This window comes from Candidatus Aquicultor sp. (assembly GCA_036504445.1).
GTDB lineage: Bacteria > Actinomycetota > Aquicultoria > Aquicultorales > Aquicultoraceae > DASXVE01.
The window spans coordinates 1-52,173 of sequence record DASXVE010000018.1; the positions used below are offsets into that span (position 1 = coordinate 1).

The following is a 52,173-nucleotide window of genomic DNA, read 5'->3' on the forward strand; positions in this document are numbered from 1 at the left end:
ATGAAGCAATTGGTCATATTCCCCCAGCGGAAAAGGAGGCGATGTATTATTGTGAAAACATGTCTGAGGAAAGCGAAAACCTATCTGAAAAAACATTGGAAATTGTAGGTTCAAAGTCTCTATGAAACCCGGGGCTGTTCAGAAAAACAAAATAGCCAAAGCTCAAGCAACACTCTTCCCTGTCATTGCTCGTAGCAATCCTTCCAGCTTGAGGATGGTCGGCAGGTGCCCTTTCGCCTGGATGCGCTTTTGCTTAAACGCCTCAAGGGCACTGCGGACGCTGCCGTCGGCAAGGAGCGCCTCGAAGTCATCAACATGGCAGCTCAACGTGCATTTTGGGTCTTTGGTTCTGCCCTGCGCTATGGCTGGGTTCTCGGTAAGATCGAGCGTCCAGTAGCCGCCGTTCTCTCCCGTCAGCTCGATGCCGAGGACGGCATTCACTTTCCGGGCGATCTGGGGGTTATCCGATAGAATTTGCGGGACAGTATGATTAAATATATGCTCAGCCGATAGCTTTTCTTGCATTAGCGCTCCTCTCTGTTTATAGGGTCATGCGTTCTCTGGTTAAGGGCAGGGCCGGACGCAGGTCGCCTGCGTTGTTTAATCGGCAAAGAATCTGGTTGCATAGCGTATAACCTGTTTCAAAACCGACGATGTAGCCGGCCATCATAATGATAAACTCACGATATTTATCTTCGGGCAGCACGACGCCTGCGAGGGTTTCTTCGTTGTTTTGCAGGTTCTCGAGCCACCGCTCGCACGTGAGTTGATAATGGCGGGTTATATTCTCGTGGTCGAGTATCTCAAAACCGGCATACTCGAGGTCGCGCATTACTTCCCAGGTACTCTTCCAGTAGCCTGCCCCGAAGTGCTCCTTTACGAGCTCACTGACTTCGGACGTTACACCGGCTAGCTCTTGCTCGCGCTCGGCCCACGGTTTCGTCATGCCGTGCACGAGCAATAAGCCATCGTCTTTGATTGCGCCGGCGCACTTTCCGAACGCGCAGGCCAGATCGTCCATGTGTTCGATTGCTCCGATGGTCACAACTTTGTCGAAATACCGGGCGGGGTAGTTCATGTCATAGACGTGAATCACGTCTGCCATTACTTTATCTGAGAGGCCTTTTTGCGCGGCCACATCGTTAATAAATTTCGCCTGTTCGCTCGAGAGCGTAATCCCGACCGTAGTGCATCCGTAATTCTCGGCGGCGTAAAAGAGAAAACTGCCCCAGCCGCACCCGATATCAAGAACCGTGTCGGTCTCTTTGATGTCGAGCTTCTTTGCGACAAGCTTAAGCTTGTTTTCTTCGGCGACGGCGAGCGGATTATTCTCGTCGGTAAAGTAGGCGCACGAATACGCCATCCTCGGGCCAAGAAAGCTTGCAAAGAATTGAGGCGGCAAATCGTAGTGTGATGCTACGGCTTGTGTTTGAAACGATATTAAATCTCGAAGATCGGTTTGCTTGGAATTCAACGACACTCCCTACACCCCCTTGGTTGCTTACACACCAATTTTGTACATACCCGAAATAGGGCGATTTAAACCAAAAAACTAAAAAGCTACCGAAAGTTTTTCCGGTAGCCTCTTAGTTGTGTATTTAACCGCGTCTTGTAGCACAAAAGCTAAGTTTCAGACCGCGTAGTTACTATTATCTATGTGCTCGCCAGATGAGCCAGCTTTTCCAACTCGAACGGGCCGATGATGGTAAGAACCATCTTATTCGGCGAGAACAGCTCTTGGGCGAGCTCGGTTATACCGTCGCGTGTGACCGCATCAATGCGTGTGATAATCTCATCGAGCGAGAGCAGCTCGCCTTGCGTTATCTGGAGTTTGCCGAGACGGGTCATCCTGCGGCTGGTACTCTCGAGGCCAAGCATAAGCTGGCCTTTGATCTGTTCCTTTGCCCGGTAGACTTCCTGATCGGTGATGCCCCCGCCTACGATGTCGTCGATCTGCTCGTGCATGATTTTGACGACTTCTTCGGTGTTCGCCGGGGCGGTGCCGGCATAAGCGGCGACATAGCCCGTCTCTTTATAGAGCGAGTGATACGAATACGTCGCGTAGGCTTTGCCCCGTTTCTCGCGAATCTCCTGGAAGAGGCGCGAACTCATGCCCCCGCCGAGGATGCTATCCATAACTGCGAGTGTGTGGCGGCGCTTATCGTTTGCAGAAATCGCCTCGGTGCCGTAGACGATGTGCGCCTGCTCGGTTTGCTTGGTATACACGTCCAGCTTCTTTTCGACAGACGGTGTAAATTCTTTATGAAGCGGTCTCTCACCCATCGCGTTTACAAAGTGTTGTTGGATGAGATCGACCATTACGTTGTGATCTATATTGCCCGCCGCTGCGACCACCAGGTTTTTTGCTCCGTATTCCTGGCGGAAAAACCCTACAACGTCGTCTCTGGAAAAGTTGCCTACGGTGTCGACGTGACCGAGAATCGGTTTGCCCAGCGGGTGCTCCGTCCAGAGTGATGTTGCAAAGAGATCGTGAATACGCTCGTCAGGGCTGTCCTCGTGCAGGTTTATCTCTTCAAGCACAACGTTTCGCTCAGAATCGATATCATTTGAGTCGAATTTCGGATGTTGGATCATGTCCGCTAAAATCTCAACGCCTTCCGCCACATGTTGGTCGATAAGCCGCGTGTAATAGCACGTATATTCCTTGGCCGTGAAGGCGTTAAGCTCGGCGCCGAGAATATCGAACGCCTCGGAAATTTCCTGAGCGGTTCTCTTCTCTGTTCCCTTAAAGAGCAGGTGCTCGATAAAGTGCGACATGCCGTTGACCGGATCGATTTCGTCACGCGAGCCGACGCCTACCCAAAACCCGATCGCAACTGAGCGAACTTGTGGCATTTTTTCGGTTATGATCGTTATCCCTGAAGGTAACGTTGTGCGTTCAAAGAACTGTTTATCTGCCATATTTAATTCCTACCTTAATAAATTTGCAGCGCCTCAAGCATGATAATGCTAAAGCGGCGCTGCAAAAGTAGTTTTATGTTCGCTTTTTATTCGCCGCGATTTTGACCTCTGTCATCGCGATTATTGCCCTTGTCGTCGCCTTGGTACTCAAGGTTGAGCGCCTGAAGGCTGACTTTACCCGTTTGCCTGTCGACGTCGAGCACTTTTACCCGAACCTTGTCGCCCACGTTTACAACCGACTCAACCGTCGGCACTCTGCCCTTGGTGAGGCGTGAGATATGGACAAGGCCTTCTTTGCCGGGTATGAGTTCAACGAACGCACCGAAACCGGTGGTCTTGGTAACCGTACCGTCGTATTCCTCGCCGATCTGCACCTCTTTGGCATAGAGCTCGACCATCTCGCGAGCTCTCTCGCCCGCTTCACCGTCGGTTGCGGCGATAAAGACCGTACCGTCTTCTTCGATATCGATGGTGACGAGGTTTGCCCCGACCGTCTCGATAATGCCGCGGATGTTCTTGCCCTTAGGCCCGATAAGCTCACCGATTTTATCCTGCGGGATTTTAACCGTGATAATACGGGGTGCGTATTTCGAAAGCTCAGGACGCGGTGCCGGCAGAACCTCGGCCATCTTACTGAGGAGGTACAACCTGGCATCGCGTGCCTGGTTAAGCGCTTTAGCAAGGATATCGCTGCCTACGCCCACAACCTTCATATCCATCTGAAGCGCGGTGATACCCTTCTCCGTACCGGCGACTTTGAAGTCCATATCGCCGAGCGCGTCTTCCATGCCGAGAATGTCGGTTAGAATCGCTACGCGATCTTCTTCCTTTATGAGACCCATTGCGATACCCGCGACAGGAGCCTTAATTGGAACACCGGCATCCATGAGTGAGAGCGTACTACCGCACACGCTGGCCATCGATGATGAACCGTTCGACTCCAGTACTTCGGAGACAATTCGGATGGTGTACGGGAATTCATCCTCTTTCGGTACCACCGGGAACAATGCCCGCTCGCCGAGCGCGCCGTGACCGATCTCGCGGCGTTTCGGCCCTCTAAGGAAGCCTATTTCACCGGTTGAGAACGGCGGGAAGTTATAGTGATGCATATAGCGCTTCGATTCCTCAACGCCGAGTCCGTCGATCATTTGTTCTTCGCGAACGGTACCGAGCGTTGTAACCGAGAGCACCTGCGTCTGGCCCCTGGTAAAGAGTGCCGAGCCATGCGGCCTCGGCAGGACGCCCGCCCTGATGAGAAGCGGCCTGATCTCGGTTGTCGAGCGGCCGTCTGCGCGCACGTTCTCGTCGAGAATCATGCGGCGCATCTCTTCCTTGCGGATTTTTGCGAGCACTTTTGAGACGTAACTCTCTTTGCCCTCGATAAGTGACTCGAGCTCTTCCAGTGTCTCATCCTCGATGAGATCTTCCTGGTGCTCGCGCGCAAGCTTATCCGGGTTGCGAATCGCATCGCGAAGTTTGCCGGTCGCAATCTCCCTGACTTTTTCTTCAATTTCGGTATAACTAAGATCGGCCGCCGGCATCTCGAATGTTTTCTCAGACGGCGGATTGACCTTCATAAACGCTTCTTTGAAGCGCTCTTGGAAATCGCAGATTTGGATAATGGCTTTGTGCGCTTCCTCAAGCGCCCTAACCGTATCGTCCTCGGTAATTTCTTTTGCGCCGGCCTCAACCATGAGAATGGCGTCACGGTTGCCAGCAACGATGATATCGAGGTCGCTTCCATCAAGCTCCTCGAATGTCGGGTTGAGGATGAACTGGCCCTCGACGCGCCCGACGCGTACGCCTGCGACCGGGCCGCTAAACGGCGAATTGGTTAATACGAGCGCCATCGACGCGCCGTTAAGCGCTAAGATGTCAGGTTGATTTGCGAAATCGACTGAGAGGATTGTCGCAAGAACCTGGATGTCGTTGTAGAACCCTTTTGGGAATGACGGGCGAAGAGGCCGGTCGATAAGGCGGGCTGTAAGCGTCGCCTTTTCACTCGGGCGCCCTTCTCGTTTGATAAAACCGCCCGGGATCTTACCTGCAGCATACATCTTCTCGTCTACATCAACAGTTAGCGGCAGGAAATCGCGCCCTTCTGTGGGCTTACTTGCAACCACTGCGGTAACCAGGACGACTGTCTCGCCCATGCGCACGAGTATCGCGCCGTCGGCTTGCTGGGCTAAAAGGCCCGACTCGAACGAGAGTGTTTTCCCACCGATCTCTAATTCTTCACGTACTACTTCTCTCACTTGCACACCACTTGGTGCATTAGGCTCCATATATTTAGAACCTCCTACTTCCTCGAATTATTATGGATAAATATGGTTCGGGCAACCTTTAAGGCTGCCCGAATTCGTTCCCTCTATTTAAGCCCTCAGGCCTAATCGCGATATCAACGCCCTATAGCGCTCGATATCTTTATTCTTAAGGTAATTAAGCAGTCTTCTGCGATGACCGACCATCTTCAGAAGACCACGGCGAGAGTGATGATCTTTTTTGTGCTCCTTCAGGTGCTCTGTAAGATCGCTGATTCTCCTGGTGAGGATTGCAACTTGCACTTCCGGTGAGCCTGTGTCGCCGTCGTGCTGCTTGTAATCTTCGATAATCGTACCCTTGATATCTTTCTCTAAAGCCATGGTTTCACCTCCTTTTCAATACCCCGCAGACCAAGTAGACGTTGGTGAGTCGATCAACTTAGTGAGCGGTTCGTTTCGCATACTGAACAATCTTAACATAAAGTACAAGCTGCGTAAATGCACTAACCGGGTATGCGGGCAAGCAATCCCCGGGCTTTCCCTATGTCAAGGAGAATTTGCTTTTTCAGTTCATCTACATTGTTAAAGGTCATTTCGGCTCGTAGCCTATCAACCAGCTCAACATCTATTCTCTTACCGTAAATGTCTTTTTTAAAACCTAGGATATGCACCTGTATCTCGGTCTTTGCGACGTCACCGAAGGTCGGAGAAACGCCGACGTCGACCACGCACGGCCAGCGCTTCCCTTCAACCCATACCAGGCCGGCGTACACACCCGACTCGGGCAAGAGCTCGCCGTAGAGTGTTTCAACATTGGCGGTCGGGAAACCGATAGTCGAACCTCCCCGGCCAAGGCCGTGAATCACTTTGCCGCGAAATCTTGGGAATCTGCCGGTCATTGCACGCACGCCTTTTATATCGCCGCTTTTGAGGCGTTTGCGTACCTCGGTGCTGCTTATAACGACGCCGTCTTCCCGTATGTGCGGAACGACTACCGTGTTGATGCCTTTGGCATGCCCGTATGTTGAGAGAAACCCGGTCGTACCGCGCCGGCTCTTGCCGAATGAGAAATCCTCGCCGACTACTATATACTCGGCATGCAGTTTGCCGATAAGCAGGTCGTCTATAAAGGACTCTGGCTCCATGGTGGCTATGGCTTCGGAAAACGGTATCACGATAAGGTAATCGGCGCCGAGCTGTGCGATATACTCTGCTTTTAGATCGGTGGCGGAAAGGAGTGCCGGTGCGTTTTCGGGGTTGACGATGGCCAACGGATGCGGCTCGAACGTAATAACGACGCTTTGACCGGCGATTGTTTTGGCAAAATCCACCGCCATTTTAATGATCGCCTGGTGTCCTATGTGTACGCCGTCAAACACGCCGATTGTTACGGCGCTCGGCCCCTGTATATCGTTTATGTTTTCGACGCCTCGTATGGTTTGCATCTGCATATCCTTAGGAAAAAACAATTTCTGGCTTTATAGCACCGGTGCTTTGCATAACGCCGATTGCAAGAAGCCGGTTGTCAGGGCTTTTCAGTCTTACAAAATCGCCTCCACCAGGCGTTTGCTGCCCGGGTTCGAGGTCACTACTATCAACCGTTCTGCCGTTGAGCACTGCTTGTATTATATCGTTTTTTACAACCACCGCTGCCAGATGTGAGAGCGCGTCATCCATGCCGAGCACGTGGCTGATAATCATATCGCCGTCGATGTCATCGAGTTCCAATGTCTCGACCAGCGAGTATCTGCCGACGCGCGTGCGGCGCAGGCTTGAAAGAGTGGCTCCTACCCCGAGCGCTTCGCCGATATCGTGGAGCAGAGTGCGTACGTAGGTGCCGCCGGAGCACACCACGCGAAACGAGGCGTATGTACGGCTGTCTCTTTCAAAGTGATCGAGCATCTCGAGTTCATAAATAGTGATCTCTCGCCCGGTGCGCTCTACCTCTTTGCCTTGCCTGGCCAGCTTATAGAGCGGTGTTCCGCCTACTTTTATCGCCGACACCATCGGCGGTATTTGCACGATACTGCCGGTAAACTGAGGAATTAGTTTAATAAGCTTTTCAATATCCACAGACTCATGCGATTCACGCACGATGTTACCGGTGATATCCTGGCTGTCCGTTACCGTTCCAAAGAGCGCCTGCGCGACGTATTCTTTCGGTTCCAACTCGAGGAAGCGGGCAATTCTGGTTGCTTTACCGATAAGCATAACGAGGACGCCTGTTGCCATCGGGTCGAGCGTGCCGGTATGTCCGACCTTTCGTATGCCGGTTCTTTTACGGACGACATTGACGATATCGTGCGACGTCTTTCCCGCCGGCTTATCAATGACAAGAATCCCGTCCATCATGCTAACTACTCATTGATACTTATCGATGCTGATGTCTGAGCGATAATGCGCGTCGATAACCACTCAACAGCATCTGCTATAGGAATATTAAGGGTAGCTCCTGCGGCGTTACGATGCCCGCCGCCGCTCTTCTCACGCGCAATCGCACCGACGTCGATTGAACCTTTGGAGCGAAGGCTGACTCGCAAACCCGCGCCAGGCACTTCTTTAAAAATAGCGGCGACGTTTGACTCTTTTGCCATCCGCAGGTAATCAATGAAGTTTTCGGTGTCGCCCATATCCGCACCGGTTTCTTTGAGATCGCCGTTCAGCGTGTACGAGTAGATAAGTTTACTCTCAGCGATATACTTGGCGCGATCTAAAACTCTTGCCAGTAGTTTCAGCGTAGAAAACGAAAGATTTTCGTAAATCTTATGGAAGATATTGTTCGGGATGACGCCGAATTCGACAAGCTCGGTCGCGATACGAAGCGTTTGTGCGGTTGTATTTTGATACTGGAATCTGCCGGTATCCGTGACAATTCCGGCATAAAGCAGCGTAGCCACGTCGGAGTCGATATCCGCATTCATAAAACGTAATAGCTGGTAGACTATCTCGGCCGTTGCGGATGCGTAGAAGTCTAAAATATTTATAGTACCGAAGTTCGAATTATCAACATGGTGGTCGATATTGATAATTGATTTAAACCCGGGAAGAGAACTCTCCATCATGCCCAGACGGCGTTCGTTTGCGCAGTCCAGCGTGATAAGCAGATCGCCTTCAGTGCATTGCCGGCAATCAACTACGGTATCAATGCCTGGCATCCACTGGTACTGCGGCGGGATTCTGATCTCTTCGCCCCAGGTAGAGCACACGTTCTTACCGGTTTGTTTAAGGCACGTAGCCATGGCTAACAGGCTCCCGAATGCATCGCCGTCGGGCTGAACGTGGGCTGCCAGGACTATGGATTCAGTTGCATTGATTAATAGCGCGGCTTCCGCAAATGGTTTATTCATTATTTCCCTCGTTGGTATTATTTTGTAGTTTTCCCTCGTTTTTGTGCAATTTTCTTATTACCTTATCGATGCGCATGCCCGCTTCGATAGAAGGGTCAATTTCAAATTTCAGGTCGGGAAAATATTTAATTCTAATTCTATGAGCGAGCTCTTTCTTGAGGAATCCGCTTGAGCTTTGCAACCCTTTGATCGTTTCGCTTCTTTTCTTGTTGTTTCCAAGCACGCTTACATACACGGTGGCATGCCGGAAGTCGGGCGTAACCTCGACCCCCGTGACCGTTACAAGGCCAATTCTCGGGTCTTTGACCTCGCGCTGGATTATTTCGCTTAATTCTTCTTTGATGAGTTCGCCCACTCGATGAGTTCGCGCGGTCTCAGTCATATCAGTCTCCCCGTTTATCAGTTTCCATGTAATAAAAAACCCAGGGCCAAACAAGCTCGCAAAAGCCATTAGCCCCGGATTTTCATTTATTTTTCAGGTGCGAATAACGTAAACTTTCTGTTATTCACTATTGCCTTATCCAGGCCTTCAATAAAACGATCCACATGATCGAGTAAGTGCTTTGTTTGCTCACCGGTCATTGACACGTGAGCGATACCTATAGTTGCCCGCTGCCACAGATCATGGTTATCAACCTCGGATATAGACACATTAAACTTGCTATCAACTTTGCCTATAATGCTTTTAACAACCTGTCGTTTATCTTTTAAAGAGTTGGCATTGGGCAGAAAAAGCTCTATTTCAAGTAGCCCTACTACCATAGCTATTCACCTAACTGGCGCTCACGCTCAACCAGTTTATAGGTCTCTATGATGTCGCCTTCCTTTACGTCCTGGAAGTTCTCGAGGCCGATACCGCATTCGAAGCCTTCACGGACCATCTTAACATCGTCCTTGAACCTTCTAAGCGACACGATACCGCCATCATAGATAACCTGGCCATCGCGCACCAGGCGGGCGTGATCGTTGCGATCGATTTCCCCGTTTAAGACCATACAACCGGCGATAACGCCAAGCTTCGGCACCTTAAACGTTGCGCGCACCTCGGCGCGACCTGTCTCGATCTCATCGATTGCCGGCGCGAGTAATCCGGATAGCGCTGCCGTTATGTCCTCGACGGCCTTGTATATGATCCGGTATGTCCGGATATCAACGTGCTCTTTCTCGGCCATCGCAATTGAATTCGTATCAGGGCGAACGTTGAACCCTATAACAATCGCATTAGACGCCGCAGCTAGCATTATGTCTGTCTCTGATATACCACCGACACCCGTGTGAATAACTTGTATCTGTACCTCGCTGGTATTGAGCTTGTATAGCGCGTCCTTCAATGCCTCAACCGACCCTTGGGTATCCGCCTTGATAACCAGGTTAAGGTCTTTAATTTCGCCTTCCTGTATTCGCGTAAAGATATCCTCGAGGGTGACGCGGCGCTGCTTCTCTTCTTTGATCAGCCTGCGCTTCAGCGCACGTTCTTCCGCGATGCGGCGGGCGGCCTTCTCGTCTTCGACGACCTTAAGCTCTTCACCTGCTTGCGGCAGTGACGATAAACCGATTAGCTCTACCGGTTGTGCCGGTGTCGCGTCTTTTACAGGGTGACCTTTATCATCCGTCATTGCTCTGATCTTACCGTAAGCCGTACCGGCTATGACGGCGTCGCCAACGCGCAGCGTCCCTTTATTAACCAGGACGGTTGCTACCGGGCCGCGTCCACGATCGAGTTTCGCCTCGATGCAAATACCGCGAGCCTGTGTTTGAGCGTTGGCTTTAAGCTCTTGCACTTCGGCAACGAGCAGTATCATATCGAGCAATTCGTTGAGGTTGATCTGCTGCTTTGCCGATACGTCGACAAAGATGGTCTCGCCTCCCCAATCCTCAGGAATAAGTTCGTAGCGCGTTAGTTCCTGGCGGACTTTGGTCGGGTCTGCACCCGGTTTATCGATCTTATTCACGGCGACAATAATAGGTACGCCGGCCGCTTTGGAGTGGTTGATAGCCTCAACCGTCTGCGGCATGACACCGTCATCAGCAGCAACGACCAATACGACAATATCGGTAACGTTTGCACCGCGCGCACGCATGGCGGTAAACGCCTCGTGACCCGGGGTATCGATAAATGTAATCTTTTTGTTATCATGGATTACCTGGTATGCACCTATATGCTGCGTAATGCCGCCTGCCTCACCCGAAGTGACGTCGGTTTTCCTGATCGCATCAAGAAGCGATGTCTTACCGTGGTCGACGTGACCCATAACGGTAACAACAGGAGGCCTCGGTGTCAGGGTATCGAGATCCTCTTCGACCTCTTCCTCTTCGTCACTTATTTCTTCAGGATTCACGATATTAACTTTATAACCGAGCTCTTCAGCGATAACTTCGATCGCTTCTTGGCTCAGTGATTGGTTAATTGTTACGAGCTCTCCGAGCTTCAACAACATTTTGATTAAGTCGTTCGGCTCCTTGCCGATGAGCACCGCAAATTCCTTAACCGTAGCGGCTTGCGGTACGTTAAGTATTTTCACAGGTGCGGCAGCTGGTGTTTCTTCAACAACAACAGCCGTTTCCTCGTCGGTTCTTGGCGGTTGAGCCGACTGTCTCGATTGCTGATCGGCCGGTTTTGGCTGCTGTTTGGCCTGCTCGCCGCGTTGCTCTTGCTGTGGTTGCGTTGTTGTTGCAGCTTGCTCACCAGGTTGTTTTACCTGGCCGACAGGCGCTTTGCCTGCTGTTTTGCCTTCACTCTGAGCTACCGGCTTTGTTCCAGCCGCCGGTTGTTTAATCGCAGCAGGTTTCGCCTCAGTTGCAGACGGTTTTACTGCTTTAGGTTTCTCTGCTTTGCTGGCAGTCGTTTCTTGTACTACTGGATCCTTCACTTTTGGTGCGCGTGGTGACGAACTGGCACTTTTTGCAGTCTCAGTTTGGGCACCGTCGAGTTTTGCTATCGTCTCTGCATCTACAGTGGACGAGTGACTCTTGACTTCGATGCCTTGCTTTTTGAGCTTATCCATCAGTTCTGCGCTGGAAATTCCCATTTGTTTCGCCAGCTCATAAACTCTCATCCTATCACCACCTTATTTCTGATCACTGGAAGCTTGGATGTATACTTCCAGCTCTTCCTCTATTCTTTTTAGATCGGCCCCGCTTATATCGACTTCAAGCGCATTGGCCAGCCTTTTGCTCTTAATTGCAGCCTCAAGACATTCTTGTCTCGGGCATATATATGCTCCACGCCCGTTCGCTTTTCCTGTCGGGTCAACGATTATCCGTAGTTCGGGCGTTCTCACAATCCGTATTAACGTTTTTTTCGGCTTAACCTCGCGGCAGCCGATACACGTTCTTTGAGGAATCTTCTTTGGTTTTACCAAGGAATCTACTCCTCGCCTTCCTCAAGCTTCTTATGAACGCCGCAGTACTTGCTACCGGGTTTTGCCTTGTTTGAACAACGCTCACCCGACGATTTTACTGCGCAGCACATACCATCGTCTTCGGTTACGCTGACCTCGATAATGCTTTCCTCGAGGTCTTGCGGCTCGCTAACCGGAATCTCAGCGTCATCCGCCGCCTCAAAAATGGCGGTTCTTTCGCTCTCGTCTTTTGCCTGAGTCTCGCTCTTAATATCGATTCTCCAGCCCGTAAGCTTTGCCGCAAGGCGTGCGTTCTGGCCTTCTTTACCGATCGCAAGCGAGAGTTGGCCGTCCGGTACGACAACGAGAGCCGTATGCTCGTCCTCGTTTACCTTGACTTCTTTTACCTTCGCCGGACTGAGCGCATTTGCCACGAACCTTGCCGGGTCTTCGCTCCACTCAACGACGTCGATTTTCTCACCGCGAAGCTCGCTTACGACCATGCGCACTCTTGAGCCTTTCGGCCCTACGCATGCGCCGACCGGATCGATTCCCGGATCGCGCGATGAAACCGCGATCTTCGAGCGGAAACCCGGCTCGCGTGCGACCGATTTGATCTCAACATAGCCCTCGTAAATCTCGGGCACTTCGAGCTCAAACAGCCTTCTCAGCAAACTTGGATGCGTTCTCGAAACAATGATTTGCGGCTCTTTCGTCGTCCGCCGCACCTCAACAATATACGTTTTCAAGCGCATGCCGTGGTCGTAACGCTCGGTTGGAACCTGTTCGGTAGGAGGCAAAAGAGCCTCGACCCTGCCGAGGTTTACGAGCGTATAACGCTGATCGCTTTGCTCGACGATTCCGGTTACGATATCGCCTTCACGGTCGATGTACTCCTGGTACATCTTCTCACGCTCGGCCTCACGGATTCGCTGTAGGATAACCTGCTTCGCCGTTTGCGCCGCAATTCGTCCGAAGTTCTCAGGTGTGATTTCTTCTTCGATGAGCTCGGGTTCTTCACCGTCGCGCTCGACCCATTCCTGTGAAAAGACATGGATCTGACCAGTTTGCTGGTCGATATCCACGCGCACATCGTAATTGCTGCTGTAATTGCGTTTATATGCTGAGGCTAGGGCAGACTTGAGCGCCTCAAGCACCGTATGGGGATCAATTTGCTTTTCGCGTTCAAGTTGCTTTAGAGCTTCAATCAACTCTCCGTTCACTTAAATAGCCCCTTTCATGCAAAACATACTGTTTTGCTAAAACTTAATATCGACTTGAAGGCGTGCCTTCGATACGTCATCGTATGGAATCTCGAAACGCTCTCCATCAATTTCAACAACGAAACTGTTATCACCGGCCTCGACCAGCTGTCCTTTAAACTGTTTCCTTTTGCCGATCGGGTGTACTGTCTTAACAAACACCTTTGAACCGACAAACCGTTGAAAATGAGCGGGTTTGCGTAAAGGTCTCTCAATGCCGGGGCTTGAGACCTCCAGCATGTACTTTTGTGCGATCAAATCCGCTTCATCAAGAGCGGGCTCGATGAGCCGGCTTACTTCAGCCACCTTATCCAGGCTTACTCCGCTCTCTTTTGTGTCAAGCAATACACGAAGAACGAGCCCTACGGGCTCGCGCTTGAGTTCTACATCTACCAGCTCTAGACCCTCACGCTCGACGATTGGTTCTAAGAGCTCCTCTACTTTGTCTGCTCTCGGATCGCGATTCATTCAGCGCACCCTCATAATTAAATGAGTGGGCATAAAACCCACTCACCAAATTCCCATACTCAGTTCAGACATATAATATCACAAGGTATTGCAGCGCGCAATTAGCCCGATGCGGCATCAAAGTGCTTTTTACCATGTAACTATCTATGTATCTAGCTCGTAAACCGACTTTCGTAATATGCCGACGTAGGGCAAATTACGATACTGCTGCCGATAATCCAGTCCGTATCCTACTACGAATACATCGGGTACGTCAAAACCCTTATATTTGATCGGCAACGTGTAAACGATACGCCGGGCCGACTTGTCGAGCAGCGTGCAAATCTGAAGGCTGGCGGGCCCACGTGCTTTCAGACTTTTAATAAGGTAATTGAGCGTCAAGCCGGTGTCGATGATATCCTCGACGATCAGGACGTCTTTGCCGGCGATATTTTCCTCAAGATCTTTTATAACCTGCACAACACCCGATGTGTCGGTTGACGGACCGTAGCTTGAAATCGCCATGAAATCAATAGTAACCGGTATAGAGAGCGTGCGAATAAGGTCGGCAACAAAGATAAAACCGCCCCTCAGGACACTTATTAGTATGAGGTCCTTATTTTCGTATTCTTTTGATATGGCTTGCCCGAGCTCGCAGACCTTGAAACGTATCTCTGCCTCGGTGATTAAAACTTTATCGATGTCGCCGTTTAGCATAGATTCTCCAGCAGTAGAGCTGCTATTATTGAATATGCCCATTTAGCAGCAGATAAAAACAGCCGTTAACGCGGCAATCCATACTTCACCAACAGGTTCTTAAAATCCTTCTGGTAGAAGATTTTTATGTTGACGTCGGGGTAGATCTCCTTAAGCATCCTTACTTTGCGGTTCTTCTTGGTGACAAGCTTTTGGCTCATGGTCGTGAGCTCGATGTAAAGATCTAAATCCGGCAGGTAGAAATCCGGGGAGAAGCTTTGGGTTACGTTTCCTTCTTTATCCCATTCTATTGGAAACGTCTTTGGCTCGTATTGCCAGCTCAAATCGTAGAAATCGAGAATTCTGGCGCACTGCGCCTCGCTCGGGTGCGCGAATTCAATGCCCTTATAGAGCGTTTTCGTATGCTCGACGCTTTGCTCTTGTTTAGCGATTTCGCCATTGTCGGTGCGCTTGATTTCTTCTGTCATAACTCAGTTCATGTGAATAGATGGAGTCGTATATCCATATAAATTATATCAACCAACTGAGGTCGCGCAAACAGGGCATTAATCGACCTCGTAAAGAGCGAGAATTGCGTGACCGGCACGTGAAATGTAGCCTAAGCATTAAGGCTGCTCATACATGCAGTTACTCGAAAACAGTATTGCGTAGAATATAATCGCCCCTAATAAATGCTTAGAACGTGAGCTGTTCATACTCGGCTACCGGCGAGAAGCATCGCCGGTGCAGATCGGTGGGCCCATACTGCCCAAGCGTTGTGAGGTGCAGCGGCGTACCGTAGCCTTTATGAGTTGCAAAACCGTACTGCGGATACTCGTCGTGCAGGTCGCACATAAGCCGGTCGCGCGTGACTTTGGCCACAATGGACGCCGCGGCGATCGAGAGCGACGATGCATCACCTTTGATGATCGCCACATGCGGGATCTCCAGCGTTCGTATGGTAAACGCATCAGATAAAACGTAGTCGGGCGCAGGGTTGAGCCCGCGAACCGCCAGTTCGAGCACTTTCATATTGGCCCACTGAATACCAAAACTATCGATGTCTGTGTTCTCGACACGCGCTACATTCCAGGCCACTGCCTCCGCAGTAATGTCCCCGTAGAGTTTTTCACGCCGCTCGGGGGTAAGTGTTTTACTGTCGCGCACTCCGCGAAGCCGGCATCCGTGCGGCAGAATAACCGCAGCTGCGACGATAGGCCCGGCGAGCGCCCCCCTTCCCACCTCATCAACGCCGGCGACCAGGTTAAAGCCCTGTGCAATCAACTTAGATTCGTATTTAAGCATCAGGGCGAGCCGGTCGATTTCCGCTTCTTCGCGCGCCAGCTGCGCCTTGCATGAAGCCGCGAGGTTGCGAACGCCTGTACGGTTATCCCGTTCAAGGGCAGAAAAAAGCTCGATACGCTGTTTTGTTGATAGCGTATCGAGCAAACCTTTTATCTCTGCGATAGTCATATGCGATAAATCCATATGGTATAACCGCTCGCTTTTCACTTCGGATTTTGGCTAGCCGCTCGTGCCTTTCGTCGCGCACCACTTATTACTGATTAAGCAATCTCGTATGGCTAAGCGGCCAATGGATCATGAATGCCCTACCAAGAATATTCTTCTTAGGAACCGGCCCAAACACACGGCTGTCCATCGAGTTCGACCGGTTGTCCCCCATAACAAATACAAAATCCTCGGGGATTCGCTTTGGTCCAAAATTGCTATAGTCGCCCGGTTCCGTCCGGTAATCCATCTGGAGCTGCTTGCCGTTAACAAACACCAGGCCTTCTTTCACCTGCACTGTGTCACCGCCGACGGCAACAATTCTCTTGATAAAATCAACGTTCTCATTGTTCGGTGGGATAAATACGATAATGTTGCCCGGTTCCGGGCTGACAAACCGGTAAATAAACTTGCTTACCAGCACTTGATCGCCGGGAACAAGAGTCGGCTCCATTGATTGCGATGGGATGTAAAAAGGCTGCACGATAAGCCATTTTACAACAAAAGCGATAACGACGGCAGTTATGATTAACGCGGGCAATTCCTTCATAAATGTTATAAATGAATCCTTGCCTTTTGGTTTGACTGTGTCCTTTTGCATATCCTCTGGTGCTGAAGCGCCCGCTAAAACCGGCTCCGAGTACGTTTCGATTCGCTCATTACTATCGGACATGTTATCGCTCTTTTCTGCGAAATGATTTTTCATACAATAATGCAACATTTGGCCCTTGGTGCGACTCTAATATCTTTTCTCTTTAATGCGAGCTTGTTTTCCGATTTTCTCTCTCAGGTAATATAGTTTTGCCCTGCGAACTTTACCGCGTGTTAAGACTTCGAGCTTTACGATCTTCGGCGAATGAACCGGGAAGGTTCTCTCGACCCCAACACCAAACGAGATCTTGCGGACGGTAAACGTTTCCCTGATGCCACCGTTTTGCCTCTTGATAACAACGCCCTGGAATACCTGGGTTCTTTCACGACCAGCCTCGACGACTTTGTAGTGAACCTTTACGGTATCCCCAGGACCGAATTGCGGGACATCGTCCCGTAATTGTGCTCTTTCAATGCTCTCTATGCGATCCATTATATCCTCCTTTTCGGCATAACATTCAGATTATAGCGAAACTGACCTGCGATATCAACCGTTTACTGGAAACTTAACACCAGTAAATACCGCGTATGTGCTTTTTGACAATCTACGTTATCAGCACACAGGGCTCCGACCTGTCATTCATACGGTTAACGGACGTTATCGAGTTCCCCTTTTATCTCGTCGAACAGCTTTTTATCCTGCTCGCTCAAATGCGCTTTCTCTAACAAGTCGGGTCTTCTTATCAGCGTCGCCTTCAGGCGCTCTTTCCGGCGCCACTTGGCGATCTCAGCATGATGACCGGATAACAAAACATCGGGCACGCTCAACCCCATAAACTCCTGAGGCCTGGTATACTGCGGGTATTCCAGAAGCCCTTCGGTAAAGCTTTCCTCGGCAAGCGACTCTTCCGCCCCGAGAACGCCGGGAATAAGCCGTACGACCGCTTCGGTAAGTGCCATCGCGGGCACCTCGCCGCCCGAGAGCACGAAATCACCGAGCGAGATCTCATCCGTTGCAATCTCGGTATGTACCCGCTCGTCGATTCCTTCATAGCGACCGCACAGCATAATTATACGCCGCTCGCGTGAAAATTCCTCAACCATGTTTTGATGAAGTATTTTACCGCGCGGTGTAAACAACACGATCCGGCTATTCGTACGTATCTCCTCAAGGTTTTCCGTGCCGCCTATACCGGTAACGGCGCGAAAAAATGTGTCGGGTTTCATGACCATGCCCGATCCGCCGCCATACGGTATGTCGTCGACTTGGCGGTGCCTATCGTATGTCCACGTGCGAAGGTCGTGGACATTGATATCGACCAAACCCCGCTCGCGCCCGATGCGTATCATGCTCTCTGTTAAAAACCCGTCAAACAGCGTCGGGAAAATCGTAATAATATCAATTCTCATTGCAAATACCTAGAACCTAAAAAAGAGCGCATGCGACTGGCATGCGCGACGTTACTATACCGCTTGCTGTAGTTACTATACTACGTGCGGAAATATCACGCCACCGCTTCTGCGGCAATATCCTTCGATGTAATCAGTCGAGCGCCGTGCGCCTTCATATCATCGAGCGCCCGATCAACATCACCCGGTTTGACATCGATGCCGCGTATCGCGTCGGTAAGCACAGACACATCGAGCCCTTCAGCACGTGCTCCAAGCACGGAATCATGTACGCAATAGTCCGTTGCAACCCCGCCTACAAATATGCGCGATATGCCGCGCGCTTTTAGCATATCGCCGAACCGGCTCGTTTCATCAAACGCGGTGTATTGCTCTTTATCCGGGTTGTAGCCTTTGCGTACAATCAGGCTCACATTCGACTGGTCGAATCGCGGCGAAAAATTAGCATCCGGTTGCATTTGCAAGCAGTGCGGCGGCCACGGCCCGCCCCGTTCTTGAAACGATATATGGTCCGGCGGATGCCAATCGGCAGACGCCGCAACCAATTTAAATCTCTTGCTCAGCGGATTAATAATATCGAAAATCTCGTCGCCATGGGATACGGCCAGCACGCCGCCCGGCATAAAACAAATTTGCGGGTCTATAATTATTAGTGCATCCGTATCCGGGTTAAGCATTACCGGCATCGCGTTCACTCCAGACTGTTATAAAGTCGCATAGCTTATTCCCAAAACCGGCGTCGTTATATCTATCAACGTGCGGTTAGTAGAATGCCGACGGCTTGCTGAGGTTTTAATAGACGCAAAACTTGCCTGCGGGTCATTGGCCATGGTTTACATCTTGGAGGTTTTTCGAGCCCCGGACAATTACATTTTAGCGGTTTTACGTGCACGAGAGATACCGGTTACCAGGTTAAACGCTGGAACTTCTTCCATATAAACATCATATTCGTAGCCGATCTTTTCCTGGGCTTGCCGGTCTTCCTCACTCGATGCCGCGAAAAACGCAGCGCTCGCAATTATCCCAAGCATTATAATAACGGCATTTGCCATGAGCAGAGCGATGCCCAGCGAGGCCAAGATTCCTCCCAAGTGTATCGGGTGGCGAATAACCCCATACACTCCCTGCGTCATAAAGAGCTGCGTGCTTCCCCAAAGCGAGACTAAGCTCGTCATTTTACGCTTAGATACAAAGGCGCCGATGAGCAGCGCCAAAGAAACCGCGAGCAGTACAAGGCCGATGGATTCCAAGGTAATGTTAAGGTTTTTATGCATCCTGAGCCGTAAGAACTGCCCGGCGAAGTATGCAACGACGAAGATTTGTGCGGAAAGCACCGCGACCCCCATGGCGATCAGCGCTTCCGAATAGAGTTTATCGATAATCGATTTCACAATCAGGTATGCGATATAAAACGAAAAGATTGCGATGATGGCAATGGCGGTAGTATCCATATCTACCCGCTTCCTTGAGGGCTTGCCGTTACGATGATGACATATTTGATTTTACACGAATCGGTAATGTTAGAAAACTCTTGCATGTTACGTTCATAGCCGAAAAAGGCCTTGTGTAAACAACAAAAAAAGAGGTGGCATGGCCACCCCTTCGCTGCCATTGCGCTAATCTGGCGGTTACATAGAGTTGCGGAAGGTAAGGCAATCCGCGTGATTACTGTGGTGAGCGACAGTAATCCCCGGCGCTTTGCAATCGTTGCTCTGGTTGAATTCGCATACGGATACATTGCATACGGCAATATCAGGCATACCCTGATCGACCGGTTGAACATCTGATGTCGTAAACGTATCGCACGCCGGATGAGTCTGACCTACATTAATATTCGGTGCATGGCACGCCTCACTCTGATTAAATGTGCATTCGGTAACAGTGCAGGTTAAGACACATCCCTCGTTCATTTGGGGCATACTCGGGTTCATGTTTTGCATCTACAACTCTCCTTCCTACATAGGATGGATTATCATCTATGCCCGGTGTATACCCACAATTCTTGGTTCTAAGAATGGTCTTTTGGGGGTGCATTTCTAAATAACGACAATCGTCTTTACGCAATCACCAAAATAAAAGCAACGGCTGTTATGGTTCATAACAGCCGTTGCTTTTTCACCGGTATTTAGCTTTAATAGCTATCGTTAAGCCGAGATAGATAGCAATTCAAACTCGTCTTCAGTGATTTCCTCGTCGATGGTAGCTAAATCGCTTTGCACTTGTTTACCGCTGAAAACTTCTATGAACTTGGCGGTGAGCTTCGCATCGAACTGCGAGCCGGCACACCGCTCAATTTCTGCTAGCGCTTCTTCTACGGTTAGACCTTTCCTGTACGGCCTGTCTGATGTCATTGCATCGAACGTATCGGCCAGGGCAAGAATTCTGGCTTCGAACGGAATATTTTCACCTTTCAACCCACTTGGATAGCCTTTGCCATCCCAGCGCTCGTGATGAGAATTTACCATCGGTATGATCTCTTTTAGTCGAGTTGACTCTAATATCTGAGCACTTAACCCAGGATGATTCTTAATGATCTCCATTTCTTCGTCGGTAAGCCTGCCGGGTTTGTTAAGGATCTGGTCGGGAACACCGATTTTTCCGATGTCATGGAGCATACCGGCTATCTCGATTCGACTCACAACTTCAGGATCGAGATCGATATACCTTGCCAGTTTTACTGCAAAAGCGCTTACTCGTTTCGAGTGCTGTCTCGTATACGGATCTCGCGCATCGACCGCTCGCGCTAGGCTTCGAATCATATCGATGAGCGCCGCGTTCTCAGCTCGGCTGGCACGTTCATCTGCACTGAGTGCTTCTACTACGTTGGCATCATATAGTAAGGCTTGGTTTTTACCGGTTATTTTGCCCCAGTACAAGGTGCCATCCGCCGTATGCAACAGCTCATCTTTATCTTTCGCGAGTGTCGGGTACGCGCTTACGCCGACGGTCACGCTGATATCCGCATCCGGGAATTCTTCTTCGAGGCGCAGGCCGATAGCTGCTTTTGTTCCTTCGGCTATCTTTAGTGCTTTTTCTGCATTCGTTCTCGGTAGAATTATCGCAAATTCATCACCGCTAAGCCTGCATGCCTCATCGGCTTCACGAAGTTTCGACAAGATAGCCTTACCGATTGCGGCAAGAACTTTATCGCCAAATATGTGCCCGTACATATTATTAACAGTTGCAAAGTTATCGATATCCACCATTACTAACGATAAGTCTCTCTTTGCTTTTTGGGCTTTAAGCATTGTTTTATCAAGCGCTTCTTGGAAATATCTGTGATTATTAAGTCCTGTGGTGTTATCGCGGAGCGCTTTTGCCTGCAACGCTGCATTATCCGAGAGGAGCAAATGATTCCTGTATACTAAGAGCATTAAAGTTATCGCTGAAATCATACCAAGCACAGGGACCTCGCCCGGTCTGCCAACGTAGGAATTATACACCCAGACCGCCAGGACAATGACAACTGTCATCATTGGGATAAAAAGCGTCCGCCAAGTACTGTAAATACGTATTCCGATTTCCGGAACGAATCCGCTTAGTTTTATTTTTGAGCGATCTATAGTTCCTAGAAGGACACCGCTAACTTCATCAATAGCAGACAAAGCGATAAAGAAAGCCATCATAATAAACGGTAGGAACGTAAACGGCTCTTTTTCAAGCCCGTTCGTATAGTATACGATATCACCGACTAGCGCCCAGACAAATGCGCTAATAAAGAGAACAAGCCAACCCTCAATTTTGGTATCGCGAAGCTTGTATGACGCAGATAGCAGCGATATTAGAACGATACAATCCGTTAGCGGATAAGTGGCAATAAAAAATATTCGTTGAATCAAGCTCATCTCATCCGAGTACCAAGCTGGCGCAATAACAAATTTATAAGCGACAAGAAGCAGCGCAAAACCGGTCATAAACACACCGATAAGGAATTGCTTCTTCTCCATATCAAACGGTGGGTGTATTCGACCCAAGCTCACCATTATTCCAAGTATTAATGGCGCATAAGCTATAGAAAATATATCGGCGAGGGATGGGGATGGAACATTAGTAACGCCCAAGCGAAACACGTAACTTGCATACGTAGCCTCGCCCGCAAACCATAACAGCATGCTTATCGACACTAAACGCCAGAGTCTTTTGTATGCTTTGCTATGCTTAACGGCCCAGGAAGAGCCAACAAAAGCATAAAGAACTGATAGAACAACAGGCAACCTCAATACAGCATCGTTAACCCTGTTGCCTGTCTGCAAACTAAACATAAGAACCAGATATGCGAGGATAAGCGTTGTGGGTATAGCGATTACAACACGCCGGAACGTCTCCCCATTATTTTCTGCAAATTCTCTTAACATAATAGCTCCTGATATGCCATTGGCAAAATTACGATACATAAGGTATCGGCACGGGTGTTGTATACTTTAGCGCTTATTGCTAATGATTGCCGAGGTTAAAGCGGTAAGCAATATTGTTTTAAGGAGCAATCATCCGCAAAGTTGGAAAAATGTGGAATACTATGGTATATTACCGTTTGTAAAGCATACAAGCAGAGAACTGAATTTGGACTAAGGTAATGGCATTAGTAAGACCGCAAAGTTTTTCAAACTTGAGAGCGTTTATTAAGAATCAATTCCCCACGTTTACAGAGCGTGGGGTTATCGGCAAGCTGCTCGACCCCGACAATCCGACTGAACTGGATTTGCTTCGCCGATTTAGATACAAGTATTGGGTAGAGCGATTTAAGTACGTCGATGAGACGGAAACCGACGGTGAGTATGAATATGACAAATATGATGAGCACTCAACACATTTCGGAGTGTTTGATCAAGATACGGAAGATATTATCGGTTATGCCAGGATCATTAGTCCCGGTAAACATGGCTTACAGGTAGATAACGTCTTTGAAGATCTGGTGCACCCCCGTGCGCCGGATACGGACCGCATGCCAAGAAGTGCAGAATCATCAAGGCTCATCGTAGCTCCCGAAGCGGGAGGCAAGCGCCGTGATGTCGCGCGCATGCTTTATAAGCTGCAGTACCAATTCTTTAAGCGTTACGGATTCAAATACTGGTACACGACGACATATATTCCCTTTTTAAGAGCTCTGAGGGCGCAGAAATATAAATTCGACATTATTGGCCCTGGTCAGGATTATCAAGGCCATATGTGTTTCCCCACGTTAATGGTCATGGATGAATTTGACGCCTATTTGTCCGAAAAGGATCCCGAGCACTATTATTGGCTAAATGATGGCATTGATGAAATCAAAGATATAAACAGCATTTTTTCCGATATTCCGGAAGATCTTCGGCTATTTAACCCCGAGTATATAGTTAAGCGGAAAAAATAACCTAGAACATATTATAGAAATCGACCGCCAAGTATTTGGGAGCCACGGGGATTCGTTTATTATCGATAATAAACATGATAACACCCGCAACGAGAAGCGATGCTGCTGCTAAACATCCAAGGCTCGATGTAGGAATATGCATCTCCCTGCGAACCACTTTTTCAATGATATTCATCTCTACGTATTTGGGAACCTCAGGACAGAACCTATCAAGCGGTATGATATAGTCCTCAACTTCTTCAGGAGATGCGTTTGCCGGGAGGCCTATATAATCCTCGAACTTGATACCGTTTGCGTTGAATGCGAACATGGTTGCGCCAAAGCCTATCGCGAAAGCAATAAGTACGGTCTTACCTGCCTCTCTCGAGGCTTTATTCAGCATAACCGATAGATCTGGCCGATTGTATTCTATGGCATCGATTACAATATCCGCACCGTTGAGGAATTCGCCGACATTTTGCTCGGAGATGCCTTCTTCCCAGACTTTTAGATTCAGATGCGGGTTAATCTTCAGTAATTCAGACTCAAACATTAGAGCCTTATTCTGCCCTATGGTCTGCTGATTTGCCAGAAGCTGCCTATTTGCATTGCCGATTTCAAAAAGTTCGGGGTCAGCGATATGTAATGTGCCTATGCCTAACCGGACGAGCCGCTCAGCTGTAATTCCGCCAACACCGCCAACACCCGCTATAGCAACCTTCAAATCTCGCAACCGTTCTTGGTGTTCGGGGATAATAAGCCCTCTATTGCGCTGAACCATCTCATTGTAATTGTGCATATTCTCTCCTTCGCTAAGCGATTCTGTTAATACGTTACATGATTTAGCGATATCGGTTCAAGAAATATGTGAAAATTCCTCAGTTTGCATCAACGACTGCTGTGCGATGGCTTGGGCTATAAGGTATATGTCTCTGTCGAAATATGTATAATATCTAGTGGAGGAATTTACCAATGAAATTGACGAGCAGTTTCTGGCAGAACTATTTTAAAGCATACGATGTCTTGAACATGGTTTATCCATATCAAGTCCACCTCGACACGATCGCAGAATATTGCGGATTGCAGAAAGACGGGCGTGTGCTTGATGCTGGCTGCGGAACCGGCAATTTAAGTTGCAAGTTAGGACGGCATTGTTCTAATGTAATAGGGATCGATAATGTTGAGGCTGCATTAGTTATCTGCCGAAACAAGGTCCCGGATGCAGACTTCATCTTACACGACCTAAACGAGCCTCTTCCATTTACTGATAATTACGTTGATGCAATCGTCTGCAATTTTATTATTCATATATTATCCCCCGGCAGACGGCCTTTTTTGATCCAAGAATTCTACAGAATCCTAAAACCGGGCGGCAAAATCGTTATAAGTAACCCCGGTAAGGATTTTAGCTCGCTGGCTGTTTATAAAGCTCATCTGCGACACGAGCGCGAACGATTCGGGCGGATAATAACCCTGGTAAGAGCTGCAAGGCTCGTATTGCCAACTTTGCGAATGTTTTATTACAGCTCGAAAATTCAGGATAATGCTAAGGGCGGAGACCTCTCCTTCTTCATACCTGGCGAACAACGGCAATTACTTGAGAGAGCCGGTTTCAATACTTCTCCAGAGCAGCTTTCTTATGCTGGCCAAGGTTTGCTTATTGTAGGCAGAAAATAATCCTCTATGATTCAACCGGTGTTTCAACCTGCATGCTGTGGAAATGTTTTATGACATCATCCCTTGATTTTATACCGAGCTTCTTATAGATGCGGTAGAGGTGGTTCTTGACGGTAGCCTCCGAGATAAAGAGATCGCTGGCAATCTGGGCGTTGGTTCTTCCCTGTGCTAAGCAAGAGAGTACCTGCTGTTCTCGCGCTGAAAGTTGTGTTTGATCCAGGGGCGCAGCGGCTATAATCTGTTGTGCTGCTTCGAGCTTTTTATCGACCTGAGTTATGTCGTTCTTAGCATTATCGATTTGTTGAATTATATGGGCAGGATAGCCAAAGAAGAATGCTATTAAGAAAAACCCAATATAGCTTGAAGCAAGAAGATCGAACGTTTGGTCATTAATGATTTCAGACATCAGATGCCCATTTGGCACTATATAAGCGGTATATAAAATACTGACATACAGAGCCGAGAGCAGCCCATATCGCAGACCTAGCGCCAATGAGCTCGTTAGGATACAGGATAACACATATAAGTAATATGGGCTCGTCCAGTGGGCATTAGTAAGCCAAACTAAGGCGGTCGCCATAGTAAGGTCAATAAACACCAACCATGGTGTTCGCTGAACGGCCTTATTTATTTGGCGCCAATAATAAGTGAGAAGCGAACAGTAAATGAATGCGGCTGCTAATACAAGAAGTGAACCTTTGTACGTATTGAAAAGGTACAAAAGCGCAGCTGTAAGTAGCGCAAGCCACCGTATAATTAACGCGTTAAAAATACCTCGTTGCCCTCTAGCCAACTTCACCATTTAACCTCATCGCCGTGCTGAGCGCCTCTTGTTTTGTTGATACCTGTAGCTTCTCATACACTCTCTTAACATAGGTCTTGATCGTGTTGTTAGTAACATCAAGTTCAGATGCAATTTGCTCGTAGGTTAGTCCGTCGAATAATAGCATTAAGACTTGAGACTCACGCTGTGATAAGTTGAATTTTTGCAGTGATGCTTCCAGAAGTTTCCTTGTTTCAATCCAATCGGCTTGAACATTTGCCTTAGTTTTGTTGACCGCTTCTAAGTCTGAAGTCAGTTCAGAGAGGTATGCCATACCATATGCGGTAACGTAGTATGTGAAAATATATATCATTATGGACTGACCGCGTATTTCGAATTGCAAAGGGCTATACCCTAGCATCCAATCGGCTATAGTAATCAGGATGTTTTGGATACTTCCAATAATAAAAGCGCCAGAGTACCGAAAAAGATAACCACCGATGAGCAGCGGGCTAAATGTATAAAGAGAGTAAGGGTTTTTATAAGCGCCCGAACTTAGTTCAAGTACCATCATCAAGGCTACATCAACGAGCATTAGTAATGGATATTTGAGCAGCAGTCTCACTACTTGTGTCCTGAACGCAATAATTAGCACGGTATATACCATGACTGCTGCAAACAGCGGCAGTGACAGATAGCCCAATCCAGTTAAGCCCAGTATTGCCGCATAAACGAGGGTTACAACACGATACATCAGCAGAACAAGGATAATTGTTTGTTCTGCAACTAGTTTATTACGGACTTCATGCATGCATTTTACTCCGAAAAACTTTGTAAAGCATAAATGGTCGATCGGTTATCCATATAGCCAACCTTTATTTTACAGTATTTGCGATTTGCTAAATAGCTTTGAATAATATTCTCTAATAATTATGATTGTTATTTCAATCTTTGGAACTATAAGGGCAAGCAGTAACCTCGTGAAAGTGAACCAGCTAACTATGATGTAGCTTTGGTTTGTGCAACGAAGACGAGCTTTCTAGAGGTGTGGTATAGATATGCCCTGCCCTCTTAAATCCCCGATAGCTTTCGCCATGAGAAATTAGGCCAAAATTGACCATGGGCATACATGGGCATGAAAGGAAAACGTCTTTGAAGAAACAGATCATTATCATGCTAAGAGAAAGCAAAGTATAGTAGGATTGACGAGCGGCGATCAAGTCCCACTTTTTCTGTAAATTCGTTCCCCAGCTAGTGCCCTTACACGGGCACTAGCTTTACCTCCAGTTTTGCCTCGGTCTTCGTCTTGGTTCTCACCGACATATCCAAGTACTTCCGACTTGAGAGCCATTCGTCAGTTTGCTCTGCCGCAAGCGCAGTAATCAATCTTACTGCCGCCGTCTCATTCGGAAAGATCCGCACAACCTTGGTCCTGCGCTTGATCTCCTGGTTGAAGCGCTCAAGCATATTGGTAGTTCTCATGCGTTTTCTATGTTTCTCCGGTAGAGAGAAGCACGCCAGAATATCGTCAGCCGCCTCTTCAAGCATTGTTGTTACGGCCGGATAGCGTTTCTCATAACGCTGCATTATCTCGCTTAAGACTTCGCGTGCCCGCTTACCGTCTGGGCTCTCAAAGACCATGCGCATCTCGGCTCTTAAGCCTGCTCTGTCACTTCTTGCAACTTTAGCGCATAAAGTGACACTGACACCGCTGCCAAATAGCGCCGACGAATTGTTTCTCAGCCGCTTTGACGAGACCTTTGTGTTCGTTGCTTACCACAAACTCAACGCCGGTTAAGCCTCGTTCAGAGAGTGAGCGGAAGAGTTCACGCCAACTGGTCTCGCTCTCGGCGTTGGCGATCTCGACAGCTAGAATCTTTCGAAACCCGTCATCGTTTATACCGGCGACGATTAAAACGCTTTGACTTACCACCCCGCGGGGTGTGCGTACCTTCTCGTATCTGGCATCGATTAGAAGATGCGGGTACGCATCTAATGGGCGCATACGAAATGCAAGCAAATCTTGATCAAGCTGGCCGCAAAGGCGCGACACCTGGCTTTTTGATACCGCACTCCCGCAGAGTTCTTCGGCAATCTTGGTCACGTTTCGAGTCGAGACCCCTTGCACATACATCTCAATAATTGAGAGCACCAATGCTTTCTCACTTCGCTGGTATCGCTCGAAGAGCTTTGTTGAGAAGTTGCCCTCTCGATCCTGGGGCACGGCCAAGGTGATATCGCCGACTCTCGTATGCAGCGTTCTTGGTTTGTAGCCGTTGCGCTCGTCACAGCGCTCATATGGATCGGCAGCCAAGAAATCTGTTATCTCTTCTTCCAGATGCGATTGTAAAAACCTTTCTATGAGCGAGCGCAAGAAATCCTTGTCATTTATCAATGCGTCTTGCAAAATACCGCCACTACTCATACGCTTTTCTTGAGCCATCAAAATTCCTCCTTAGGTTGTTTGGTCACTTCCTAATTTTGAGGAACGATGGCTTGCTTTTCAACTTAGCCCTTTTTACAGAAGTTTAGGGGCTTAATCTCTCAACTCTCACCGGCTGAAACATTTTATTCATGGTAGTAATTACCACGATCAAGACTATGAATATTATCATAACAGCATTACCTAGCTTAACAGTTTTGTTGTCAGATTTATCAAGCGTTCTAATGCTATAGCGGCTAATACGCCAAGCATTGTAAGAACTAGAGGTATTCCTAATGGTGCCAAAGCTGTAAGAAACGAGAGAACAAAAATAATTGTTGTTAGTAGGAACAGAAATGTTTTATTTTTAATCAATTTTCGGTCACCGCAAATTGTAAACGTTCTTTTCGCTTGTAATGCCGGTCCTGCTTGAGCCAATTCTAACGCTAGCTTAAGCCGATCACAACCGTTGAAGATCCTAGGGATATCTAAGATTTAGCAAAAAAACCAAGCTCAGCTATCTAGATAATTTCAGCTGGGAGAAAAACCCCAATTACGAAACCGATACGACGCCGAAGTGGGCTAAGGCAAATGAAGTGCCGTCGTTCGGTCTGACCGAAGCCGTGCCGCTTTATACCTCGATTACCAGCAATCCGGAGGATTTCAAGTACCTGGTCGACCCGGAGCCTTTTATGGACGCGTTTGATAAGGCACTGCAGATGACCGGTAACCTGCTCGGATAAATAGCTTTTTCTTTTCGCTGATGATGCCTAGAAACTAGGCATCATCAGCCTTTTTATACCGGGATTGGCTCTAGGCTTATTGATTACCATGCTTGAGCCTCATAAGCCTTGATATGATTGCATAGGCAATAAAACCAAGTGGGTACAGCACAAGCAAGACAATCAGAACAGCAAGATATCTATTGATATCATATCGAGCAGCATCAAAAAAACCCATACTGCTGAGCCAAACATTGCAATTAAATAGAGTGCTTCCGTAAAACCAATCCCCTGCATACATCACCTCAGACGAATCACGGTATATTTATAGTAATCATAGAACCATAAGTTTGATTGATAAATATGCGTTAAACTACGCAAAAACTCTTGTTCATATTGATAGCCCGAGTAGCCCTCTCGGCCACCATCGGGTCATGCGTCACCATCACTATGGTCGTTCCCTTTTGGTGGATATCTGAGAATAGATCGAGAATTTCATGTGTATTTCTTTGATCTAAGTTGCCTGTAGGCTCATCGGCTAAGATGACTTTCGGCTGGTTGATAAGCGCCCTTGCAATAGCGATTCTTTGTTGCTCTCCACCAGATAGCTCAGACGGATAATGCTTAGCTCTTGCGATCATGCCTACCCGCTCAAGCACAATTTCCGCTCGTTCATAAGCTTCGTTCGGTTTCAGACCTGCAATAAGCAGCGGTGCGGCAATATTTTGCAGAGCGTTGAAACTGGAAATCAAATTAAAGAATTGGTGAACGATACCTATCTCTTTGTTCCTGTAGCTAGCAATGCTGCCCTTACTCAATGCATAGAGATCGGTGTCTCTGAACAGCACCTGTCCCGACGTAGGCCTAAGAAAGCCAGCCATAATATTCAAGATAGAAGTCTTCCCGGAACCAGAAGGCCCCATAATTACCGAGAACTCACCTTCCTGAACTGTAATACCGAGATCGCTGATGATGGGTATAAGTCTCTTGTTTAGTGTGTAGCTTAGGCTTACTGCCTCTAGATTGTATAGCATTGTTAGCTCCTTTATTCGACAACTAATAAGCGCGAGACATCCATTTTCCTAAGCCTATATTTGAGTTGAAAGATAGAGAGCACCAGGCAGCCTAAAATTATTACTGCGACAAAGACCGACATTGACATGCTTGTCTCATTTGGAATATAAAGCCCGAGGTTACCCTGAAGGACGTAAATCCCTAGTGCAATACCTAGAAAGCCTGTTAATGTATTTAGAAGGATTTGCTCAAGAGTAAACATTTTGACGAGCCTGGTTTCAGAAAGGCCGAGCGAAAAAAGGATTGCGAGGTTCTTTTTCCTTCTTTCCATTCGAGAAAACTGTTCGCGTAGAATGAAGATCGCATAGACTAATAACGCGGCCCAAATCGTAGCATATCGAACATTTCTGTTCAGCGTTTGTTCAACTCTTGCCGCACCTTTAGCGTAAGCCTCGGGAACCGGATCGACCAACCACTCGCGTGATTTTGGAATGGACCTGATCATTGCTGCAGCTTGACTGGGCGAATTGCCGCTTAGCTTAATAAAGACATCCGTAAAAACAACGCCATCGGCAGACAAAAGTTTTGTGACTTCCGGGTTGGCTGGGCTGACAAGACCGTTTACTTCGTTCGTTGGAGCGTATATGGCGCTTATTATGCCCGCCCGGTGCACTTTCCGTATGTTGCCAAACCTATCTCCAATTGACTGATCAAAAGCTATCTTGTCGCCAATACCGACGCCAAATCGCTTTGCTGTCATGTAATCTATGCCCCAGGCATCCGCCTTTCTCATAGCTCCTTTTAGTAGTAAACCATCAGAAAAGTAGGTCATTACAATCCGGTTAACCTGCGATGGTTGGTAGTAATAATTAATAATGTTCTGATAAAACGTCTTGCCATTAACATAGACTCTTTCAACCGATCCAGCGTTGAGGCCGGTCAACTCAAAGGCATTGGAACTCAAATTCTGATTAATCAATTGGATATCTTGCTTTGTAAGTGGCCCGTTGATTCTAAGATCATAGCGAGCGTTCTGGAATGTAGCCGTAAACATGTAGTTTACGGCAGGCCACATTGCTGCAAAAAAGAATGCTATAGCTACGATGATCACGATGAAAGCCGATTGTCTAAATGTGGCGTAGAGTCGTTTCTTGTACTCTGCACATAAATAACTCGATAGAAATCTCAATACACCCTACCTCCAAAGATGAGGCACCCAGACGCCAGTCTGGGTGCCTGTCTTAGTCTAGTTCTTAGTTGTTGTTACCCATGCGGGTGATCCGTAGGAAATATCCCAGTTAAGCTCTGTGCTCTGACCGTGACGATGTCTGTATTGGCTTCCATACGCTGTATTTTTCGCTACCGCGCTGAAGTTCAAATAAGCATTCACGGTCGGAGTAATCATCCACCAGCCCGAATAGAAGCGGTACGCCGGACTAACGAAAATGCCCGGGTTGTAATAGCCCCAATTAACGGATGCCGGAACATTATACGATGTGTTGACCGGTTTGTTGAACTGAGTCGCGTTTATCTCAGTAACGAAGTTGGAGCTATAAGGATTCGGGATCACGATCCAACCATACGTCGTCTTAGCCGAGAAATAGATCGTCTGGTTGGTTGAGGGAGTATAATCATTCGCCGTAAATGTGTTTGATATGTTTGACACTGCAAGTGCCGGTATGGCCTGCACCAAAACAAACATAAAAACAGCGGCAAAAATTACCATTGCACGTTTGCGCATAGCACATCCTCCTTTTTAAGATACATTACTCGTGGTAGAATTATCTGTGCCACCTTTTGGTTCGCGCACGAGCCATCTAGCTCGTTTCCAGAGGGTGGCTTTATAACTTCTGACGGTATGGCCCCGCCCACATAGAAACTCTCAATATAACCACCTCCTTCCAGCCATAGCCTTGAAACAATGGCGCTGAGTAGCATCGATGTGCGACTCAACCATACGCAAGACATAAAACCGTTAATTTTAACTATATCTCTTAGGCTGTCGCATAAATCATGCCACCAGTCGTTTGATAGATCGTAAGTTTTCACCGTGCACCTTATTCGTGTAAAGGAGCACGTTATAGGCTAGAATTAACCATTTGAAATGTTCTTTGACATGCGAGAGCTTCTTGAGATAAAAGGGTAGCTCATCTATACGGATTATCTCTTTTAGCTGGGAGAATACCTGCTCGATCACCGCTCTTTTATTGAGAAGAATTCTGCCAAATCGAGAACGGGTACGTCGAAATGCACGTTTTCTCTCACCCTTGGCAAGAAGGACTGCTTTTTCGACTGTTTTAGCTCGCCCGTGGGTTAATACGGGCAACAAGTTTTGGTCCTAACTACCTGCGGCACTACTTGTAGAGTGTGGTAACATCATAGGCTGTGTCCCCGGTCAAATATTTTAGTTTTGAATGTATCTTCGTAGCCTCTTTGAGCATGTATTTTGCCGGGGCAATCTCTTTAGGGGATGCCTTGGTAACGGTGAAGAATAGCGTAGCACCTTTTAGATCACAGGCTACGTGCAATTGATACCCATAAAACATTCCCTTTGAGGAATATCCTCAAGTTAGCATTGGGTTGTAGTTTGGGGTCTGCCTCGATTGCCGAAGAACCGATAAAACAGCAATACCACTTGAAAGATTAGTAGTGATCTTTTTATAAAGCCGATCTCGCAGTCTTCTTAAATCCGAGTCATTCTTTCTTCTTGCAAGCGTTGCTAAATGCGGAATGTTTCCTGGGCCTAGATTGAAAAGACGTGCCCACAGCCTGCAACTATTAAGTCTAAAGTAAAGTCCTCTTAAAGATAATCCCATAATGGATACTAAGACAAGCATGACCGAGATATCAGAATCATTATATCTTTTGGGTCTGCCCCTTCGAGGGATGCAAGGTCTGCCTCGCTTCTCACCCTCTAATTCTGCAACAAGCTCTCGCTAGATTGTCACGATTTTGAATGCAATCTGGTACGGTATGTTCGCCACCTCTTTCTTATGGGTTTTGTTTTGGCGAACACCATCCTACCAGAAGTGAGGTGGCATTTTCTTATGCAACTGTCAAAGACCAATATTTGCGTGACACGATGATATATAGCAAGGCTATTTAATAGTGATATTATCCTTGGGTAAATCTGTATCTAGCGAATCTATAATTACCTTGCCATTTACTGCATGCTCAGTTCCCTTTATCGAGAACTTGTTACCTCGAATATCAAAGCTAAGAACAGGTTGAGCTTGATTTCCTCCAAGGGTAAAGACAACGCTGTTCGGTTCGTTTGGGAGGGTTTCGGCAGCAGGAAGCTTCCAGTCGATATTCTTATGGTTGTTTGCTTTGTCGCCGGCATTATTGAGAAAAGTTCTTAACTGTTGCCGTATACTGTCCTCTCTGGGCATGGCTCCATTTACTGCAGACATACATCCAGTCACACTCAGCATTATTACTATTGAAATAATTGAAAAAGATACGATAATTTTTCTCATGCGACACTTCTCCTTAATGAATGCGTTGCCTATATAGGTCGAATTGAATTCGAACGCAGCTAATAACTGCGGCATGCTTCCAAAGACTTGAGATAATAACTTAGCTCGTATCAGGCAAAGCATTGTTTTCATGAGGTTAGTGCCGATACGTTTCTAAGAGCGGGTTTCTTTAGCTAAGAAGACTAACGTATATGTCTTTAGGAAGCTTAGCTATCGCTTAATCCCCTCTCAGAATACTAAAATATAGTATTCATCTTGAGGGAACAACCCTTAAATACCCTAGGTTACCCTATGTTTTTTGAGAAATATCCAGCTCAGCTAATTCAAAACGATTTGAAACATTACATTTGCGAAAGGCCTTTGAGGCGTGAGACTCAATAGTTTTTATAGATAACTGAAGCTCAACCGCAATAGTCTTGTATGGTAGTCCTTTTTGCAGATACCTAAGCACTTGCTTCTCTCGGCCAGTCAGTTTGGCATGATTGTCGCAACTGGATTTGATGACAGGTTTATCCTCCATCTGATTCTTGTCTTGGTTCAATGATAGCTCCCTCCGATTATTCTCATTTCCGTAGATCGCTTTCTACGATACGTTTACGCTCTGCCTATAATCACCATTACCTGCAAAATTACCTTTTCTGAATTGCAGAGCATGATTGGCATAGGTTTTACACTATACGAATGAGTTGATTTGATGTAATTAGGTTTCAAGTTTCTTAAACGCATGGCAATATCGTGATTTTCAGCTGATGCGCTTCGAAGGTTTGCCAAGCTATCTTAAAATACTATAGGGGCATATTAAGGATGCGCCTGTCACCTATAAGCATCAAAATGAAGGAAGGGTTTGTCACCCATGAGAATCAAGGCCTGTCACCTAAAAGAACTAATGGCTTTATCTAGCTGCCGTTTCGTGGGGATTGGCTGTGGTAGTAAATTACTGCCTCTTCCCGGGAAGAAATCCCGAGTTTTTTGTAGATTCGGTGGAGGTGGCTTTTGACGGTATGTTCGGAGATGAAAAGGTCTTGTGATATTTGCTGATTTGATTTGCCCTTGCTTATATGTGTAAGTATTTCAAATTCTCGGTTCGATAAAACCGGCGGATTTGTGATTGTCGATATAAATGCTTCGGTATCTTGAATTTCTTGTCTTAAGGATGCCGTGTCCTGGCGCAACTTATTGATTCTCTGCACGATGCATGCCGGATACCCCGATATCATGGCTATCGTCATAATGCCCATATAGCTCGTTATTAAGACATCGAAATCTTGATTCTTTATCAGCTCACCAAGTGCGGCTTTATCAAACAGCAACCCGACGTTGAGGAGCGCAATAAAGTAAAGAGTCGAACCTACCACATATCGCATGTTTTTTAGAAAGAACGAACTCAAGAATATGCTTGCAAGTGAATATAAGAAAAAAGGGCTTGAGAAAAACCCGCATGAAAACCAAATAAAAGACGCTGTTACTGTCAGATCGATGAGAAACAGATATCGTCGTGTTTCTATGGCATTTGAGATTCTTCGCCACAAGACAAGCAGCACCAGATTGTAAATGAAAGCAACGATAAGTAATGTAAGCGAAGCCCTGCTTATCTTGATGGATAAAAGAAATACAACGTCGAGAAGCGTCAGTAGACGAACTATTAGTAAATGAAAGAGGCTGACTCGCAGATTAATCAATGGCGTATTCCTCATTCATAACGAGCGAAAGCGCTTCCTGTTTCGATGAAACGCCGAGCTTTGCATATATCCGTTTAAAATAAGTTTTGATAGTGTTCTGCGATACGCCAAGCGCTTTACATATCTCGTCGATATTTCTACCCTCAGCTGCGTGAATAAGCACTTCGATCTCCCGGTTTGAGAGATTTCTGCCGGCAAGAGCTTTCTTGAGTCGTTTCCTTGCCTCCTCAAGTTCGCAGCTGGCTGCAGTTTTATCACGGTCAGCAAGGTCGAGCTTCTTAAGTAAAGAGCCGACATAGGCCATGATAAATGCGACGAGGAAAAAGAACGGCATATATGTAGCGACATGTTCTCCGAAATTTTCGAGGAGTGACATGTCATAATATCCCAGGCGGTAACCAACAAGCCTAAGAACGCTTTCAAGTGAAGCGATCCAGAGTGCACTAAAATAGCCGCCAATAAAGGAGCCCATCATTATCGGGCTAAAGATGTATAGAAAATATGGTGACTTATAAACCCCTGAGTTAACCCAAAGGAAAAGCGATATCAGGATGTCGATCACGATGAGAAACTGCCATTTTCGGAGCACGCCGATAACTGAATCCCAATATTTAAAAAGGATGGTGTTATAGATGAGGGCAAAAATATAAGAAGGAATGGCGAGGTAATGTAGACCTACTATGCCCAAGAAACCTGCATACAACAAGATAAATATCCTGTACCATAAAAGCATTCGCAAAACTGACTGTGCAGGTTGTGTATCCAGCCACGATTTCATTCTATCTCCACTTACATTTGTGGCTCAATGCAAAAATACTTATCGGTATTATAACATGGGAGCCAGCTAGGACCTATTATTCAGTCGTTAGAGCGCTTAACTGCTCTATCTACCTATGGTAACTCTAAATAGGTCATTATGAACTAATTACTTAGAACTTACGAATGCCGAAATCGATATGATGTGTATCATACAAATTTGGACTGCGCTTTACACGTTGAGAAGGAATACCGTTTCGAAGCCCTGCTCAAAGCGTGTTGCTGAAGATTCGTAAACTTACCAATTCTTCGTTGATTGTTACGTACTTACCAAATTTGGTGTGTTTTACATGGTAACATTGTAGCCCTTCACTAACCTAAATGTCCCATAAACGCTGGTAAAAGCATATTTCCAAGCTTCATCTTTAGGAGTATATTTATCTAATCATTGCTAGATGCAAGACATACCGGTTGTCTTGCATCGAAGGATAAGGGCACGGCAAGGAAGTTATGGCAACGCAAACGTTAAAACGGGTTCTCTTAGGGCAACCTATAGCAAACGAACGCGCTCATGAAGAGCGTCTTATAAAAACAATTGCACTTGCGGTATTTTCATCTGATGCTCTGTCTTCGGTTGCATATGCAACCGAAGAGATACTCATTGTTCTCGTTTTGGCCGGCGCCGGAGCGCTCTACCTGTCTTTTCCGGTTGCGATGGCGATTATCGCGCTTCTTACTATACTTACCATCTCATATCGGCAAGTTATCGAGGCGTATCCGGGCGGCGGCGGCGCCTATGTCGTATCGCGTGAAAACTTAGGGCAAAAATTCGCAATAATTGCCGGTTGCTCTTTGCTGATAGACTACACATTGACGGTTGCCGTTAGTGTCGCGTCGAGCGTTGCCAATATAGCCTCCGCGTTTCCCGTGCTTTTACCCCATAAGGTAATGATCGGTGTTTTGTTCATTTTATTGATAGCTCTTACCAATCTTCGCGGGCTTCGCGAAGCCGGCAAAATATTCGCTATACCGACCTATACATACGTGGCTTCGCTGATCTTGCTCATAGGCGTCGGTGTTTACCGATACTTTACCGGCCACACCGTAATCTCGAGCGGAACGATTACGGCAACAACATTTGAGCCGATTACGATTCTTCTCGTTCTAAGAGCATTTGCATCCGGATGTGCTGCGCTTACCGGTGTGGAAGCTATCAGCGACGGCGTGCGGGCATTCAGAAAGCCTGAGGCCAGAAACGCAAAAATTACTCTAGCCTGGATGGCCATCATCCTGGGCGCACTCTTCTTTGGCATTACCGAGCTCGCGCATATGTACCATATTGTGCCGAATCCTCATGAAACCGTGTTATCGCAGCTTTCACGCGGTATATTCGGCACTACGTTCATATATTTCTTCATCCAGGTGGCTATCTCCCTTATCCTGGTGGTCGCGGCCAACACAAGCTTTACCGGTTTTCCGATAGTTGCATCGCTTGTAGCGGCCGACGGCTATATGCCGCGACAACTTACCAACAAAGGCGACAAGCTCGCATTTTCAAACGGTATTTTATCACTGGCGTTTTTCTCGATTGTTTTGATCGTATCGTTTGGCGGCGATACCCATAGGCTGATACCTCTCTATGCGGTCGGCGTTTTTACGAGCTTTACCCTTTCGCAGGCAGGTATGGTTAAGCACTGGCTAACCGAACGAGGTAAAGGTTGGTTTAAGAAAGCGATCATCAATGGCGCAGGAGCGCTTACGACGCTGCTTGTCCTGATCGTCATAGGCTCCACCAAGTTCATGCATGGTGCATGGATTGTAGTTCTTGCCGTACCGCTCTTGTTCTTACTGCTCCTCACGATCAAGAAGCATTACCAGCGTATCGCCGAACAGCTATCGCTGGTTAATCTGAGGCCGCCGAAGCCTGTTCGAAATCACGTTCTCCTCTGCATCGGCGGCGTGCATTGCGGTACGCTGCAAGCCCTTAGATACGCCAAAATGATTGCAAACGACGGCGAGATGAGCGTCCTATATGTGAACACGCAAGATGGTGAACCCACCGATATTCTCAATAAATGGGAAACGCACGGGTTTAGTACGCCAATCGAGGTCATCAAGTCACCCTATCGCGACATTATTGGGCCGCTTATCAATAAAGTTAAGGAGATTAGGCAGGAAGCGCCCGATGACTTTATCACGATCGTCGTACCTGAATTTATCGTCAAGCGGTGGTGGGAACATCTGCTTCATAATCAAACTGCGTTCATTTTGAAGACACGTCTTTTGACAACGCCTAACGTTATTGTTACGAGCGTGCCCTACCAGCTGTCATAGCAGCCGCTCGCAATGCTTAGCCTATTGCTTATTCCTCGTGCTTTCTAGGTTTTGTTGTATAGATCGAAGTACCGGCGGCGTCTCGAAAATATGAGAGCAGCGGGATGAGAATTGCGATCCCAAGCAGGTAACTTCCTAAAACATCCGTTAACCAGTGGGCGCCAACGTACACTCGGCCCAGACCGACCAAAACCGGCTCAAGGAAGAAAAGGCCGGCAACAATATATTTTAAAGAGGTATTCTTCCCTGTTCGCAAAACGAAGTACCCCAACATTCCAAAAAGCAGTAAGTGCTCTAACCCATGTCCTGAGATATAACTAAATGTTGGTCGATGCTCAAATATCTCAACCAGAGGTGCCGTCGGGCGAGGCCGCCCGATAATGTCTTTTATAATGGTTGTGACTATCTCGGATGCAAGCGCCAGCGAAATCAGAAGCCCGAATCGATAGCGTTTCTGGGTTATGAGAATGCCCAAAAGCAGCAGGTAAAGAAGGCGAAACGCGCTGGAGGCGAAGATTGTATTTACATACAACAGCGGTTTTGCCCATGGCTGGGTCTGCAGGTATTGGGAAAACCCTGTATCAATTGAATTCATCTGATGCGTAATCACGTAAGCGGTAAGCGCAATAAACAGCACGAGACAGGCAATTGTGATTGTAAGACCGAGTTTACTCGGAGTTCGCGGTAGATTTTTCATTCGTATCCTCATTCTCATCGGAAGGTTTTTGATCGTCATCTTTGTTGCCGTAAAAATTCTGCCACGTACCTACCGCAAAGAGAAGCATAATTAAAACAGCAACTGCGAGCAGCACGTCTTGAGCGCAAACAGTGGCCGGCTGTAAAGGCGTTGCGTCTTGTGCACGAACGGCAGTCGGTCGTAAAGTCGTTGCCTCCCGGGTATTGGCGGTCGCAATCCCAGCCAGCAGTTTCGGCGCTGTTTGCCCGGTGTTCGTATGCCCAAGCCCGAATTCGATTTCGCTTATACACGAATCTGCATCCGTTGTGCCCCGGTAAACGCTATTTATAGTGAACTTCACCCACGAAGCCTCAATGGGCTTGCTAAGCTTGATGTACTGAACGCGCGGTTGATCGATCAGATCTATTTGTTTGATCGTACCGTTCGAAAATGTCGCGGTTATCTGTTTCGGGCGACTGTTTTGCTTGTAAAGGGCCCGTGTTTTCACGTAACCCGGCAAAATGCGTATCTCCCCTATCTGGGTCGGTTGCTTGAACTCTGCAGTAAGTGTTTGCCCGATGCCGGTTCCCCGAGCGCCTTCAACCCACGCGGTAGTGACGTTGCCGTCGAATGCTTGCGATGCCGGGTAAAACCGCGAACCGATATGAAGCTCGGACGTAGCGGCCACTTTAAGGCCTTTTAAGCCGCCGTTAGTCGTATCACGGAAGAAATTGAATGAAATATCGTCTTTGTTAATTTTCGGTTCAAGGTTGAAAAACGTCCAGGAGAAACCGTCTTCTTGTTTTGTATAACCGCTTGGTTCGATTGTGGATTTCGGCACTGTGTAGTTAACAGATTTACATGCTTTCCTGCCCGGCGTAAAGTCATCCCAGGTGAGGCCGCTTGCGAATGTAACATTTACGTCAGCGCGGCCGATCTTCCCTTTCCAGGTTGCGCCGGTGTGCATGGTGTAACCAAACCAGGTCATGAAGGATTCTTCCAGGGATGCGGTGCCGCCATACGGTGCTAAGTAGCGGTTTACGATGATCCTGACTTGCCCTTCTTTAAACGGTACGTCCTGAATGAACCACCGAGATGTGGTTGAAAAATCATTATAGTTGAGCTGGCCCGGTCCAAGCTTGAGCGTGACGGTTCGTACGGGAAATTCTATATCGTCCACATATGCGCGAAATTGAGTGATTCCAGGATTGCCTTTGCGATCGTAAATATCGGGAAAACCCATTTGAACGGCTTGAGCCTTACCTTCATTCTTAAAGCGATAAGCGCATTCGACTTCTGCGTACCCGGGATGCAGGATGATCGAGACTACTTCGGCTTGCATAGCGATATCGTGGCTGTTTCGCGGCACCGGCGTTTCGGCGACAGCGCCGGCGTATCCATCATCGGCATATGCATAAGCCGGGCAGCATAGTGCGATTACTATGACAATGAGAACTGTAAATCGTTGTAGCATGGGCTCTCCCGCTTACAAAGCATTAAAAAGAATCATATCATAACAAGCGATTACTGTTTGTCTTTCGGGACCAGATGCTGGCGTAGTTTGCATGATATCTTAACCGGAAGCGGCTCATCATCTTCAATCCATTTGCGCATTCTCTCCTGCTCGCGTAGCGCGTCTTTATGCTGCTGTTCGATCAGCGCATCTTCCCCGTTGTTACCATGATTATCATGTGTTTCATCTGAGGGCAGGCGTTTAGGTTCGCTTTCGTTATTCACTGCAGATCACCTGGAATAGTAGTTTGGTTGCTTTATTGCATACCCTTTATTATAGCGGAACCGCGGCTAAAAGTTCGATACCGCCGTGACGGTAAATAAACCCGATTATGCTACAAGTTATACGGCCTTTGTATAGCTGAAAAACAGGAAGAGGTTTTGCAGCCGGCTTGTTGTATACTATAAAAATAAGCGAACCCCGCCCAGGTGAACGTTTAGAAAAAGAGGTATGCCATGCTCGGTCGAACACACGAAATTGCGGCCGTTGGGGCGGTGGTTACGACAGCACTTCTCACCCCGATGGAGCATATTTCTACAGAAACCGCCATTGTGTCGCTTCTGGTCGCGATTATCGGTGGCATTACGCCTGATCTCGATAAACCCGGAAGCAAGATATGGGGAGATGTGCCTGGAGGCGGCTGCCTGTCGCGCATCATTAATCCGGTTTTTATCGGCGGTCACCGGCATATAACTCACTCGTTTATCGGCATGGTTCTGTTTGGCGGCCTGATGCGACTCATCCTTAACGCGCTGCCGCTGGGAGATACTATCGACACCAACATCGTGTTTTGGAGCTTTATAATCGCGTTTGCGTCGCATCTGGTTACAGATATGCTAACCAAAGAAGGCGTCCCGCTGTTGTTTCCTCTACCACTCCATTTAGGATTTCCACCGTTTGAGGCGTTGCGGCTTCGTACCAACGGGTGGGTTGAAAACCTGCTCGTGACACCGGCAATAATATGTGGAGTTATTGCTCTCGGGTATTATCGCAGCGACAATGCTCTCTTGCTTCTTAAGGCACTCGGTTTTCATTAGGTTAAAGCGAGCGGGGCGAGGCTAAAATATATTGGAGAACGCTCTGGTTATAAATCCTTCTCCGAGGCCATTTGCGAGCCACACGTAGAGAATAAAGGCAAAATAGAACAGACCGCTGAAGATAAGCATGCCGGCATGAAGCGATCCCCGAATCCTAAGATTTATAACCATGACGATGCTCGCCAGTATTCCCAGTGCTGCGGCCACAATCGCCGGCTCGGTCAAATGCCATGGGGTGAGAAAGATTCCAAACATCGGCAAGAACGTACTCTGAAATACCATCGCCCCGGTTATATTACCTATTGCTAACGTGTCTTTGTTTTTTCTAACCCAGATCAGGCTATTAAATTTCTCCGGTAGTTCGGTTGCAATCGGCGTTATGAGGAGCGACAAGATAAGCGCCGGTATCGCATAGTATTCCGAGACGGCAACCACTTGTTTAATGAAGAGATCCGCACCGAGAATGATCGCGGAGAGCGCTACCGCAAGCTGTAGGGTAATAAACCGCCAATGTGGCGGCAGCCCCTTTTTGTGAAGATACAGCGGTCGCAAGTCTTCACCTTTTTCACCGCTGTCCTTGATTGTTACGCGAACATAATTGGCGTAAATACCGATAAGGCCTACAGCAAGCGCTATCTTAACCGCACGCATTGGCAAAAGGGCTGCAATCAGCGCTATACCATAGCTCAGCAAAAAATACGACAGGTCTCGTGACATTCCATCGGTGGACGCACGGACCTGGCGGCTCCGTTTGCGGGTTATTGAAAAGATAAAAATACCGATACCGACGACGAACATCGCCAGCGTTGCAAGCATGAACGATGAGCCGATAATCGCGCCGATACCGATACTTTCACCGCTTGCTCCGTTTGCAAAAACAATTGCTATTATCGGGATAATCGTCTCGGGAAGCGCCGTGCCGATTGCCGCGAAAATGCTACCGACGGCGCCTTCCCCCAGATTCAACCTATGACCGAACCACTCAACTCCATTAGTAAAAAGCTCGCTGGCTAAAAGGATAATTATTAAAGAAACAGCAAAAAGCAAGAATGTTACTGCCACGAATACGCTCCAATCACAATAAAAGGGTTTTCTAGATGTAAGCGTTATCATAAAAAGAGACCTTCAATCGTTAACGATTGAAGGTCTCGCAATTGCATACAACTGGTCGTCCGGGCACAAGTGCCGGGTATGTCGATACGACCAACCCGCGATACGGGTAGCTACTCCCCTTCCGGTTCTATGTAATTGTATCGGATATCATAGTGACTGGCAACATGCCTAATCAAGCCGTATCACGCGCTACCGCTATCAGCGCAATATCATCGGATAACCGTCCCCCGGTGCACTCCAAAACCGCATTAAAGATATTCGTAATAGTTGAGTGTGGAGATACCGCGTCCATAATTCGAATTATCTGCAGCAGCCGTTCTTCCCCAAAAAATCCGGAATTGCAGCGGGCTTCGGTGATCCCATCGGTGTAACAAATTATTATGTCACCTTTATCGACATGCACTTCACTGTTGGTATAGTGCATATCGGCAAACGCCCCGATGAGCGGCGATTCGGTCTCCAGGACAACGACGTCCCCGGATTTCCGCTTGATTATCCCGGGTGGATGACCCGCACTGCAATATATGAGCTTACCGGTCTCTATGTCCAAAATACCAAAAAACATCGTAACAAACGAAGTAGGTGTAACCGCCCGGGCGATGACAGGATTTGTTTTCTCGAGGGCCGAAGCAGGCTGGCCGTCCTCATAGGCATATGCTTTAATAGTGCTCTTAACAAGAGACGTCAGAGTTGCCGCTCCAAGACCTTTGCCGGAAACGTCCCCGACTATGATGCCGGCTTTGTTGTGCTCAAGTTCAAATATTTCATAGAAATCGCCCCCTACTTTGGCCGCAATGCTTGCCGAGCGATACAGATGGCTGAAATCTACCCCTGGAATTCGCTCTGGTGTGGTGAGCAGCGCTGCTTGCAGGGTATCCGCAATATTGCGCTCGACGGCGTAGAGCCGGGCGTTTTCAATTGCCAAGGACACGGCTATCGCGAGTTTGTTTGCAAAATCAACCTGGATTTCACTGAAATCAACCTGTTTTGACGTAAATGCGAACCGCAGAACCCCGATAACTTCCTCTCTAACGGTGAGAGGCAAGGCGAGTATAGAGCGTACCCCATGGGCTCGCATGAGGATATTATCAACCCTCGTATCGGTGAACGCATCGCTTATTATAGTCGGGGCTTTCGCCGCAACCACCATCTGAGCCTGCTTTGTCTCTTCAGGTCCGAGAGGCTTTCCGACATGCTCATCTGAAAATCCATAGAGATATCCGATAATCCAGCGGTCCTTTTCATATAACGCGATGCTGGCGCTATCGGCATCAAGCGCCTTGGAAGCATCCACAACCACGAGACGCATAATTTCATCAAAATCGAGTGTTGAGCCGATAACGGCGTTAATAGCATTAAGCGATTCACTTAACTCCCCGGCTGCCCGCTGCTGTTCTTCGACTAATTTTCGTTCGGTGATATCGACAACCGAAATAAAGACTTTTGACAGTGTGTTAGCGTACTCATCGGGGACGAAAAACTTAGATACAACGAATATTGTCTGACCATCCAGCGTCGTATTTGTAACCTCACGCTCAAACGTTGTCTCACCGTTTGCAATAGCGACAAGCTCATCTTTAAACGTTGCAAGCATATCGTTGGTGAATGTGTCGGTTATATTGCGTTCAAGCTCATTTTTATCGGTGGCACGATAAAGTTCGACGGTCGCCCGGTTGGCGTCATTAACCTTTACCAGGCTGGCAACCCTATCTATCTCTTCCGGGTGTGCGCCAAAGTACGATTCAAAATCTGTTATGCCCTGTTGGCGCAGGTCGTCAAGATATGCTTTTATCGCTGAGAAGTCTTCTTCCCAAAGAGATACCGGCGCGTCCTCGAAGAGGCTTCGGTAGCGCGCTTCGCTTTCACGCAGCGCCATCTCGGCATTCTTACGCTTTGCAATATCCGAGAAGGTTACAACTGCACCGGCGATACGCCCTTCCTCCATAATCGGATTGGATGTATACTCGACGAAAAACGGGCTGCCGTCTTTTCGCCAAAATACTTCGGTATCAATATGCACGCCCACGCCCTCCTTGTAGGAGCTGTAAATCGGGCATTGGTATGCCGGATACGGTGTGCCGTTGGGATGCTTATAGTGGAACAGGTCATGTACGTTCTTGCCCAATATCTCATCCTGGGTGTAACCGGTCATTTCAGCTGCCGCCCGGTTTATCAGGTTACAAAGGCCATCTAGGTCGATACCGAATATTCCCTCATCGGTTGAGTCGAGCAACAATTGAATCCGCCTCGAAAGCTCTTCACGCTCTTCTTCGAGAAGCTTGCGGTCGTTAATATCACGGACGACGGCCAGAATTCGCGGTATGCCGCCGATAACCGCACGCTTTAGATTAACCTCAACCCAAAACAAACGACCGAAACGATCTTTTGCCAACCATTCAAAGATCTGGGGCCCTTCCTGGGCGGCACGGCGCACCCACTCTAGGGCTGCTTCAGGTGTAAACGGCGGCACGGCGGAACTGATATCGATTAGACTGAGGCGGCGCAGCTCATGGGTTGGATAACTGTACATTTCAGAAGCTCGCCTATTCACGTCGATAATATCTGCAGTGCTCGTATCGTGCACGAAGATCGCATCGTTTACGGCATCGAAGATCGCGCGGTAATTCGCTTCAGACTGCTTGAGCGCAAGCTCCTGCTTTTTGCGAGTAGTAATATCGAGGGTCACGGTCATTATGCCGGTAATTTTTCCCTCGGCATTGTATAAAGGTGCCGACGAAATGCTAACCGCTATTAACGAACCGTCTTTTCGCTGTCCTTGTACTTCGATCTCTATAACCGTCGTTCCATGCAGGACACGGTCTCGAAGCGCCTTAAACTCGTTACCGCGATTTTCCGAAACGATCGGCAGTTTTCGTCCCAGCACTTCGCCGGCCTGCCAGCCGAACATACGCTCAGCACCCGGATTCCACGCCGTGACGCTGTTGTATAAGTCGGTCGCTATGATGGCCACCGGTGATGCTTCGAAGATTGCGGCAAGGGTTTGATTGGATTCCAGCAGCGACGCCTCTGCTGCACTCTGCTCCGCACCAATATCTTTGAGCAATAGAACAACCCTGTTGCCATCGCCTTTATCATTAAGCAGCGGGAATACGTTTATTACTATATCCCTAGGTACACTGTCCGGCCGAACATAGTGATAATGAAGGTCATAAACGGGGCTTGCCGACTTGATTACCCGTGAAAACGCTTCCCCGATTGCAGATGGCAGTTGATCGGTTTTTGATTCGCCCCGGCCCAGGCTTCTCTGCAGAAAGTCGGTGAGCCTTTGTCCTGTGAAGCCGAAGATTTTCTCTGTGGCTCGGTTAGCAAGAATGATTGTACCGTTCTGATCGAGTATGAGGACACCCTCGGCGATAAAATCGATTATATTCTCAAAGGCATCATTACAAGTTGTGTCTGTCAAAGAATCTCCTCTCGCATGGGGTGCGGTCTTTCACATATTTGCACTGCATAACTAAGTATTTATCCCAACCCATGCCGCCTTAACTGATGGGAATAGATTTGAGGCATGGCTTCATTTTGGATACAAACCGAAGGGGCATTAAAGTAAGAATAATCAAGACATGATATCGAGGTGGGTTAGAATAATGACATTAACGTCCTGCGGGGCTAGTGTGCTTGTTAATCGCTACGGGAGCCGTTTTTGCTGCCGTTACCGATGGTTTGGCAACGTAAAAGCCCCAGGTTGTGTTATAGATGTTGCCTCGTTTGCCCCTGCCCTCTATTGAAAGAAAGTGGAAGCCCGGCTTGACGGCGGGATGGCTGCTTATTGCCGCGCTTAAGTGATCTTCTGCGACCGTATACGTTGTCGCTGCCCCCCTGTAATCAATCGCAAAATGAATTGTTCTTGTATCAACATCGTTGAGGCCGCTCAGACGCGCCGAGATTATGGGTGCCGTTGTTGCTAGATATGCTCCGTCTTCAGGCGAACACTTTAATACATGAAACGGCGTAACATTAAGCTTACGCGCAAGCATATCGGGCGAGCTGTATTTCGTTACTATGATGCGCTTTAGAAGAAGCTTTGATTGCCCACCTTGATAATTGACGCCCCCGTTCACAGTAAATGCCAGTTTATATCCCGCATCGGCAGCGGCTTTAACTGCCACGCTGTCATAGAGCCCATACGGATAGGCCAGGCAATATATCTCTTGTTTAAGCGTTTGCTCAAGCCAGAGTTTTGATCGCTTTAGCTGTATGTTCATGCGATTCACATATGCCGCATACGTCTCGCTCGCTCTTTTTATGAGTGAAGGATGCGACCATGTGTGCGACGCTATATCATACCCCAGCGATTTGAGGCGCAGAAGATCGGCTCGCGTCATGAAGTCGCTGCCGTTCCACGTTATCGCCTCGTCGTAGACAAAGAACGTTGCCCCGAACTTGTATTTGTTGAGAATCGGGACGGCAAACACGCTTTGGTCTTTCCATCCGTCATCAAATGTGAGCAGGATCGGTTTTTGCGGCAACGCTTTACCGTGCTCCAGATTATCTTTGAGCATTTTCAGGCTTATGCCTTGATAGCCGCTTGCCCTAAGAAACTTCAAATGCTGTTCCAAAAGAGCCGGTGGCACGGCGAGCTTATTCTTTGGATCGTTTACGATATGGTGGTAGCAAAGAACAGGTATAATCTGCGGTTGGCCGCTATTTGCAGACGAGCCAGTTTTTGCGGTCTTTTTGGGCGGAGCCGAAGCTTTATTGTTAAGGTTTCCTGTTTGTTGCTTTGAAGCAGCGCCCGTGCCCGCCTTTTGAAGCGCCGGTCTACGATCTGTGTATGTTACCAGGACCACAATGGCGGATAGCATGGTCAAGACCAACACAAGTATTACTGCTGGATACAACCCCGGATATGCACGCCACTGTCCTTTTTTCTGCATGTCTTTCATGTGTCAGTTAAATCCACCTAAAACAGCTCGTATCTATGAGCTTGCTTGAATAAGGAGCCTTGAAGCTACAGGCATACGCCGTGCTTTCTTCATATCGCTATTATATATGGCGGTCCAGCGGATTTGTATACTGCCCGCGAAACCAATAAAGCAATCATATAGCATTCAGTACCTTGAGCACTGCTTTTTAGAAACGACCGGTTTTTGCAAAATATCTTAAGTACTGTTACCGGCAACTTTTTGGTCCTCGAGCGCACCGGTTCCAATCATGTGCCCGTCTTGCTGCCGGTTGTAACAGCGCTCTTTACGCCCTACCAGTCGGAAGGCTCTAGTCTTTAACTCAATGTTATGGTAATATATTGTATAATATAATCTTATCATGCTATCGTGTGCGCTTACGTTCAGGAGGTATCACCATGCAAAATGAAAAACCAAGCACAATACTGCTGCTAACAGGCGAGACAATGGGCAGAGGCGACGATGAACTCGGTTTTATGCTGCTCGGCAATTTTCTCCATTTACTTGCTGAAAACGGTAATGTACCGCAAAATATATTCCTTTTAAACGCGGGTGTGAAACTTGCTGTCGATGGCGAACCGACAGTCGGTCTCCTTAAGCGCCTTGAGGAGCTAGGCAGTAAAATATTATCGTGCAAAACGTGCGTCGATTTTTTTGAGATCGAGGACAAACTTGCAGTCGGCGAGATTACAACCGCAAAAGTAGTGGTAGAGAGCGTCGTAACCAGTGATAAAGTAATTACGATGTAAAGCCCTGGCTTCGAAACAGTCTTATGCTATATAGGTAACGTGGTGTGCTTTAACCGCTTTACGAAGTACATATCGGCTGGAACGAATTCATAATTATCGAGCTCATCGAGGGCAACCCATGCATACGCATCATGTACGACCGGCGTGATGCCGAACCCATCGCATGTTGCCCAATATGCGATAAGCCGGATCGATCCGTGCTCGTTGTTATGAAATATTTCCCCGAAAAGGTCTCCAACCGTTATATCGATCTGCAGCTCTTCCCTGATCTCGCGTTTTAGGCAGACCTCAGGTGATTCCCCCGGCTCTACTTTCCCACCCGGAAATTCCCACATATTAGCAAGCCTATCATGAGCGTTTCGTTTAGCTATAAGTATTTTACCGTCTCTTACAAGCAATGCGGCAATTACCCTGCGAAGCACATTAACCCCCGAGCAGTAGCTCTTCCTGCTCCTCGCCGAATACGTGAAGCCCTTCCTTGAAAACACCGGCGGCGATTTCAAGGTTTTCACCCAACGCCAGAATCCCGATAGTGTTTATACCGAATTCCGGTGACGGAGGCAATATGATAACAATACCGGAACCGTCACCGTGCTGCCCCCACAGCAAACCCTTTGCATGCAGTGCTTCGTAGGCGTTATCAAACGTATGAAATCCATTAAGGTTGACCTTATCTTGCGAGAATATTGAAAGACGCGGCTTTTTTACCGGGGGTTGGTCGCAACCGTGTCTTGACAGGCAATTCTCGATTTTTATCGGGGGCACAACCGCCGTTGTTCTGCCGTTCATTTCTGCAATGAAGCATTCACCGCTTACCGTAACCATCCAATCGATATTACCATACCCGCGAAAACCTTTTTCCCGCCATGGCTCAACGATACGCAGCACGGCGGTTTCCACGCCGGTAAAATGCCGTTCGATCTTGGGATCGGCAATCGGATATGTGAAGCCGTGGAAGCTGCGCCCGGCGCTTAATATCTGATTGCTATGGCTGATAATCAACGTTTCAGTATCATTTGCAAAGAACAGCGTTCCCGGTGAGGCATAGAGATCGAGAAGCTCAGCAACAACGTATTCATCCCAAAAGCTTGTGCGAACAAACCGGTCTAAGACGTGGACAAATTCGCGCAGGTCAAGCAAGCGCGATTCAAGTTCCCTGATTCGGTATTTCGCATTGTGTTTCTCGACTGTAATATTGCCAAAGCCGCCGGCACTGCGGGCTTGCCTGATAAACAATGGCCTCTCACCGGCAAGTAATAGGTCGACTACATCACTCACGATCTGATCGCTGGTCATGATCCAGTGACGCGGGAGGGGTAAGCCCAATGCCTCACACTCGCGGTACAGGTTTGCCTTATCGTTCATTGCATCGACAACCCGGTCTACTACGACCGTTTTCCACCGCTCTTCAGGGATACGTATCCCTGCTCTGTAGGCCGCCGCAAATGCAGATCTAGACTGTACGTAGAGATTAAGGTCGGGGTCTCGCCGTAGTGTTTCTTCCCAACCGGGATTGTTAACGAGAGCCTCAAAGACAACGTGAGAGTTCAGGTAGCGCTGAGGGTCGCGACTAAGCCGGTAGCGTAAAACGAGCACGTCTTTAACGTTAAGCACGTTAAACATATAATCGATAAACGCTTGGGGGCAATCATCCGATACGACGATAATGTCGCCGGAGACTGCGGAGCCTGCGACGCGGTTCTGAATCTGAATGCATTTAAGTTTCAGATATCCGTTCACTCCGCCTCCAAGCGGATTTAGAACGTCGAATACATTTTGTATATGGAGCTCGTGCTTATTCACTCAACACCTCTTACTTAATGCTTAGATGCTATGCAACGTATCCAATAACCTTGTACCCAAAAAAAGATAAGATGCTTCGAGGTTCCGAAGCATCTTGTTATATGCTATTACGCTATACCAACGCACACCCTAGGGCACTTACTTCTCGCGCTGTCTTCGACGCGTATTCACGAGTAAGTTATATATCAACAAGATAAGCGCCACTACCAGAAGCAGGTTAATAAGGCCGCCGGCGATTTTGAGGGCGAAGCCTACCACCCAGAAGATAACGAGAATCGCTATAAGAAACCAGATAAATGATGCCACACCGCTCAACCTCCTTAAAGCTAAAGATACCCATAAGCGGGCATTCTAATCGGGGTTAAAACAGTGTTGAGGATAATTAGCAGTCTATATGCATATGCCGATCGGGCGGTGGTCTTTATGACGGTGGATGTGGGGACTTGTATCGTCGTAACCCTGGACATGGTTACGTCCATTATCCTTTGCCTCGTAAAGAGCGATATCCGCAGCGTTTATGAGGCTTTCCTTGGCAATCGAATCGAACGGATACGTAGCGACACCAATCGATATTGTCAGGCGTCCGGAAGGTTGGTGATCCTCGCCGGTAAAGATCGCGTGTTCAACGTCATACCTGATGCGCTCGGCAACTGCAAGAGCACTCGCTTTATCAGTGCTTGGCAGCAGTACGCAGAGCTCTTCGCCGCCATAGCGGTATACTGAATCACAATCGCGAAGCGCGTTCCTAATTATGGAGGAAACAGAAACGAGTGCTTCGTCGCCAAGCTGATGCCCGTTATGGTCATTATATTCTTTAAAGTGATCGATATCTATCATCGCAAACGATAGTATATCGCGATATCGTTTTGCCCTAGTAAATGCACTGACCAAATCCTGGTGAAGTTTCCGGCAATTCCAAAGCCCGGTTAGCGGATCGGTTAGGCTGAGTTCTTCGGTTTTCTTATGCAGTGTATCGACGTCTCGTCCTATCCAGAGCCAACCGAACACTGCAACCAGCAATAACGGCAGAAATACAAGGAAGTTATGGGCGATCTCGTTAGTGGCTTGATTGCGAATATACGTTTTATCGATCCCCGCTCTTGCGTACCAGTTCACCAGCGATGCTTGGGTAAAACCAAACATCCTAAGCGTACCTTCGCCTGATTTTGCCTCATAGAAACCACTTTTTTTGTTTACCATCTTCCTAAAGCGGTCGGAATTTGCTATGTTATGCCCGACCCACTGCTCAGGGTTTTTGCTTCGAGCGATGTAGACACCCTTATCGTCCACAATGCTAAGAATTGTTGATTTATTTGTACCTGTGCGCATAAGTTTGTTCTGGATTTTCGTAAGGTCGAATGCCGCTGCTACAAACCCTATTCGCTTGCCCGACATATCGAATACGGGATATGTCACGTGCACGACCGGCATTTTTGTAAGTTTGCTGTACATAAAGTCACCGACGGCAACACCGTTTGACACGATTCCTCGGCGGTAGCACGCCGTGTCTTTTACACTAATCGAGGCCAGCTTACGAGCATCTTCGCTGTTTGCCATAGCTGCCGACATGACGGCCACTTTAGCGTCGCCTTTCAAATCAACGAAAGCGATGAGGTGATAGAATGGGTATTTCGGGACCACGCCTTCAAGGTAAGCTTTAACCGCAGGATAGTTTTGCATGCGGACATCTTTGTTCGCAGCAATAGGAATAAGGGCTTCACCGGTTGCATTTATATAATCATCGAGGTCATGGGCAACATTATTGGCGAGTGCTAAAGTCTCAAGCTGATACTGTTGCTCAAGATTATCTTTAATGTCGATTGCCTTAAACACAGAGAACGTTATGAACGGCAGGATCATCACAACAAGTAAAATAACCAGTCGTTTTCTTAGTGAAATATATTGCATTGAATTATATATCTGCTTTGCTACCACTGTGCCTCCTACCTAAATTCACTGCTATTAAACCAATTATCGGCAGAAAAGACCGCTACATTAGTGTATTTATGTGGCAATATAATAAAAAGCAAATAAAACCCCTCAAGAATAAGGGGGGGGTGTAAAAATCTTGCTTAGTGAGCTGGCGTTCACTTACATTTTTGAAAATTCATCTTTGCCGACGCCGCACTCCGGGCATACCCAATCATCCGGCAAATCATCAAATGATGTTCCAGGTGGAATATCCTGGGTCGAGTCTCCTTCTGCCGGGTCATAGATATAACCGCACACATCACACACATATTTATCCATAATAACCTCCTATGAAAGAAATCTACTCCAACTTACATTTTTATGTCGATCTCAGCACAAAGTTGCTGAAATCCTCAAAGACCCACTTGTTCTTCAGGGTCTGGTAGATGATGCCAAGCAACTTTTTTGCTGTAGCAATAATGGCC

The 52,173-nt window shown here is 47.8% G+C and carries 51 protein-coding genes and 2 pseudogenes; 6 read left to right on the forward strand and 47 right to left on the reverse strand.

The window, feature by feature from the left end; translation table 11 throughout:
• Positions 1 to 162: 162 nt before the first annotated feature.
• The 24 genes from VGK02_04150 to VGK02_04265 all read right to left on the reverse strand — a co-directional run bounded on the left by VGK02_04150 (position 163) and on the right by VGK02_04265 (position 22,141).
• Entirely contained in the window at positions 163 to 525 is a 363-nt protein-coding gene (locus VGK02_04150; protein HEY3374240.1) for an SCP2 sterol-binding domain-containing protein, read from the reverse strand.
• Positions 526 to 541: 16 nt separating this feature from the next.
• A complete protein-coding gene (locus tag VGK02_04155; protein ID HEY3374241.1) occupies positions 542 to 1,480 on the reverse strand; it encodes a class I SAM-dependent methyltransferase in 939 nt (312 codons plus the stop codon).
• Positions 1,481 to 1,653: 173 nt separating this feature from the next.
• The gene (locus tag VGK02_04160) at positions 1,654 to 2,922 is read right to left on the reverse strand and encodes a pitrilysin family protein (GenBank protein ID HEY3374242.1); all 1,269 of its coding nucleotides are present in this window, start codon (positions 2,920 to 2,922) and stop codon (positions 1,654 to 1,656) included.
• Positions 2,923 to 3,008: 86 nt separating this feature from the next.
• Positions 3,009 to 5,177, reverse strand: coding sequence for a polyribonucleotide nucleotidyltransferase (locus VGK02_04165; GenBank protein ID HEY3374243.1), 2,169 nt, complete (start codon positions 5,175 to 5,177; stop codon positions 3,009 to 3,011).
• Positions 5,178 to 5,294: 117 nt separating this feature from the next.
• The gene (gene rpsO, locus VGK02_04170; GenBank protein ID HEY3374244.1) at positions 5,295 to 5,564 is read right to left on the reverse strand and encodes a 30S ribosomal protein S15; all 270 of its coding nucleotides are present in this window, start codon (positions 5,562 to 5,564) and stop codon (positions 5,295 to 5,297) included.
• 122 nt (positions 5,565 to 5,686) lie between these two features.
• Positions 5,687 to 6,628, reverse strand: a complete 942-nt coding sequence (locus tag VGK02_04175; GenBank protein HEY3374245.1) for a bifunctional riboflavin kinase/FAD synthetase — start codon at positions 6,626 to 6,628, stop codon at positions 5,687 to 5,689.
• A 10-nt stretch (positions 6,629 to 6,638) separates the two neighbouring features.
• Positions 6,639 to 7,535, reverse strand: a complete 897-nt coding sequence (truB, locus tag VGK02_04180; GenBank protein HEY3374246.1) for a tRNA pseudouridine(55) synthase TruB — start codon at positions 7,533 to 7,535, stop codon at positions 6,639 to 6,641.
• Positions 7,536 to 7,540: 5 nt separating this feature from the next.
• A complete protein-coding gene (locus VGK02_04185; protein ID HEY3374247.1) occupies positions 7,541 to 8,530 on the reverse strand; it encodes a bifunctional oligoribonuclease/PAP phosphatase NrnA in 990 nt (329 codons plus the stop codon).
• Positions 8,523 to 8,912 carry a 30S ribosome-binding factor RbfA gene (gene rbfA, locus VGK02_04190; protein ID HEY3374248.1) on the reverse strand — a complete coding sequence of 130 codons (390 nt, stop codon included), beginning with the start codon at positions 8,910 to 8,912 and terminating at the stop codon, positions 8,523 to 8,525. Before rbfA ends, VGK02_04185 begins: the two co-directional genes overlap by 8 nt.
• Positions 8,913 to 8,998: 86 nt before the next feature.
• Positions 8,999 to 9,292, reverse strand: coding sequence for a DUF503 domain-containing protein (locus VGK02_04195; GenBank protein ID HEY3374249.1), 294 nt, complete (start codon positions 9,290 to 9,292; stop codon positions 8,999 to 9,001).
• A 2-nt stretch (positions 9,293 to 9,294) separates the two neighbouring features.
• Positions 9,295 to 11,586, reverse strand: a complete 2,292-nt coding sequence (gene infB, locus VGK02_04200; GenBank protein ID HEY3374250.1) for a translation initiation factor IF-2 — start codon at positions 11,584 to 11,586, stop codon at positions 9,295 to 9,297.
• 12 nt (positions 11,587 to 11,598) lie between these two features.
• A complete protein-coding gene (locus VGK02_04205) occupies positions 11,599 to 11,892 on the reverse strand; it encodes a YlxR family protein (protein ID HEY3374251.1) in 294 nt (97 codons plus the stop codon).
• A gap of 5 nt (positions 11,893 to 11,897) precedes the next feature.
• The gene (gene nusA, locus VGK02_04210) at positions 11,898 to 13,094 is read right to left on the reverse strand and encodes a transcription termination factor NusA (protein HEY3374252.1); all 1,197 of its coding nucleotides are present in this window, start codon (positions 13,092 to 13,094) and stop codon (positions 11,898 to 11,900) included.
• A gap of 36 nt (positions 13,095 to 13,130) precedes the next feature.
• On the reverse strand, positions 13,131 to 13,601 hold the full coding sequence (rimP, locus tag VGK02_04215) for a ribosome maturation factor RimP (GenBank protein ID HEY3374253.1): 471 nt from the start codon (positions 13,599 to 13,601) through the stop codon (positions 13,131 to 13,133).
• A gap of 144 nt (positions 13,602 to 13,745) precedes the next feature.
• Positions 13,746 to 14,297, reverse strand: coding sequence for a hypoxanthine phosphoribosyltransferase (gene hpt / locus VGK02_04220; protein HEY3374254.1), 552 nt, complete (start codon positions 14,295 to 14,297; stop codon positions 13,746 to 13,748).
• Positions 14,298 to 14,362: 65 nt separating this feature from the next.
• The gene (locus tag VGK02_04225) at positions 14,363 to 14,764 is read right to left on the reverse strand and encodes a hypothetical protein (protein ID HEY3374255.1); all 402 of its coding nucleotides are present in this window, start codon (positions 14,762 to 14,764) and stop codon (positions 14,363 to 14,365) included.
• A 208-nt stretch (positions 14,765 to 14,972) separates the two neighbouring features.
• The gene (locus VGK02_04230) at positions 14,973 to 15,764 is read right to left on the reverse strand and encodes a ribonuclease HII (GenBank protein HEY3374256.1); all 792 of its coding nucleotides are present in this window, start codon (positions 15,762 to 15,764) and stop codon (positions 14,973 to 14,975) included.
• Positions 15,765 to 15,834: 70 nt separating this feature from the next.
• Positions 15,835 to 16,458: a signal peptidase I gene (lepB, locus tag VGK02_04235; GenBank protein ID HEY3374257.1), complete on the reverse strand. Its 624-nt coding sequence runs from the start codon at positions 16,456 to 16,458 to the stop codon at positions 15,835 to 15,837.
• A 66-nt stretch (positions 16,459 to 16,524) separates the two neighbouring features.
• Positions 16,525 to 16,872: a 50S ribosomal protein L19 gene (gene rplS, locus VGK02_04240; GenBank protein ID HEY3374258.1), complete on the reverse strand. Its 348-nt coding sequence runs from the start codon at positions 16,870 to 16,872 to the stop codon at positions 16,525 to 16,527.
• A gap of 152 nt (positions 16,873 to 17,024) precedes the next feature.
• Positions 17,025 to 17,786 carry a tRNA (guanosine(37)-N1)-methyltransferase TrmD gene (gene trmD, locus VGK02_04245; protein HEY3374259.1) on the reverse strand — a complete coding sequence of 254 codons (762 nt, stop codon included), beginning with the start codon at positions 17,784 to 17,786 and terminating at the stop codon, positions 17,025 to 17,027.
• 95 nt (positions 17,787 to 17,881) lie between these two features.
• On the reverse strand, positions 17,882 to 18,472 hold the full coding sequence (locus tag VGK02_04250) for an isochorismatase family protein (GenBank protein HEY3374260.1): 591 nt from the start codon (positions 18,470 to 18,472) through the stop codon (positions 17,882 to 17,884).
• Between the two features lie 180 nt (positions 18,473 to 18,652).
• A complete protein-coding gene (locus VGK02_04255; GenBank protein HEY3374261.1) occupies positions 18,653 to 19,237 on the reverse strand; it encodes a methyltransferase in 585 nt (194 codons plus the stop codon).
• A gap of 177 nt (positions 19,238 to 19,414) precedes the next feature.
• Positions 19,415 to 19,726: a DUF1540 domain-containing protein gene (locus VGK02_04260; GenBank protein ID HEY3374262.1), complete on the reverse strand. Its 312-nt coding sequence runs from the start codon at positions 19,724 to 19,726 to the stop codon at positions 19,415 to 19,417.
• A gap of 204 nt (positions 19,727 to 19,930) precedes the next feature.
• Positions 19,931 to 22,141, reverse strand: coding sequence for a diguanylate cyclase (locus tag VGK02_04265; GenBank protein ID HEY3374263.1), 2,211 nt, complete (start codon positions 22,139 to 22,141; stop codon positions 19,931 to 19,933).
• Positions 22,142 to 22,359: 218 nt separating this feature from the next.
• On the opposite strand from VGK02_04265, the gene VGK02_04270 reads away from it, so the two are divergent.
• Entirely contained in the window at positions 22,360 to 23,136 is a 777-nt protein-coding gene (locus tag VGK02_04270; GenBank protein HEY3374264.1) for a GNAT family N-acyltransferase, read from the forward strand.
• Between the two features lies 1 nt (position 23,137).
• On the opposite strand, the gene VGK02_04275 is transcribed toward VGK02_04270, so the two are convergent.
• Positions 23,138 to 23,914 (reverse strand): ThiF family adenylyltransferase, encoded by a 777-nt coding sequence (locus tag VGK02_04275; protein HEY3374265.1) that lies wholly within the window; start codon positions 23,912 to 23,914, stop codon positions 23,138 to 23,140.
• Between the two features lie 173 nt (positions 23,915 to 24,087).
• Between VGK02_04275 and VGK02_04280 the strand changes: the two genes are divergently transcribed.
• A complete protein-coding gene (locus VGK02_04280) occupies positions 24,088 to 24,792 on the forward strand; it encodes a methyltransferase domain-containing protein (GenBank protein HEY3374266.1) in 705 nt (234 codons plus the stop codon).
• 4 nt (positions 24,793 to 24,796) lie between these two features.
• On the opposite strand, the gene VGK02_04285 is transcribed toward VGK02_04280, so the two are convergent.
• The 3 genes and pseudogenes from VGK02_04285 to VGK02_04295 form a co-directional block, all read right to left on the reverse strand.
• On the reverse strand, positions 24,797 to 25,198 hold the full coding sequence (locus VGK02_04285) for a helix-turn-helix transcriptional regulator (protein ID HEY3374267.1): 402 nt from the start codon (positions 25,196 to 25,198) through the stop codon (positions 24,797 to 24,799).
• A 379-nt stretch (positions 25,199 to 25,577) separates the two neighbouring features.
• On the reverse strand, positions 25,578 to 26,366 hold the full coding sequence (locus VGK02_04290; GenBank protein HEY3374268.1) for a helix-turn-helix transcriptional regulator: 789 nt from the start codon (positions 26,364 to 26,366) through the stop codon (positions 25,578 to 25,580).
• Between the two features lie 449 nt (positions 26,367 to 26,815).
• Positions 26,816 to 27,998: pseudogene (locus tag VGK02_04295) on the reverse strand (IS256 family transposase).
• A gap of 575 nt (positions 27,999 to 28,573) precedes the next feature.
• Here VGK02_04295 and VGK02_04300 point away from each other — a divergent pair.
• Positions 28,574 to 28,720, forward strand: a complete 147-nt coding sequence (locus VGK02_04300) for a hypothetical protein (protein HEY3374269.1) — start codon at positions 28,574 to 28,576, stop codon at positions 28,718 to 28,720.
• A gap of 347 nt (positions 28,721 to 29,067) precedes the next feature.
• Here the strand turns inward: VGK02_04300 and VGK02_04305 are convergent, their stop codons facing one another.
• The 8 genes and pseudogenes from VGK02_04305 to VGK02_04340 all read right to left on the reverse strand — a co-directional run bounded on the left by VGK02_04305 (position 29,068) and on the right by VGK02_04340 (position 35,649).
• On the reverse strand, positions 29,068 to 29,733 hold the full coding sequence (locus VGK02_04305; protein HEY3374270.1) for an ABC transporter ATP-binding protein: 666 nt from the start codon (positions 29,731 to 29,733) through the stop codon (positions 29,068 to 29,070).
• Positions 29,734 to 29,744: 11 nt separating this feature from the next.
• Positions 29,745 to 30,902, reverse strand: coding sequence for an FtsX-like permease family protein (locus VGK02_04310; GenBank protein HEY3374271.1), 1,158 nt, complete (start codon positions 30,900 to 30,902; stop codon positions 29,745 to 29,747).
• Positions 30,903 to 30,959: 57 nt separating this feature from the next.
• Positions 30,960 to 31,454, reverse strand: coding sequence for a hypothetical protein (locus VGK02_04315; GenBank protein ID HEY3374272.1), 495 nt, complete (start codon positions 31,452 to 31,454; stop codon positions 30,960 to 30,962).
• A gap of 613 nt (positions 31,455 to 32,067) precedes the next feature.
• Positions 32,068 to 32,262 (reverse strand): annotated as a pseudogene (locus VGK02_04320) (transposase).
• A gap of 549 nt (positions 32,263 to 32,811) precedes the next feature.
• Positions 32,812 to 33,192, reverse strand: coding sequence for a hypothetical protein (locus VGK02_04325; protein ID HEY3374273.1), 381 nt, complete (start codon positions 33,190 to 33,192; stop codon positions 32,812 to 32,814).
• Between the two features lie 289 nt (positions 33,193 to 33,481).
• Positions 33,482 to 33,733 (reverse strand): helix-turn-helix transcriptional regulator, encoded by a 252-nt coding sequence (locus VGK02_04330; GenBank protein ID HEY3374274.1) that lies wholly within the window; start codon positions 33,731 to 33,733, stop codon positions 33,482 to 33,484.
• 355 nt (positions 33,734 to 34,088) lie between these two features.
• Entirely contained in the window at positions 34,089 to 34,871 is a 783-nt protein-coding gene (locus VGK02_04335) for a response regulator transcription factor (protein ID HEY3374275.1), read from the reverse strand.
• Positions 34,864 to 35,649 (reverse strand): helix-turn-helix transcriptional regulator, encoded by a 786-nt coding sequence (locus VGK02_04340; protein ID HEY3374276.1) that lies wholly within the window; start codon positions 35,647 to 35,649, stop codon positions 34,864 to 34,866. The genes VGK02_04335 and VGK02_04340 overlap by 8 nt, the downstream gene beginning before the upstream one ends.
• Positions 35,650 to 36,137: 488 nt before the next feature.
• Here VGK02_04340 and VGK02_04345 point away from each other — a divergent pair, with 488 nt between their 5' ends.
• Positions 36,138 to 37,961, forward strand: coding sequence for an APC family permease (locus VGK02_04345; protein ID HEY3374277.1), 1,824 nt, complete (start codon positions 36,138 to 36,140; stop codon positions 37,959 to 37,961).
• Positions 37,962 to 37,989: 28 nt separating this feature from the next.
• Here the strand turns inward: VGK02_04345 and VGK02_04350 are convergent, their stop codons facing one another.
• Genes VGK02_04350 through VGK02_04360 form a run of 3 tightly spaced genes read right to left on the reverse strand, consistent with a single transcriptional unit; the run spans position 37,990 to position 40,374 of the window.
• On the reverse strand, positions 37,990 to 38,658 hold the full coding sequence (locus VGK02_04350) for a phosphatase PAP2 family protein (GenBank protein HEY3374278.1): 669 nt from the start codon (positions 38,656 to 38,658) through the stop codon (positions 37,990 to 37,992).
• Entirely contained in the window at positions 38,630 to 40,111 is a 1,482-nt protein-coding gene (locus tag VGK02_04355; protein HEY3374279.1) for a discoidin domain-containing protein, read from the reverse strand. The genes VGK02_04350 and VGK02_04355 overlap by 29 nt, the downstream gene beginning before the upstream one ends.
• A 50-nt stretch (positions 40,112 to 40,161) precedes the next feature.
• Positions 40,162 to 40,374 (reverse strand): hypothetical protein, encoded by a 213-nt coding sequence (locus tag VGK02_04360; protein ID HEY3374280.1) that lies wholly within the window; start codon positions 40,372 to 40,374, stop codon positions 40,162 to 40,164.
• 231 nt (positions 40,375 to 40,605) lie between these two features.
• On the opposite strand from VGK02_04360, the gene VGK02_04365 reads away from it, so the two are divergent.
• Positions 40,606 to 41,187 carry a metal-dependent hydrolase gene (locus VGK02_04365; GenBank protein HEY3374281.1) on the forward strand — a complete coding sequence of 194 codons (582 nt, stop codon included), beginning with the start codon at positions 40,606 to 40,608 and terminating at the stop codon, positions 41,185 to 41,187.
• A gap of 21 nt (positions 41,188 to 41,208) precedes the next feature.
• Here VGK02_04365 and VGK02_04370 read toward each other — a convergent pair whose 3' ends face one another.
• The 3 genes from VGK02_04370 to VGK02_04380 form a co-directional block, all read right to left on the reverse strand.
• Positions 41,209 to 42,249 (reverse strand): hypothetical protein, encoded by a 1,041-nt coding sequence (locus VGK02_04370; protein ID HEY3374282.1) that lies wholly within the window; start codon positions 42,247 to 42,249, stop codon positions 41,209 to 41,211.
• A gap of 223 nt (positions 42,250 to 42,472) precedes the next feature.
• A complete protein-coding gene (locus VGK02_04375) occupies positions 42,473 to 45,724 on the reverse strand; it encodes a PAS domain S-box protein (protein ID HEY3374283.1) in 3,252 nt (1,083 codons plus the stop codon).
• A 190-nt stretch (positions 45,725 to 45,914) separates the two neighbouring features.
• Positions 45,915 to 47,207, reverse strand: coding sequence for a polysaccharide deacetylase family protein (locus VGK02_04380; protein HEY3374284.1), 1,293 nt, complete (start codon positions 47,205 to 47,207; stop codon positions 45,915 to 45,917).
• A gap of 416 nt (positions 47,208 to 47,623) precedes the next feature.
• Here VGK02_04380 and yedF point away from each other — a divergent pair, with 416 nt between their 5' ends.
• Positions 47,624 to 47,974, forward strand: coding sequence for a sulfurtransferase-like selenium metabolism protein YedF (yedF, locus tag VGK02_04385; protein HEY3374285.1), 351 nt, complete (start codon positions 47,624 to 47,626; stop codon positions 47,972 to 47,974).
• Positions 47,975 to 48,000: 26 nt separating this feature from the next.
• Here the strand turns inward: yedF and VGK02_04390 are convergent, their stop codons facing one another.
• The 5 genes from VGK02_04390 to VGK02_04410 all read right to left on the reverse strand — a co-directional run bounded on the left by VGK02_04390 (position 48,001) and on the right by VGK02_04410 (position 52,027).
• Positions 48,001 to 48,396 (reverse strand): (deoxy)nucleoside triphosphate pyrophosphohydrolase, encoded by a 396-nt coding sequence (locus VGK02_04390; protein ID HEY3374286.1) that lies wholly within the window; start codon positions 48,394 to 48,396, stop codon positions 48,001 to 48,003.
• 1 nt (position 48,397) lies between these two features.
• Positions 48,398 to 49,777: a hypothetical protein gene (locus tag VGK02_04395; protein ID HEY3374287.1), complete on the reverse strand. Its 1,380-nt coding sequence runs from the start codon at positions 49,775 to 49,777 to the stop codon at positions 48,398 to 48,400.
• Positions 49,778 to 49,915: 138 nt separating this feature from the next.
• Positions 49,916 to 50,083, reverse strand: a complete 168-nt coding sequence (locus VGK02_04400; GenBank protein ID HEY3374288.1) for a lmo0937 family membrane protein — start codon at positions 50,081 to 50,083, stop codon at positions 49,916 to 49,918.
• 84 nt (positions 50,084 to 50,167) lie between these two features.
• Positions 50,168 to 51,712 (reverse strand): sensor domain-containing diguanylate cyclase, encoded by a 1,545-nt coding sequence (locus tag VGK02_04405; GenBank protein ID HEY3374289.1) that lies wholly within the window; start codon positions 51,710 to 51,712, stop codon positions 50,168 to 50,170.
• A 156-nt stretch (positions 51,713 to 51,868) separates the two neighbouring features.
• Complete coding sequence (locus tag VGK02_04410) at positions 51,869 to 52,027, reverse strand: rubredoxin (protein HEY3374290.1); 159 nt, start codon at positions 52,025 to 52,027, stop codon at positions 51,869 to 51,871.
• Between the last annotated feature and the right edge of the window lie 146 nt (positions 52,028 to 52,173).

What these genes read in the sequence shown, in the direction of transcription:
- VGK02_04150 (HEY3374240.1), bottom strand. Translation starts at nt 525, where the DNA reads ATGCAAGAAAAGCTATCGGCTGAGCATATATTTAATCATACTGTCCCG.
- VGK02_04160 (HEY3374242.1), bottom strand. Translation starts at nt 2,922, where the DNA reads ATGGCAGATAAACAGTTCTTTGAACGCACAACGTTACCTTCAGGGATA.
- rpsO (HEY3374244.1), bottom strand. Translation starts at nt 5,564, where the DNA reads ATGGCTTTAGAGAAAGATATCAAGGGTACGATTATCGAAGATTACAAG.
- VGK02_04175 (HEY3374245.1), bottom strand. Translation starts at nt 6,628, where the DNA reads ATGCAAACCATACGAGGCGTCGAAAACATAAACGATATACAGGGGCCG.
- truB (HEY3374246.1), bottom strand. Translation starts at nt 7,535, where the DNA reads ATGATGGACGGGATTCTTGTCATTGATAAGCCGGCGGGAAAGACGTCG.
- VGK02_04185 (HEY3374247.1), bottom strand. Translation starts at nt 8,530, where the DNA reads ATGAATAAACCATTTGCGGAAGCCGCGCTATTAATCAATGCAACTGAA.
- rbfA (HEY3374248.1), bottom strand. Translation starts at nt 8,912, where the DNA reads ATGACTGAGACCGCGCGAACTCATCGAGTGGGCGAACTCATCAAAGAA.
- VGK02_04195 (HEY3374249.1), bottom strand. Translation starts at nt 9,292, where the DNA reads ATGGTAGTAGGGCTACTTGAAATAGAGCTTTTTCTGCCCAATGCCAAC.
- infB (HEY3374250.1), bottom strand. Translation starts at nt 11,586, where the DNA reads ATGAGAGTTTATGAGCTGGCGAAACAAATGGGAATTTCCAGCGCAGAA.
- rimP (HEY3374253.1), bottom strand. Translation starts at nt 13,601, where the DNA reads ATGAATCGCGATCCGAGAGCAGACAAAGTAGAGGAGCTCTTAGAACCA.
- hpt (HEY3374254.1), bottom strand. Translation starts at nt 14,297, where the DNA reads ATGCTAAACGGCGACATCGATAAAGTTTTAATCACCGAGGCAGAGATA.
- VGK02_04225 (HEY3374255.1), bottom strand. Translation starts at nt 14,764, where the DNA reads ATGACAGAAGAAATCAAGCGCACCGACAATGGCGAAATCGCTAAACAA.
- VGK02_04230 (HEY3374256.1), bottom strand. Translation starts at nt 15,764, where the DNA reads ATGGATTTATCGCATATGACTATCGCAGAGATAAAAGGTTTGCTCGAT.
- lepB (HEY3374257.1), bottom strand. Translation starts at nt 16,458, where the DNA reads ATGTCCGATAGTAATGAGCGAATCGAAACGTACTCGGAGCCGGTTTTA.
- trmD (HEY3374259.1), bottom strand. Translation starts at nt 17,786, where the DNA reads ATGAGAATTGATATTATTACGATTTTCCCGACGCTGTTTGACGGGTTT.
- VGK02_04250 (HEY3374260.1), bottom strand. Translation starts at nt 18,472, where the DNA reads ATGCCGGTAATGCTTAACCCGGATACGGATGCACTAATAATTATAGAC.
- VGK02_04255 (HEY3374261.1), bottom strand. Translation starts at nt 19,237, where the DNA reads ATGGATACTACCGCCATTGCCATCATCGCAATCTTTTCGTTTTATATC.
- VGK02_04260 (HEY3374262.1), bottom strand. Translation starts at nt 19,726, where the DNA reads ATGCAAAACATGAACCCGAGTATGCCCCAAATGAACGAGGGATGTGTC.
- VGK02_04265 (HEY3374263.1), bottom strand. Translation starts at nt 22,141, where the DNA reads ATGTTAAGAGAATTTGCAGAAAATAATGGGGAGACGTTCCGGCGTGTT.
- VGK02_04270 (HEY3374264.1), top strand. Translation starts at nt 22,360, where the DNA reads ATGGCATTAGTAAGACCGCAAAGTTTTTCAAACTTGAGAGCGTTTATT.
- VGK02_04275 (HEY3374265.1), bottom strand. Translation starts at nt 23,914, where the DNA reads ATGCACAATTACAATGAGATGGTTCAGCGCAATAGAGGGCTTATTATC.
- VGK02_04280 (HEY3374266.1), top strand. Translation starts at nt 24,088, where the DNA reads ATGAAATTGACGAGCAGTTTCTGGCAGAACTATTTTAAAGCATACGAT.
- VGK02_04285 (HEY3374267.1), bottom strand. Translation starts at nt 25,198, where the DNA reads ATGTCTGAAATCATTAATGACCAAACGTTCGATCTTCTTGCTTCAAGC.
- VGK02_04290 (HEY3374268.1), bottom strand. Translation starts at nt 26,366, where the DNA reads ATGCATGAAGTCCGTAATAAACTAGTTGCAGAACAAACAATTATCCTT.
- VGK02_04305 (HEY3374270.1), bottom strand. Translation starts at nt 29,733, where the DNA reads ATGCTATACAATCTAGAGGCAGTAAGCCTAAGCTACACACTAAACAAG.
- VGK02_04315 (HEY3374272.1), bottom strand. Translation starts at nt 31,454, where the DNA reads ATGCGCAAACGTGCAATGGTAATTTTTGCCGCTGTTTTTATGTTTGTT.
- VGK02_04325 (HEY3374273.1), bottom strand. Translation starts at nt 33,192, where the DNA reads ATGAGAAAAATTATCGTATCTTTTTCAATTATTTCAATAGTAATAATG.
- VGK02_04340 (HEY3374276.1), bottom strand. Translation starts at nt 35,649, where the DNA reads ATGAAATCGTGGCTGGATACACAACCTGCACAGTCAGTTTTGCGAATG.
- VGK02_04345 (HEY3374277.1), top strand. Translation starts at nt 36,138, where the DNA reads ATGGCAACGCAAACGTTAAAACGGGTTCTCTTAGGGCAACCTATAGCA.
- VGK02_04350 (HEY3374278.1), bottom strand. Translation starts at nt 38,658, where the DNA reads ATGAAAAATCTACCGCGAACTCCGAGTAAACTCGGTCTTACAATCACA.
- VGK02_04355 (HEY3374279.1), bottom strand. Translation starts at nt 40,111, where the DNA reads ATGCTACAACGATTTACAGTTCTCATTGTCATAGTAATCGCACTATGC.
- VGK02_04365 (HEY3374281.1), top strand. Translation starts at nt 40,606, where the DNA reads ATGCTCGGTCGAACACACGAAATTGCGGCCGTTGGGGCGGTGGTTACG.
- VGK02_04380 (HEY3374284.1), bottom strand. Translation starts at nt 47,207, where the DNA reads ATGAAAGACATGCAGAAAAAAGGACAGTGGCGTGCATATCCGGGGTTG.
- yedF (HEY3374285.1), top strand. Translation starts at nt 47,624, where the DNA reads ATGCAAAATGAAAAACCAAGCACAATACTGCTGCTAACAGGCGAGACA.
- VGK02_04410 (HEY3374290.1), bottom strand. Translation starts at nt 52,027, where the DNA reads ATGGATAAATATGTGTGTGATGTGTGCGGTTATATCTATGACCCGGCA.